The organism is Spirillospora sp. NPDC049024, from assembly GCF_040649235.1.
Classification (GTDB): domain Bacteria; phylum Actinomycetota; class Actinomycetes; order Streptosporangiales; family Streptosporangiaceae; genus Spirillospora.
The window spans coordinates 1-56898 of sequence record NZ_JBEZFD010000014.1; the positions used below are offsets into that span (position 1 = coordinate 1).

Sequence of the window (56898 nt, forward strand, 5' to 3'; positions counted from 1 at the left end):
CTTGAACACACTGAACGTTCAAAGTGAGTCGCTGTGTGAGTTGTTCGCGTCCCTGTGTGGTTCCCAGAAAACAACCTGGTTGCCGCTGTCACTGAAAAGTGAATACCGAGTCGAAGGCTCGGACGTTGATTTGCCCGCCCCTATCGGGGTGGTGCGTTGAGACGTTCGGTGGTTTTGGCGAAGGGGAAACACCCGGTCCCATCCCGAACCCGGAAGTTAAGCCCTTCAGCGCCGATGGTACTGCATGGGAGACCGTGTGGGAGAGTAGGACGCCGCCGGACACATATTAGAAAAGGGCCCCGCCGTTACCGGCGGGGCCCTTTTCCTGTTTCTGGCTCTGCTCGCTGTTAGTCTGCGCGCCATGAATCACCTGTTCGCCCGGTTCCTGGACGGGCGTATCCGCGTCTTCGAGATCGACGCCGCCGCGGAGGGGCTCCTCCAGCCGGTGAGTTCCGTTGAGGTCGGTACCGACCTGGAGATATGCGGTCTCGGCGTCGCCCCCCTGGGCGACCGGCTCGTCTATACGACGAAGCACGAGGTCGTCGGCCTGGACCGCGACGGTGCCGAACTCTGGCGATACACGCTCCTCCCCAGATCGACGGAGAAGTACGGGCACATCCCGAGTGCCGCGTTCTCCCCGGACGGAACGCTCGTCTGGGTCTACCGGCCGGATGCGATGGCGGGTCGCGGGACCACCGACACATGGGTGGTTCTCGACGCCCGGTCCGGCGAGGTCCGGGCTCAGGCCGATCTGAAGTCCTGCGGGCACGGCGGGGAGCACCTGCCACTGCCGGACGGGTCACGGATGCTGCTCGACGTGGGCGAAGGCCAGGACGGTTCTCTCGTCTTCGCCGGCTCCCTCACGGGGACGACGCTCGAAGTGGAGCAGTACCCGTGGGACGACCGGTGCGTCATGGCCCTGGCGCCGGGCGGCGGGCAGTTCATGAGCATCGACCACGGGCAGCAGGACGTGGCCTTCCACGAGTCTCCGAGCGGCGAGGTGGTGCTGAGCCTGCCGGTGGCCGCGTTCGGGCACGACCCCGAGGACGCGGCGTTCGAGTGGAGCGGCGGGTATCTGGACGCCGGCACCGCCATCGTCACGATCTGCGGTGAGCTCGAAGAGGACGACGTACCGGACGACGAACGGGAATGGCACGTCCACTACCGGGTCGATCTGCGCACCGGTGGAGTGGTCGGCCGGTTCGACGCGCACTCCCGCCATTCATACGATCTGGAGCCGCTGGGGGACGGTTCCTGGCTGACGACGGACCCGGACGGCAGGCCCGTCCGCTGGATCGACCGAGGGGAGAGCGGCTGAGGCCGGTCTACCGCGCTCGTAAGGGGCATGGTGAGGGGTCAGAAGTCGTCGCCGGCGAGGACGGTGTCGGCGTCGACGATCCGGTACGCGTAGCCCTGCTCGGCCAGGAAGCGCTGCCGGTGGGCGGCGTAGTCCTGGTCAAGGGTGTCGCGGGCCACGACGGCATAGAAGCGCGCCCCCGCACCGGACGCCTTGGGACGCAGGAGGCGCCCCAGGCGCTGGGCCTCCTCCTGCCGGGACCCGAAGGCGCCCGAGACCTGGACGGCGACGGACGCCTCCGGCAGGTCGATGGAGAAGTTCGCCACCTTGGACACGACCAGCACGTCGATCTCCCCGCTGCGGAACGCGTCGAACAGCCGCTCCCGCTCGCGGACCCGCGTCTCCCCCTTGATGACCGGCGCGTCCAGGAGCGTACCCAGCTCGTCCAGCTGGTCGATGTACTGGCCGATGACGAGCGTCTGCTCGCCGCGATGCCGGTCGACGAGAGCCTGGATGAGCTTGGTCTTGGTGTCCGTCGTGGCGCAGAAGCGGTACCGCTCCTCGGGTTCGGCGGTCGCGTAGGCGAGGCGTTCGGAGTCGGTGAGGGTGACGCGCACCTCGACGCAGTCGGCGGGCGCGATCCAGCCCTGCGCCTCCATGTCCTTCCACGGCGCGTCGTACCGCTTGGGGCCGATGAGGGAGAACACGTCCCCTTCGCGGCCGTCCTCCCGGACGAGGGTGGCGGTGAGGCCGAGGCGGCGGCGGGCCTGGAGGTCAGCGGTCATGCGGAAGATGGGTGCGGGCAGCAGGTGGACCTCGTCGTAGACGACCAGGCCCCAGTCGCGGGCGTCGAAGAGCTCCAGGTGCGCGTAGGCGCCCTTCCGGCGGGTCGTCATGATCTGGTAGGTCGCGATGGTGACCGGCCGGATCTCCTTCTTGGTGCCGGTGTACTCGCCGATCTCGTCCTCGGTGAGGGACGTGCGGCGCAGCAGCTCCTGCTTCCACTGGTGCGCGGAGACGGTGTTGGTGACGAGGATCAGCGTGGTCGCCTGGGCGCGGGCCATGGCGGCGGCGCCGACGATGGTCTTGCCGGCGCCGCAGGGCAGGACGACGACGCCGGATCCGCCGTGCCAGAACGCCGACGCGGCTTCGCTCTGGTAGGAGCGCAGGCCCCAGCCGTCCTCGACCAGGGAGATGGCGTGGGCCTCGCCGTCGACGTATCCGGCGAGGTCCTCGGCGGGCCAGCCGATCTTGAGCAGGGCCTGCTTGAGGGCGCCGCGCTCGCTCGGGTGGACGGCGACGGCGTCGTCGCCGACCCGGTCCCCGATCATGCCCTTGATCTTCTTGGCGCGCATCACCTCCTCCAGCACCGCCCGGTCGGAGGACGACAGGATGAGCCCGTGCGCGGGGTCCTTCTCCAGCCGCAGCCGCCCGTAGCGGGCCATCGTGTCGGCGACGTCCACGAGGAGGGCGTGCGGGACGGGGTACCGGGAGAACCGGATCAGGGTGTCGACGACCTGCTCGGCGTCGTGGCCGGCGGCGCGCGCGTTCCACAGCGCCAGCGGCGTCACCCGGTAGGTGTGGACGTGCTCGGGCGCCCGTTCGAGCTCGGCGAACGGGGCGATCTCCTTGCGGCAGGCGTCGGCCAGCTCGTGGTCGACCTCGAGCAGCAGCGTCTTGTCGGACTGGACGATGAGCGGACCGTCGGTCAAAGCAGAAGCCCCCGTCGGGTTTCGGAAGATCGATGCCCTCACCCGGATCGGGGCACCGCTGCCGCACGCTACCCGAGCGGCGGCGGCGCTTCGCGCGTTCGGCGAGGACCGGAGGATTCAACGCCCGGGCCGCCGCCTTTATTGCCCCGCCCGCGCCGCGGACGCAGGCCCCCGCGGACCGCGGGGGCGCGGGTCAGATCCCGTCGGAGGAGCTGTACTCGGGGTCGGACATGACGCCGAACGCGATCCAGATGACCACGAGGATGATCCCGACGAGGACGGACGCGGCGAAGAGCGACCAGCTCCAGATCGTCAGTCTCCGGGTGGACTCCGGGTCGCTGTGGGCGCGGCCGAGGGCGATCGCCGCGGTGATCAGGCCGGGGAGCGCGACGATGTTGCAGCACAGCGTGACCGCGACGGCGTTGCAGACGAGCGCGGCGATGGTGGACCCGTTGCCCGTGGACTGGTGGGGGGAGACGCCTGGAGGCCCGTAGCCGTAGCCGGGCTGGGTGTACCCGTACTGCTGCCCGTACGCGCCGCCCGCCTCCCAGTTCTGGGATCCGCCGTAAGGGTCTTCCCAGCCCGACGGCGGACGCCCTCCGTAGCCGCTCATCGGGGAGCCTCCTCACACCACTCGTCCGGACACGCTACCGGTCCGATGGATCATTGATTGGACCGTATGCGACGTTCGCCGGTTCCCGCGGCGCGGAGCGTCCGGTTCCGGACAGCGGTCGGCCCCGGGGAGCGGCGAAGGCGGAGCGGCCTCAGGAGGCGTCGTCGAGCTCGGAGACGCCGGTGATGCGGTGCAGGGCGAACCGGTGGACGGCGGCGCGGGTCGCGTCGTAGCCGGTGAGGAAGCCGCCCTCGACCCGGACGGGCTCGACGATGCGGCTGGACGCCTGGCCCTGCTGGTCGAGGTAGCCGATCCAGACGCGGCCGCCGCGCTCGACGGCGCCGCGGAGCCGCTCGACGGTGGCCATCGCGGGCGAGCGGGGCGGCTCGCCGGCCGGGGCCTGCCGGGCGTGCTCGGCGCCGTGCAGGGACGCCTCGTCGCCGGCGCGCAGCGCCCGCACCGCCGCGGAGATCATCGAGGCGTCGGTGCGGTCGTCGGGGCGGAGCCGGACGATCTCGGCGGTGGGCGGCGGGTCGGCGCGCTGCGCGTCCGGCCGGGTCACGATCACGCCGCCGCCGGGCGCCTCGGCGACCGGGGCCAGGCCCATGGCGCGCAGGCCGTCGAGCAGGTCGGCGCGCTGGAGCCCGGACGCCAGGACGGTCGGGGCCAGGCGGTGCAGGCGCAGCGGCGCGGCGCGCCGGTCGGCGAGGATCTCGTCGAGGGTGGCGGGCGAGTCGGTGCGGACGTAGGACGACAGGGCCCCGACGCGCAGGTGCCCGTGCCGGCGGGCGACGTCGTCGATCAGGTAGACGAGCGGCTGCGGGAGCGGGGTCGCCGAGTGCCGGGTGAGCAGGTCGGTGACGTCGGCGGCGGTCCGCCCCGCGTCCAGGGCCCGGCGGATCGACTCGGGGGTGAAGCGGTACACGGTGGCGCCGCCGGTGGACTCGACGTCGGCGGCGAGCGCCAGCTCCCTGGCGAGGTCGGTGACCAGCGGGCCGGGGGCGACGGCGGTCAGGTCGGCCTGGACGAGAATCTCGTCGACGGGCTCCGGAAGGTACTTCTCCAGCGCGGGCTCGGGGTCGTCACCGGCGAGCAGGTCGCGGCCGAACGGGACCAGCTCGCCGAACCCGGTCAGGCCGAGGGCGGCGGCCTCGCGGAGCGTCCAGCCGACGAGGCGGTCGCGGACGGGCCCGCCGTGGCGGGGGCGCAGCCACGCCAGGCGGGCGCGGAGCGCGTCCTCGCCGACGACGACGCCGCGGTCGGCACTGGCGAGGACCTCCAGCACGGCGCGCCGGGTGGTCGGCGCGCTGCTGCGCACCATCGCCTCGCTGAGCGCGTTGATCAGCCGGTCGCGGTCGTCGCGCTCCCCGGCGAGCCCGGCGGCGCGGTCGGACTTCAGCCAGCCGCGGGCCAGCTCCGTCCAGCGCCCGGCGGTGTCGCGCATCAGCCACAGGTCGTAGGCGGGGGTGGGCAGCCACTCGCCGTCGAGGTCGCCGCTGCGGGTCAGCAGGCCGGCCGCGTACGCGACCTCGACGAGCAGGGCGGCCTTCCACTCCGGGACGTCAAGTAGCGTCGCGGCGGCGCGCAGGTCGCGGACGGCGAGGCCGCCGCTGCGCAGCACCGGCGGCGGTTCGAGGCCCCAGCGCTCCAGCAGCTCCTCGATGAGCCGGACGGCGCCCGCGGCCTCGCTCGCCGCGGCGCGCACGACCACGTCCTCGGGGCGCGGTTCCGCCGCCGGGGTGAGCGGGGGCGGCTCGGCCGGGACGTCCCGGAACAGCCGCCCGCCGCGCAGGTGCAGGGCGACCTCGCGGGGCAGCGTGACCGTGCGGTCGTCCTCGGCGGCGAGGAGCCCGCGCGCCAGGAGCCGCTCGATGGGGGTGGTGGCGGTGTCGAGCCGGACGGGGCGGCGCGCGTCGGCGACCCGCCCGACCGGCGGGCCCCAGGCGAGCTGGTCGAGGGCGGCCCGCGCCTCGGGCCCGGCGTCGTCGATGAGCGCGGCCGGGTCGGTCAGCAGCTCGGAGAGCCGGGCGAGGAGCCGGCCGGAGTCGGCGAAGCCGCGCGGGGCCTCCCCGTCCAGGTCGGTGACCAGGTCGGTGAGGCGTTCGGCGGGGTAGCCCGCGAAGACCTCCCGGACGGGCGGGCCGAGCCCGGCGGGGTGCGGCAGGCTCTGCCGGACGCCGGGCGCCGCGGCCGGGGCGCCGTCCCCCCAGGCGAGGCCGAACCGGCGGAGCGTGCCGAGCGCGTTCGCGGCCTGCTCGGCAGTGGCGCCGAGGGCGGTGGCGAGCGCGTCCGGCCCGGTCGGCGAGGGCAGGACGAGCAGGGCCTCCAGGACGGCGAGGGTGAAGCGGTCCAGCCGGTCGAGCGCGCGGGACACCGCGGCGGGCGTGGCGGCGCGGGCGGCGAGCGCGGTCAGGTCGGCGGGGACGGGGGCGAGCAGTTCGGGACGCGCGGACAGCAGCGCGCGGAGTTCGTCATCGCCTCGCGCGCGCAACCAGTCCGCATACGTTTCCATGCCGTTCCCCAACTTTAAGTCGCGTGCATGCCGCAGGCACGCGGGCCTCCAGGTTAGAGGCCCGCGCACGGTGGGGAACCCGGGTGTGCCGTGTCAGGTGGCGGGCGTGCGCTCCAGGTGCACCAGCCCGAGGCCGAGACGGGCCCAGCTCTCCACGAACCGCTTCTCGTCTATGCGGGTGGGCGGCTCGTACATCGCCTCGTTCGCCAGCCAGTAGTTCACCACGGCGCCGCCGAGGATCGCGGCGACCGCCGGCCAGTCCTCGTCGGAGCCCGCGAACTCGGGCTGGGCCGACAGCCAGGTGGCGATGCCGTCGTAGAGCGGGTTGACGATGCCCTCGCGCATCTCGGCGACCAGGTTCGGGAACTGGTCGAGGTCGCGGAACAGCACCCGGATGAGGTCCTGCTCCTCGCGCATCTTGGCCAGGCCGGCGTGGCACGTCATGCGCAGCCGGACCTCGAGCGGGCGCTCCTCGTAGGCGGTGGCCTGCGTGAGGACGTCGCTGATCTGCCGGCGGGTCCGCTCGATGTGCTCGCGGATGGCGGAGGCGAGCACCTCCTCCTTGGACCGGAAGTGCCGGTAGAGGCCGCCGGCGCCCGGGGACAGGCCGGCCGCCGCCTCGATCTCCGCGACCGACGTGGCCGCGTAGCCCCGGTCGGCGAACAGCCGGAGCGACTCGGACACGATGCGCTCGCGCGTGGATGTCGTCATGGTGATGAATTCCTCCGCAAGAACAGTAAGGCATGTTCGAGCGGCCGGTCCCCGCGTCGCGCGCGGCGCGTCCGAATCCGTGATGCCGCTCCCGCCGGGCCGGGCGCGGACTAGAGTTCCCTCGTCCGCGCCCCGTCGCCGGAAGGGGCGTCGTCGGAAAGGTCGGCGATGTTCAAGTCTCCGCGGAAGGCGGCCGCCCGGGACTTCCTGCCCGAGGACTTCGTGGTGCCCACCCTGGTGGCCGGGCCCGACTTCCAGATCCGTCCGATCACCGTCCACGACGTGGTCAAGGACTACGGCGCCGTCATGGGCAGCCTGGACCGGCTGGCCGGGCGGTTCGGGCCCGAGTGGGGCTGGCCCGACCGCGAGTTCACCTTCGAGCAGGCCCTGATCGACGTCGCGTGGCTGCAGAAGCAGGGGCAGCTGCGGCGCTCCTTCAGCTACGTCGTGATCACGCCGGACGGGGAGCGGCAGCTCGGCCGCATCCACGTCGCCCCCTCGGACCGGCCCGGCGCGGACGCGGTGGTGGTCTTCTGGGTGCGCTCGGACGAGGAGAACTCCGTCCTGGAGAAGGAGCTGGAGGCGTTCGTCCGCGGGTGGGTCACGACGGCGTGGCCCTTCGGCACGGTCCGCTTCCCCGGCCGCGACTAGCGGGAGGCTAGCCCAGCCGGCGGACGAGGCCGACGACGATGCGGCCGATCACCAGGTAGACGAGGGCGGCCAGGCCGTAGTTGACGGCGACCTCCACCTTGGCGTTCTCGGGCTGGAAGACGTCCTTGAACTGCCAGCACAGGTCGGTGGCGCGGTCCCCGAACCAGCGGACGAGGTCGTTTCCGGTGTTGGCCTCGAAGGCCGTGAACACGATGTGCACGGCCAGGATCGCCACCACGATCGTGGTGGCGACGGAGACGGCCGCCGCGAGCAGGGCGACGGCGCGGCGGCGGACCGCGGCGGCGGGGAAGGGCCGGCGGGTGCGCGGGGCGCGGTGGTCACCGCCCGGCTCGGTCTGGGTCTCTGCCATGTGCGGCCTCCTTCGCCGGGGCGGGGCGCCGATCGTCCTTGGGGCTCGGATGGTGCGTTCGGGTGCTGCGTTTTCCCTGGTCAGGTGGTTTGTGGTCGAGGGCCCGGGTATATCCGAGACACGGTCCCGCGCTCTCCTACTCGGATCCCGTCGCATCGCCACTACCAGGAGAGCGCGGGTCCTCGCGTGTGTCCAGCCCCTTACCCTGTGGACGTGCTCGATCTCGACCCCTCCGCGGCGCCCCGCGCCGGCCTCGCCATCGGCTTCGACCTCGATCTGACCCTCGCCGACACCCGCGCCGGGATCGGCGCCGTCTACGCGGCCCTCGCCGCGGAGACGGGCGTGCCGATCGACACCGACCAGGTGGTGCGGCGCATCGGGCCTCCGCTGGAGGAGGAGCTGGCGTACTGGTTCCCGCCCGCGGAGGTGCCGGCGATGGCGGCGCGGTACCGGGCGATCTACGCCGACATCGCGGTCCCGGCGACCGTCCTCATGCCGGGCGCGGCGGCCGCGCTGGACGCGGTGCGCGCCCGGGGCGGACGGGTCGTCGTCGTGTCGGGCAAGAACCAGGCCGACACCGAGCGGACCGTCCGGTTCCTCGGGCTGGCGGCGGACGCCGTGGTCGGCGGCCTGTTCGGCGCCGACAAGGGCGCGGTCCTGCGCGAGCACGGCGCCGGCGCCTACATCGGCGACCACACCGGCGACGTGGACGCCGCCCGGGCGGCCTCGGCGGTCGCGGTGGCCGTCGCGACCGGCGCGTTCGACTCGGCGGCCCTGACCGCCTACGGCGCGGACGTCGTCCTGCCGGACCTGCTGGCGTTCCCGGCGTGGCTCGGCGGGTTCCGGACGGGCTGAGCTGCGGGCCGATATTCGGATGCCGTCCCGGGGCGTCCGGGATAGCTTCTATCGCGTTGCCCCGCAGGCGTCGCGGGGGCACCCGGCATGTTCACCGGCCCGCGGCGAGGCACTAATCTTGGGGTCGATTCAGGACGATTACCGAACGAGGTCTCCGGTGCCGACTGGCAAGGTCAAGTGGTACGACTCCGACAAGGGGTTCGGCTTCCTCACCCGCGACGACGGCGGTGAGGTCTTCGTGCACTCGTCGGCGCTGCCGAGCGGGGTCACGACCCTCAAACCGGGCCAGCGCATCGAGTTCGGGGTGGTCGAGGGGCGCCGCGGCCAGCAGGCGCTGCAGGTGCGGGTGCTGGAGACGCTGCCGTCGGTGGAGAAGACCATCGCCAAGCAGCGGCGCAAGAAGCCCGACGAGATGGTCGTCATCACCGAGGACCTGATCAAGCTGCTGGACGGGATCTCCAACACCTACCGGCGGGGCAAGCACCCGGCCCCCGCGGAGGCCAAGAAGATCGCCATCGTGCTGCGGGCCGTCGCCGACGACCTGGCGCCCTAGCGCTCCGGGGGCCGGAGGTCAGGCGCGCATCTCGTGGTGCGCGTCCGTCAGCGTGCCGCCGTGCTCGGTGCGGTGCGGGTGGCGCCGGGCTCCGGCCTGCCGCATCACCAGCACCCCGAACGCCAGGGCCAGCGCGGCCGCGACGACCGCGAGCGCGAGCCGCCCGTCCGCGATGATCGACATGGCGAGGCCGAGCAGCCCGCCGAGCACCCAGCTGAGCTGGTGCAGGGTCTCCGACACCGCGAACGTGGACGAGCTGACCTCCTCGCCGATCTCGCGCTGGACCACCGCGTCCATGGACAGCTTGCCGAGCACCTGGCCGAGTCCGGCCGCGGTCGCCACGGCGAGGGCCGCCCACAGCCCGAAGAACGCGGCGCCCGCGGCGGTGACGCCGGTGACGCACGCCAGCGTCGCCGACACGATGAACCGCGGCGCCCGCGCCTTCATCCAGGCGCCGAGCGCGGTGCCGATCAGCCCGCCCGCGCCCGCGCACGCCGCCAGCAGGCCGAGCGCGACATGGTGCGACACGGGGTCGAAGCGCTCCTGCCGGAGCAGGAACGCCAGGTAGATGATCAGGAAGCCGGAGAACGCGCGGAGCACCGCGTTGGCCTGCATCGCCTCCGCGACGACCGGGCCGACGCGCGGCAGCGCCAGCCACCGCGGGCGGGGGGACGCCTTCTCCGCCGCCGGCTCGGCCTCGGGGACGTCCACGTGCCGGGGCAGCCGCATGGTGAACACGACGCCGAGCAGGAACAGGGCCGTGCCGATGCGCAGCACCCAGCCCGGCCCGATGAGCAGGGCGAGGCCGGCCCCGGCGGGCGCGGCGATCGACGCGGTGATGAGCCCGGCGAACGAGCACCGCGCGTTCGCCGTCACCAGCGAGATCTCGTCCGGCAGGACGCGCGGGGTGACGGCGGCCCGCAGCACCCCGAACGCCTTGGACAGCACCAGCACGCCGAACGCGGCCGGCAGGAAGGTGACCTGGTCGCCGTGCGGGAGGGCGCTCGCCAGCGCCCAGCACAGCAGCGCCCGCATCACGAACGTGCTCGCGATCGCGTACCGGCGGACGTGCCGGGCCCGGTCCAGCGCCGGGCCGATCAGCGGCGCGACCAGCGCGAACGGGGCCATCGTGACGACGAGGTAGAGGGCGACCTGGCTCCGCGCCTGGTTGACGTCCAGGCCGAAGAACAGGGTTCCGGCGAGCGCGACGGTGACCAGCGCGTCCCCGGCGGAGTTGATCGCGGACGCCTCGATCAGGCTGCCGAGCCCGCTGCGGCCCGCGCCCTGCGCGTGGGTGACGCGGCGGGTGAGCCGGCCCGTCCCGAGCACGGCCGAGCGCGCGGCGCGGCACGCCCGCGCCGCACCCCCGGTGGCGGCGCGCACGGACCGACCCGCCCGTGTCCGGTCTGCCATGCGCCCTGATCTCTCCTCGCGGTCGATCGACCCGGCCCAGGGGCCGGGGGCGGCCATCGGAGTCCTTGATTGATGAGAGTACGTTCCCCGATGGAATGCGGGATCACCTCGCGGACGGCGCCCGTCTTGTGCGGGTCACGTGCCCGCATGGGCGAGAATTGACATGTGAGCCCACAGCGCCAGTCCAGCCCCGCGCGATCCGCCGCCGCGCGCACCACGTCCGGGGCCGCCCGCCGGCCCCGCACACCCGCCGTCGACACCGCCTGCGCCGAGGCGGTCGACCTCGCCCGCGAGGCAGCCGAGGAGACCGCCGGCGCCGCGCAGGTCGGCGAGCACCTCGGCCTGCGAGCCGAGGGCGACCGGGTGGTCACGCACTACTTCGCGTGCCTCGACCCCGCGTACACGGGGTGGCGGTGGGCCGTCACGGTGGCCAGGGCCTCGCGCGCCAAGAACGTCACGGTCAGCGAGTGCGTCCTGCTCCCCGGCGACGACGCGCTCCTCGCGCCGCCGTGGGTGCCGTGGCTGGAGCGGCTGCGCCCGGGCGACCTCGGCCCCGGCGACCTGCTGCCCACCGCGCCCGACGACGTGCGGCTCGCGCCGGGCTTCACGCAGGTGGACGAGTCCACCGACCGCGAGGCCCTGTGGGAGCTCGGCCTCGGCCGCGTCCGGGTGCTGTCGCGGGAGGGCCGCGACGAGGCCGCCACGCGCTGGTACGAGGGCGTCGCCGGGCCCCGCGCCCCGATCGCCGCGTCCGCCCCCGCCCAGTGCTCCACGTGCGGCTTCTACGTGGCGCTGGCGGGTGCGCTGCGGCAGGTCTTCGGCGTCTGCGCCAACGAGTACGCGCCCGACGACGGCCGGGTCGTCTCCGCCGACCACGGCTGCGGCGCCCACTCCGAGGCCGTGTCCCTCCCGGCGGTGTCCGAGCACAACCCCCCGGTCATCGACGAGCTCGGCTACGAGATCGTCCCCACCGGCGGTGACGAGGACGCCGCGTCCCTCGACGGAGCGTCCCTCGACGACGAGGCGCTCGGCCACAGCTGATCCCCATGGAGGACGTGTTCGGCGCGCGGGCGCTGCGTGAGCGGGTCCTGCGCGCCTGGGCGGAGTCCCCGGCGCGCTTCCGCGAGGACGCCAACGTCGAGGAGGACCACGCCCTCGGCGGTTACCGCGACCGCGTCGTCATCGAGCTGGCGCAGAACGCCGCCGACGCGGCGCGGCGCGCCGCGGTGCCCGGCCGCCTCGCCCTGACGCTGCGGACCGGCGGGGAGCCGCTGCTGGTCGCGGCGAACACCGGGGCGCCGCTGGACGCCGCGGGCGTCGAGGCCCTCTCCACGCTGCGCGCCTCGGCCAAGCGCGACGAGCCGGCCACCGTCGGCCGGTTCGGCGTCGGTTTCGCCGCCGTCGTCGCCGTGACCGACGACCCGGCCATCGCGTCCGGGGCGGCGGGCGTCCAATGGTCGGCGGCGCGGGCCCGGGAGCTGGTCGAGGAGATCCCGGGCCTCGCCGAGGAGCTGGCGCGGCGGGGCGGGCACGTGCCGCTGCTGCGGTTGCCGTTCGCCCTTGAGCGGGCACCCGAGGTCCCGGCGGGCTTCGACACCGTCGTGCGGCTGCCGCTGCGGGGCGAGGCGGTCGAGTCCGTCCGGCGGCAGCTCGGGCAGGTGGGAGCGGCGCTCATGCTGGCGCTGCCCGCGCTTGAGCACGTCGAGATCGACATCGACGGCGACGTCCGGACGCTGACCGCCGAGCGGCCGGCCCCGGGCGAGGTCGTCATCGACGGCGGCATCTGGCGGACGGTCGAGGAGCATGGAGAGATCCCCGCGGCCCTGTTGGAGGACCGTCCCGTGGAGGAGCGGGCACGGCCGTTCTGGCAGGTGCGGTGGGCCCTCCCAGGGGACGGTCTCCCCGAGGGCGCGCCCAGCGTCCTGCACGCGCCCACGCCGAGCGACGAGCGGCTCGACCTGCCCGCGCTGCTCATCGGGTCGTTCCCGCTCGCCCCTGACCGGCGGCACGTCGCGCCCGGGGCGTTGACCGACTTCCTCGTCGACCGTTCCGCCGACGCCTACGTGCGGCTGCTGGGCGAGCTGCCCGTCTCCCCGAAGGTGCTGGGGCTCGTGCCCGGTCCGGTCGGCGCCGGAGAGCTGGACGCGCGGATCCGGCGGGGGATCCGGGAACGCCTCCCGGAGGCGCCCGTCCTGCCCCACCGGACGCGCGGGCGCGACGCGGTCGCCGTGGACGCGCCGGCCCCGTTCGTCGAGGTGCTCGGCGGCCGCGCCGGCGACGGCGAGGGGGACATCGGCGAGGCCGCCGTCGTCGGCGGCCTGCTGCCGCCGGAGTGGCCCGCGCGGAGCCCGGCGCTGGCGGCGCTCGGCGTGCGGCGGGTCGAACTGGCCGACGTGGTCGACGAGCTGGCCGCTGTGGACCGGGAACCGGCGTGGTGGCACCGGGTGTACGAGGCGCTCGCCGGGGCCGCCACGGACGCTCTGGGGGCTCTCCCGGTACCGCTGGCGGGCGGGACGGGGCGCGTGGTGCGCGGGCCGCGCGGGCTGCTGATCGCGGACGGCGTCGACCCCGCAGGCCTGGACGCGCTCGGGCTGCGCTTCGTCCACCCGGAGGCCGTGCACCCGCTGCTGGCGCGGCTCGGCGCGGTGGAGGCGGGGCCGCGGGCCGTGCTGGCGGACGCCGCCGTCCGCGCCGCCGTCGAGGAGTCCTTCGAGTCCGACGATCCCGACGCGGTCGCCGAGGCCGTGCTGGGGCTGGTCGCCGCCGCGCATCTCGATCCCGGCGATGAGCCGTGGCTGGCCGAGCTGGCCTTGCCCGGCGACGACGGCGACCTCTATCCGGCGGGCGAGCTGCTCCTGCCGGAGAGCCCGCTACGAGGGCTCATGGCCGAGGACGCGCCGTTCGGCGTCGTGGACGGCGAACTCCTGGAGCGCTGGGGTCCGGAGACGCTCACGGCCGCCGGCGTCCTGGACGGCTTCGCCCTGGCGAAGGCCGAGGACGTCAACCTCATGGGCCTCGCCGACGAGGCCGAGAGCCTGGACCTCGACGACGAGGACCTGTGGGCCGACGACGTGCTGCGCCGGATCGGCGAGCAGGATCTTCCGCCGCTCGTCCCCGAGTTCACGGCCGTCCGCGACCTCGAACTCGTCGACGACTGGGGGGCGGCCCTCAGGGTTCTCGCCGAGCCGCCGTGGCGGGCCGCGATCGTGGATCCCGCCCACGTCACCCTGCACAACGGGCGGCGCGTCGCCGTGCCGTCCTACACCGCGTGGTGGCTGAGTCGTCATCCCGTTCTGGAAGGCCGCAGGCCGGGCGAGTTCCGCCTGGGCGGCGACGAGGCGTTGACGGGGCTCTACGACGTCGCGCCGTCGGGCCTGGAAGAGCGGCTCCTGCTCGCCTTGGGCGTCCGCACGTCGCTGGCGGACCTGCTTGATGAGCCTGGGGGAGCGCAAGAGCTGCTCGACCGCCTCGGTGATGCCCGGCGGTCCGTGGGGCGGGCCCAGTTGGGCGGGCTCTGGACGGCGCTGGCCGACGCCCCGGACGCGGCCGTCGAGCCGCCCGACCGGGTGCGGGCGGTCGTGGACGGCGAGGTCGAGGTGGTCGACGCGGCGGACGCCCTCGTCCTCGACGGCCCCGACCTCCTTCCCCTGCTGGAAGGGCAGCCGCTCGTGATCGCCGGGCAGGGCCGCGACACGCGCCTCGCCGAGCTCCTGGACCTGCCGCTTGCGGGCGAGGAGATCCCGGGGCTCGTGGAGTCGGCGGGTGAGGAGCGCCCCGTACCGGAGGCCGTCAGGGCGGTCCTGGCGGACGCTCCCGCCGGGTACCTCGCCCACGAACGCCTCGTCGTGGACGGCCAGGACGTCCCGTGGTGGACCAGAGACGGCCGGATCCACGCGAGCGGCGCGGGCGGCCTGGCACGTGCGCTTGCCTGGTCCACCGGGCATTGGGCCGATCGCCTCCTGCTGGAGGCCGTCCTGCGCGCCCCCGAGGCCCTGCCCGTGCTGCTCGCCGAGGACGACCTGGAGGCCTAGCCGGCGCCTTCGCGCTTGGCGGCGCGTTCGGCCTCCTGCCGGGCCCGCCCGGCCTGGAGCCTGGGGGTGTACCACATGCCGAACAGCCCGATCCCGATGCCGACCGCGCACACCCACAGCCACCAGCGGTCCTGCGACGGCAGCCCGACGATCAGCAGCACGACCAGCGCCACCGCCCAGGCGACCGCCCCGGCGGCCGCGACGCGGACGTCGTTGGTCTGCATCGGCGGCGGATCCGGGCGGCGCGGAGGGCTCATGCGCTCAGGCTACGCGGCTCCGACCCGCCAGTCCGCCGGTGGTCATCGTGATGAGCAGCTCATAACTGGCCTCCAGGTCCTCGGGCAGCCCGAAGCCGCCCGCCGCCTCCAGGACGGCGAAGCCGTGGACGGCCGAGCGCAGGCAGCGCGCCGCGTGGACGAGATCCGGGCCCGCCAGGGCGTAGCCGCGCAGGGCCCCGTAGATGACGTTCAGCAGACGCTCGGCGGCGGCGTGCACCGGGCCGTCCTCCGGGGCCGCCTCCTGCTCCAGCGCCCCGTAGCGGCCCGGATGCTCCACCACATAGGACCGGTAGGCGTACATCAGCGCCCGGACGGCGTCGTCGCCGGACCGTCCGACCGCGGCCTCCCCGAGCCGTTCGGTGAGTTCTTCCAGGACGCGCGCGGTCACCAGATGTCGCAACTCGGCGAGATTGCGGACATGCTTATACAGGGAGGGCGTCGCGACCCCGGCCCTTCCCGCCACCGCAGCCAGCGTGAGGGCACCGGGGCCCTCGGCGTCCACGACGGCGACGGCGGCGTCCACGACCGCGTCGGGCGACAGTCCCGCACGGGGCATCGTGACCCTCCTCTATGACTCTGTAGCTATAAGGCTAAGGACATTAGCAACAGTGTCAAGTGGCGGCGTGGCAGCATGGGCAGCACAGGAGACCGAGGACGATGACATTGCCACCGATCCGGGGCCGCACGGCGTCCGCGCCGGGCCTGGCCGAGGAGCTGCGCATCTCGATCGCGCGGCTGTCGCGCCGGCTGCGCACGCTGCGGCCGTCCGCGGCGGGCGGCAGCGGCCCGAGCCCGCTGTCGCTCACGCAGTTCGCCGCGCTCGCCGCCATCGAGCGGCACGGGTCGATGACGCCGCGCGAGCTCGCCGACCACGAGAAGGTGCAGCCGCCCTCGATGACCCGCGTCATCGCCTACCTGGAGGAGCGGGGGCTCGTCGCGCGCAGCCCGCACCCGACCGACGGGCGCCAGGTCGTGCTGAACGCGACCGACGCGGGCGCCGCCCTGCTCGCCGACGAGCGGCGCCGCAAGGAGGCGTGGCTCGCCACGCGGCTCGGCGAGCTGACCGACGACGAGCGCGAGATCCTCCGCCGCGCCGCCCCCATCATCGACAGGCTCAGCCGTTCCTGACCCCGGTTCGCGGGCACTTGCCGGAATGTACGCGCGGCCATTACCGTTAGCCTTGGTAATGACTTCTGCTAACGAACGCCCCGACGAACCCGAGGGGCCCGCGACGCGCGGGGGCCGCGGGCGGAGGTCCGCACATCCGGCCCGGTCCGCCGCCCTGGCGAGCCCCGCCCGACCGCGCCGCCGCCCCGCACCCCGTCCCGCCGCGCACGCGCCGACCCGTCCCGCCGCGCGCCCGGACGCCGCCCCTTCCTCGACCGCCCCCTCAGCGGCCGGGACCTCCGAGACCTCCGCGGCCGATCCTTTGGTGAACGGTGCTTCCGTGAACGGTGCTTCTGTGAACGGCAGGGCCGGAACGTTCCACGAGCCCGTCGCGGACGCCCCGGAGCCCGCGCCCGAACCGTCCGCCCCCGAACTGCCGGAGACGGAGCGCTCCGCGGGAGCCGAGGCCTCCGGCCAGGAGCCCGAGGGCGGCGGCGGCATGTTCCGATCGCTCCGCAACCGCAACTTCCGCCTGTACGCCGCAGGGCAGGTCGTCTCCAACACCGGGACGTGGATGCAGCGCGTCGCGCAGGACTGGCTCGTCCTCGACCTCGCCCACGGCAGCGGCACCGCGCTCGGCATCACGACCGGCCTGCAGTTCCTGCCGATGCTGCTGTTCGGGCTGTGGGGCGGTGTGATCGCCGACCGCTATCCCAAGCGCCGCGTGCTGATGCTCACGCAGGTGTCGATGGGCGTGCTCGCGCTGATCCTCGGCCTGCTCTCGATCTCGGGCTCGGCGCAGGTGTGGCACGTGTACCTGCTGGCGTTCGGCCTCGGCGTCGCGACCGTCGTCGACAATCCGAGCCGCCAGGCCTTCGTGGTCGAGATGGTCGGCCGGCGCGACCTGCCGAACGCGATCGCGCTGAACAGCGCCACCTTCAACGGCGCCAGGCTGCTCGGCCCGGCCGTCGCGGGGGTGCTCATCGCGCTGATCGGCACCGGCCCCGTCTTCCTCGTGAACGCCGCGTCGTTCGGCGCCGTCCTGTTCGGCCTCTACGCCATGCGGGCGGACGAGCTGCACCCCGCCGCCCCCGTCAAGCGCGCCAAGGGGCAGCTGCGCGAGGGGCTCCGCTACGTGCGCGGCCGCCGCGACCTGATGCTCGTCCTCACCCTCATCGGGTTCCTCGCCATGTTCGGGATGAACTTCAACATCACGGTCGCGCTGGTGGCGAAGCAGGTCTTCCACACCGACGCCTCCGCGTTCGGCCTCGCGTCCAGCATGCTGGCGGTGGGCGCGCTCAGCGGGGCCCTGCTGGCCGCCCGCAGGGTCGCCCGGCCCCGGCTGCGGCTGCTGGTGGCGATGGGCCTGGTGTTCGGCGTCCTGGAGGCCCTCACCGGCCTGATGCCGACGTACTGGTCGTTCCTGGCGCTGCTGGTGCCGACCGGGATCGCGATGATGACGATCATGACGGCGGCGAACGCGACCGTCCAGCTCGGCGTCGCGCCCGAAATGCGCGGCCGCGTCATGGCCCTCTACATGCTCGTGTTCCTAGGGACGAACCCGCTGGGCGCGCCCGCGATCGGCTGGCTGGCCCAGCAGTTCGGCGCGCGGGCGTCCCTCGTCCTCGGCGGGCTGATCTCCGTGGTCGCCGCGCTGGCCGTGGGAGCCCTCGCCATGCGGTGGTCGTCGGACGAGGCCGGAGGCTCACCGGACGGGCGGAAGGCGGCGCGCCCCGCGCCGGCCCGGTTCCGCCGCGTCCGCGCCGGCGTCCGGTAGGGCCCGGCGCGGCCCCTGCGGTCCGCCGGGCACCAAGATTCGGGTGGCCCCATTTGCGTGACAAGGAGTGCCACCTGTTGACAAGCTGGCGGGGTGGCCCTGTGGACGGATTCATGAGGCTCTTCGTGGCACTCGTCCCGCCGGACGACGTTCTGGACGAGCTGGCGGAGGCGGTCCGGCCGCACCTCGGGGCGGTCCCCGAGCTGCGCTGGGTCCGGCGCGACCTGATGCACGTCACGCTGACGTTCCTCGACGAGGTCGACGACCGCACCCTGGAGAAGCTGCTCCCGCGGTTGGAGCGCGCCGTGGGCCGCCACGAGCGGATGACGTTGTCACTGGCGGGCGCGGGCGCGTTCCCCGGCAGCGGCGCGCACGCACGCGTCCTGTGGACGGGCCTGTACGGCGACCGCCGCGCGCTGGCCCGGCTGGCGGCCTCCACCACCGCCGCCGGCCGCCGCGTCGGGACGCTGCCCGACAAGCACCGCGGCTTCCGCCCGCACATGACGCTGGCGCGGTCGCGGCGGCCGGTGGACGTGCGGTCGCTGATCGAGGCGCTGTCGTCGTTCGCGGGCATGCCGTGGACGGCGGACTCGGTCCAGCTGATGCGCAGCCACCTGCCCGGCAAGGACTACACCCGGCTCACCTACGAGCCGCTGGTGACGTGGCCGCTGCGTCACAGCTCCGGCGGCGGGGGCGCGGGACGGTCGGCGTCCGGGGGGCCCCAGGGGACGCCGTAGCGCTCGCAGGCGCGGCGCAGCTCGCCGAGGTCCGGCGGGAACGCGATCTGACGCAGCACCCGCCCGGACGGCCCCCACACCACCAGCCGGGGCATCCGCTCGACCGCCTCGTCGACGCCGACGCCGCCGAGCCGGTCGCGGGCCACGTCCCACTCGACCTTGCCGCGCCGGGTGATGACGGCGACCCCGGCCGACGACACGCGCAGCTGCGACCGGTTGCGGTCGTACAGCCAGTAGCCGACGAGCCCGATCACCAGCCCGGCGGGCACCGACCACATCGCCGTGGTGTTGAACCCGCCGAGGTCGGGGCCGAGCCATACCGCGCCCAGCAGCGCCACCGCCTCGCACAGCAGGACGCTCATCCCGTAGGTGCCGACGCGGGACCGGCGGGTCGCGTCCAGGACCGTGCCCGGCGCGGTCACCGGGCTGGGCGCGGTGTGGACGGGGAAGGCGAGCCCGGGTTCGTCGGACGGCTCCGGCCGGGGAGCGGCGCCCTCCCGCACGGCGCTCTTGGCGGACAGGGCGGGGGCGGGCTCCGGATCGGGGGCGGACAGCGAGGACATGGCCGAGTGGAACGCGGCGCTCAGGTAGGCGTCGTACTCGGCGTCGTTGACCGGGAGCCCGGCGCGGCGCGCGGAGTCGCGCAGGTCGGTGCGGGAGATCCGCAGCGCCGACAGGGGCGCGGCGAAGAACTCGTCGCCGTCGGCGTCGTACAGCCGGACCCAGGCGTGCCCGGAGACGGTGAGCAGTTCGATGCCGCCGATGCGGTCCTGGGGCATCTTCAGCACCACGTCGCCGGCGGCGTCGGCCCAGCCGAGCCCGTCGTCCTCGACGACGAGGCGCCCGCCCGGCACCTGCGCGAAGATCTCCGGCAGCCCTTCGAGCCCGTAGTCGGGGCGGCGCGGCGACCGCGCCCCCGGGGTGATCACGCGGTAGCCGTGGTCGTCGAGGGCGTGCGCGAGCTGGAAGCCGTCCAGGCCGTGCGCGGGGAGCCGGGCGACCAGCTCCATCCGGTGCCCGAACGCCAGCGCGGCGAGGTCGGCGCGGCGCGGCTCGCCGCTCACCGGGTCCAGCCGCAGGCCGGGCCCGACGACGACCGCCGCGACGTCCCGGGCGCGCAGGTCCTGGATCTCGCGGCGGCGGCCGGGGCGGGCCCGCACCAGCAGCCGCTCCGCGGTGATCGTCCAGCGGACCTGCGCGGCCCGCAGCAGCCGGCGGCGCGCCGCGAGGACGCCGCCGACCGCGGCGAGCGTCCAGCAGCCCGCGGCGAGCCGGGCGCCGAACTCGCTCGTCCCGTCGAGCGCGATGCGGACGACCATGACGGTGCCGAGCAGGACGGTGAGCGCGCCGAGGAGCACGATCCGGCGGCGGCTCGGGAGGGGCTCGGGCGTGGCCAGCCGCTGCTCGTCGGGCGTCGCCGGGGACGTGCCGCGGGCGGGCGTCTCGGCGGGCGGCTCGTGCGCCGCCGACAGCAGGGCCGCCTCCTGGTCCAGGAGGCGCTTCTCGGCCGCGTGGTCGCGTGGCAGGGCGCCGCCGCCGGGGACGTCGTCCTCCAGCCCGGACATGCGCAGGGCCTCGTCGAGCGCCGGGTCGAGCAGGTCGGTGGCCTCGCCGTCCAGGACGTGCATGGGGATGCCGAGCCTGCGGGCCGTCACGAACACCGACAGCGGCTCCAGGCCCATCGCCGTCATCCCGCCCACGGCGGTGCGCCCGAACCGGTGGAAGACGGTCAGCACGCCGTCGCCCGTCGTGATGGCCAGACCGTCGATCCGGGACCGCTCGTAGGAGGTCATCGTCAGCCCGCCGGGGCCGATCCGCTCCAGGCCGGCCGCCGACAGCCGCCAGTACGGGCGCGGGCGGCGGCGGCGCGCCTCCGGCACCGCGCCGAGCAGCCACGGGAACGCGGCGACGGCGCCGATCAGCGCGGCCCACAGCCACACCGGCCGGATCGGCAGCAGCGCGAGCGCCACCGCGAGGACGGTGAAGGGACCCGCGGCGACGGGGCGCCAACGGCCGCCGGATCCCGCGAGGCCCACCAGCTCATGCTCCACAGTCCGCATCCTCACACGGGTCCCCGCGGGCCCGTCGCCCCCTTCCACGATCCGGTCGCCCTCCGGAACCGACATCCATCGCGCCGGTCAGGTCGGGGCTCCACTTCCGCCACATGAGTCTCACCGGTCATACGGAAACCCCCGGTCACCGGCGCCGCCGAAGCAGGCCGTAGCCGACCGCCCCCGCGATGGCGAGCGCGAAGAACAGCGCCATCCGGGTGTTGGTCGCGTCCCGCCGGCCGCTTCCGGCGTTCTCCGCCGCTCCCGCGTTCTTCGCGCCCGGGGACGGGGCCGGGAGCGCCTCGTCCGGCAGCGGAACCCGGTAGACCGGCTGGTTCGTGCCCTCCGACCCCACCAGCAGCGACCTGCCGTCCGGGGTGTAGGTCACCGACTCGCCCTGCACCTGCCGGGGCAGGTCGAGGGACTTGATCGTCTCGCCGGGGCGGCCGTCGGCGCCGACGGAGTACAGGCGGGCGCCGAAGTAGGTGCGGATGACGCAGGTCCGCCCGTCGGGGGCGAACGCGCCGTCGGTCGCGATCGGCGGGGCGTCCCCGACCTTGCGCAGCACGTTGGACCCGCCGGTCCGCAGCCGCGCCGGCGCCTCGTAGACCTTGCCGCCGAACAGCTTGCTCGCGATGTAGAGCCGGTTCGTGCGCGGGTTGATCATCATGGTCTCGGCGTTGCGCGGCCCGTCCTCGTACTTCATCCGGAACCGGACCGCCTGGAGGGTCTGGCTGCGCAGCCGGGCCGGCTCGGGGATGCGGTAGACGGTCACGTACGGCCAGGCGCCGCCGAGGTTGTCGCCGATGTCGGCCACGAAGATCGCCGGACGGCCGCGGCCGTCCCTGCCGACCGCCATCGCCTCCCAGTCGCGGGCGCCGGCCCCGGCGAGCGTGAGCACGGCGACGACCTGCCCGCCCGGCCCGAGCGCGTAGATCTTCGGGACGCCGCCGGAGTCGTTGTGGGTGTACACGACGCCCTTGTGCACGGCGCTGGCGGCCAGCCCGCTGGACTCGGTGATCCGCGAATCCTTGATCGTGAAGGCGACCGTGTCGCCGCGAGCCGCGCCGCCGGCGGGGGCGGCGGAGGCGGCGGCGGGGGTCAGCAGGCAGGCGGGGGCGGCGGCGAGGACGATCGCGGCGCCCGCTCGGACGGCGGCCCGGCGTGCTGACATGGATCGATCATCCCCGTTCCGCGCCCCGACGATCACCTGATCCGCGCCGCTCAGCCCAGCAGCGCCCCGACGACCACGGCCAGGATGAGCGCGGTCAGAACGGTGGGCAGCAGCCATTGGGGCGCGCGGTTCACGCCCCTGAGCTTATTCGTCCTCCCGGCCGCCTCGAACCGTCCACCCATGATCTGCATCTCATCCTGCATGTGCGGATTGTTCGGGGTGGTGCGCTCGCCGTTCGCGGCCGACCCGGGGCCGGCGTCGGACGTGGTCGTCATGCTGGGCGCGCTCGCCGAGGAGCGGGGGACCGGCGCGGCCGGCCTGGCGCTGCTCGGCGGCGCTCCGGGGCTCGGCGGGCAGACCGCCGGCGGCGGGGGCTGCCGGGTGGTGCGGGGAGGCGGCCGCTTCTCGGGGGTCTGGCGGCCGGACCTGCTGCCCGAGCTCGACCGCGCGGCCGCGGCCCTCGGCCACACCCGCCGGGCGGGCACCTCCGACGGGGAGCCGATCTACCGGCTCCTGGCGGGCCGCCGGACCCCGGCCGAGATCACCGGCGTCCTCGGCGCCCTGGCCGGACGGGTCGCGCTGGCGTGGGTCGAGCGCGACCGCCCCACCGAGGTGCACCTGGCGCGCGGCGCGCTCAGCCCGCTGGCCATGGCCGTGGACACCGACCAGAACATCTACTGGGCGTCCGACCCGCGCTGGTTCCGGGAGGCCGAGCGGCACGCCCGGGTCCGGTTCGCCACCGTCGTGCTGCTGCGCGAGGGGACCTACCTGAAGGTCGGCATGGAGCGCCGCCCGGGGCGCCGCGACCTGCCCGAGGTCCTCGCGTCGGCGGCCTTCACGCCGGCGGCGCGGGACGCCGGCACGGACCCGCGCGTCTGGACGGGCTTCACCCCGGCCGGCACCGAGGGCGACCGCGACGGCCTGATCCACAGCGTGGTGGAGCGGGCGGGCGGTGGCGGCGGTCTGCTGACCGTCGCCTGAACCGGCCCTCGGGGGGAGCGGCGTGGCCCCCCGAGGGCTCCGGTCAGGGCTCGGGGATGCTCAGAGGCGCTCGACGACGTAGTCGACGCAGGCGGTCAGCGCCTCGACGTCGTCGGGGTCGATCGCCGGGAACATGCCGATGCGCAGCTGGTTGCGGCCCAGCTTGCGGTAGGGCTCGGTGTCGACGATCCCGTTGGCGCGCAGCGCCTTGGCCACGGCCGCCGCGTCCACGTCGTCGTTGAAGTCGATCGTGCCGACGACCTGCGAACGCTGCGCCGGGTCGACCACGAACGGCGTCGTGTACGCCGTCTTCTCGGCCCACGTGTAGAGCCGCTGGGACGACTCGGCCGTGCGGGACGTCGTCCACCGGAGGCCGCCCTGCCCGTTCATCCACTCGATCTGCTCGGCGAGCAGCAGGAGCGTGGCCACGGCGGGCGTGTTGTACGTCTGGTCCTTGGCGGAGTTGTCGACGACCGTCTTCAGGTTGAAGAACTCCGGGACGTACCGGTCGGACATGGCGATCTCGTCGATCCGCTCCAGCGCCGCCGGGGACGCGAGCGCCACCCAGAGGCCGCCGTCCGCCGCGAAGCACTTCTGCGGCGCGAAGTAGTAGACGTCGGTCTCGGTCACGTCGACGGGCAGGCCGCCCGCCCCGGACGTGGCGTCCACCAGGACGAGGCCCTCCCGCGCGGTGGTGCCCGCCGGGCGCTTGATCGGCATCGCGACGCCGGTCGAGGTCTCGTTGTGGGTGAGCGCGTAGACGTCGACGTCCTCCTCGGCGGACGCCTCGGGGTGCGTGCCGGGCGGGCTGGAGATGACGGTGGGGTCGCCCAGCCAGGGCGCTCCCGTGGTGACCTTGGCGAACTTGCTGGAGAACTCGCCGAACGTCAGGTGCTGCGACCGCTGCCGCACGAGGCCGAACGCGGCCGCGTCCCAGAAGGCCGTGGTGCCGCCGTTGCTGAGCAGGACCTCGTACCCCTCCGGCAGGGAGAAGAGATCGGCCAGCCCTTCGCGGACGCGGCCGACGAGGGACTTCACCGGCTTCTGCCGGTGCGAGGTGCCCATGTAGGTCGAGCCGGACTCGGCCAGGGCGGCGAGCTGCTCGGGACGGACCTTGGAGGGACCGCACCCGAAGCGCCCGTCGGCGGGCTTGAGATCGGCGGGAATGTCGATGGTGGGATTCGCGCTGTCGGTCACTCACCCGAGGCTATCTGACCTGCGGCGAAGATCGCGGGTCGGGTTCACATGCCGAGACGGCGGCGCCGCCACGCCCAGGTGAGCAGGGCGATCAGGCCGAGGGCGCAGACGCCGCCGACGACGCCCGGCGGGTAGAGCCAGTCGTCGCCCCTGGAATGCGCCTCGACGGCCGTGCGCGCGGAGTCGTAGGTCAGGAACGCCAGGAGGAGGGCGGCGAGCACGACGGCGATCCGCCCCGCGACGGCGTCGGTGCCCCGGCGGCGCTCCTCGCGCTCCGCGTCGAACCGCCGCAGCGCCTCGGCGGCCTCGGCTCTCTCCCGCCCGGCCTCCGGCGCCCCGGGCCGCGCGGCCGGGCCCGAGCCGGCCCCGGACGCCGCACCGGACGCGGGGCCGATGTCGCCTTCGAGCGGCTCGTCCGCCGCGGAGGGGACTTCTCTCATGCGGCCAATGATGACAAAGTGGCCGAGTTTCGCGAACCCGCACATGATCAGCGGGAAGTTTCGATCCAATACCTCCTTGTCCGCGTCCAATCCAGACGGGGGCTAGAGGCGCGGGGGGAGCGGCCGGGGCAGAGGCGAGCACGGAAGCGAGGCGGGACATGGCGGGCGACGGCGACCGGATCCTGAGCGAGGATCGGCTGCGCGGGGTGCTCGACCTGTTCGAGCGGCTGCGGGAGCGGCCGCCGCGGCGGTGGCGGGAGCGGCTGCGGCCGCTGCTCCTGCTGCTCGGGCCGGGGCGCGCCACCTCCCACGTCGCGGAGATGCTCAAGTCCCGCTGCGAGGACGAGCGCGCCCCGGTGTCGCACATCGCCGCCGACACGGCGGCCACCGACGTCGCGGGCGTCCTGCGGGAGGCCAAGCGCGAGCTGTCGCAGCCGAGCAGCCGCGCCCGCGGCGAGCCGGCGCTGCGGTTCCCGCTGCTGGAGATGGCGCTGTGGCTGCGCGACCTGCGGGAGATCCGGCTGGCCGGCGACCGCCCGCCGCCGCGCGGCGCCTCGTCGGCCGAGCGCGAGAACCACCTGCTCGTCCGGCGGCTGACGCACCCGCCGGTCGGCGACAACGAGAACGCGCGCCGCCGCGAGCTGAACCGGGTGATCCGCCGGCGCGGCCGGGACGTCCTGCGCGACCTCGAGGAGGTGCGCGGCAGGCCCGCGATCTTCTTATCCTTCCTGGAGCAGATCGCTCCCATCGGCATCGCGGCCGTCGCGCTGATCAGCGCCGGGACGGCGGCGGCGCTCGACCTCGCCTCCGCCGTGCTCGCGGCCGTCATCGGGCTGGCGTTCGTGACCGTGCAGATCGTCGCCCGGACGCGCGGCTGGTACGGGGTGCGCCGGTTCGGCTGGTTCCTGCGCCAGCCCTACGTCGACCGCGACTCCACCGGCTTCCTCGGCTTCGCGCTCGGCGTGTTCGACCCCCGCCCGGTCGAGCCGGACGACCACGGCGAGCAGCTCGACCTGCTGCTCGTCGCCGCGTTCCTGGAGGACCTGCGCCGCAACTACCGGCGCGACTACCGGCGGGCGGCGTGGGCCCGGATCCGCTACCCGGTGCTGATCTTCGAGCGGCTGTCCGCCGGGCATCCCGGGGTGGAGTTCGTGGAGCTGGTCGAACGGGTCCGCGCCGACAGCCAGGCGAGCGACCGGCTGCCCGGGTTCGACCCGCTCGTCGTCGTCGCCGGCATCGACCCGACCGCGCCCGCGAGCGACGACCCGGCCGCGGCGTCCGGGCCCCTGCTGCTCGACCGGATCGCGCGGGCCGTCCGGGTGGACGTGGCGTCGGACGAGCCGCAGAGCGTCATCGCCGCGCGCGGCCTGTGGGACCGCTACACGCGCGAGCAGCGGCGCGTCGGCGCCCTCGGCTCGCGCCGCGAGCTGCGCGTGGACATCACCCGCGACCCGGGCGGCGACCTGCCGCCCGTCCGGCCGGTGCGGCGCCGCCCCCGGCTCGCCCATCCGGCGCTGCCGTGGATCGCGATGGTCGCGGTCGCCGCCGCGTCCGTCTCGGTGATCTCCGTGCAGGCGGTGCGGTACTGCTCGCCGTTCGGCATCAGGCGGATGGCGAACGGCGAGTGCGTCGGCATCACCGACGGCTCGTTCCGCTTCGGCGAGGACTCCGGCGGCAAGAACAACGACAACCGGCTCAACAAGGTCCTCGACCGGATCCAGGCGCTGAACGACCACGTCATGGAGTCCGGCAAGCCGTACGCGACCGTGGTCTACCTCGGCCCGGTGACGGCCGACCCGTCCATCAAGAACAAGCGGATCGACCTGCTCGCCGGGGTGCAGGGCGAGCTGATCGGGCTGGCGATCGCGCAGAAGCGGTTCAACGACGCCGCCGAGGGCGACGACCTGCGGCTGCGGGTGCTGGTCGCCAACGCGGGCGCGAAGTTCCGCTACGCCGAGGACGTCGCCCAGCAGATCCGCCGGCGCGCGCTGAAGGACCGCTCGATCGTCGCCGTGATCGGGTTCGAGCAGAGCCGCCGGCAGACCCAGCAGGCGATCAGGCTGCTGGCCAAGTCGGCGCTGCCCCTCGTCGGCACCGCCAACAGCTACGACGGGACGGCGCTGCTGGACGGCGACGCGGGCTACTCGCCGTACTACTTCAGGCTCGCGTCGCCGAACGCGCGGACCGCCCAGCACGCCGCCTACTGGGCGCGGCACGGAGACGTCGGCGACACGAAGGCGGACGACGCGGTGGTCATCTACGACGGGGACCGCGACGACCTCTACAGCGCGAACCTGGCGGCCGACTTCCAGAAGTCGTTCCGGCCCGGCAGGGCGCTCATGCGCCCGTACCGGAACCCCGGCGAGCTGAACAAGTCGGTCAGGGAGGCGTGCCAGGACCAGCCCGACCTGTTCTACTACGCGGGCCGGTCGGACGAGTTCCGCTCGTTCATCAACGTCCTGGAGCTGTCGTGCCCCCGGCGCCCGCTGGTCCTCGCCGACGACGAGATCGCCAAGTACGTCAGCGACAACGCCGAGGAGCTCGGCCGCAAGAACACCTTCGACCTGTACTTCACGCCGCTGGCCGCGCGGGAGGCGTGGACGTGGCGCTGGATCGGCGACCAGTCGCCGCAGACGTTCTACTCCGACTACGACCCCGCCGTCCGGGAGATGACCGACGACGAGGACGACCCGACGGGGCGGCGGCCGTCCATCACCCGCGCCGCCGTCAGCTACGACGCGGCGACCCTCGTCGCGACCGTGGCGAGCAAGGTCTACTGGCAGGAGAAGGCGCTCCCGTCGGCGGGCTCGGTGTTCGCCGCGCTCAACGACCCCGACCACGACGTCCTGCGCAACGGCGCGAGCGGCGTGCTGCGCTTCGGCCCCCGCGGCACCGGCCACCAGGTGCTCGACCGGCCGGTGATCCTCGCGACGATCGAGCAGGACGGGACGACGGAGGTCAAGCAGGTGTGCGGCCGCCTCATCGCCGGGGTGCAGGGCCGGGCCGACTGCCCGCCCGGGGAGAAGCGGGGCGGGGGCGCCGCGCGGTAGGGCCGGGACGGCGCGCCCTCGGCCACGGCGCGGCCCCCGGACACGGCAAAGGCCCCCGGTTCTCCCGGGGGCCTCAGGCGCGTCGGTGCGGGGGGACGGGCCGGTCAGCCGGCCTGGCGCTTGAGGACCTCCGCTGCGCCGGCGACCTCGCTGAGGGAGCGGCTGCCGGGGCCGGTGTACCGGGCGCTCGGCCGGACGAGGCGGCCGGTGCGCTTCTGCTCCAGGATGTGCGCCGCCCATCCCGCGGTGCGGCCGCAGGTGAACATCGCGGGCATCATCGCGGTCGGGACCTCGGCGAAGTCGAGGATGACCGCGGCCCAGAACTCCACGTTCGTCTCGATCGGGCGGTCCGGGCGGCGCTCGCGCAGCTCGGCCAGCGCCGCGTCCTCCAGGGCCTTGGCGGCCTCGAAGCGGGGCGCGTCCAGCTCCTTGGCGGTGCGGCGCAGCACGCGGGCGCGCGGGTCCTCGGCGCGGTAGACGCGGTGCCCGAAGCCCATCAGCCGCTCGCCGGAGTCGAGGATGTCGGTGACGACCTTGCGGGCGTCGCCGAGCTGCTCGACCTTCTCGATCATCGGCAGGACGCGGGCGGGGGCGCCGCCGTGCAGCGGGCCGGACATCGCGCCGATCGCGCCGGACATGCTGGCCGCGACGTCCGCGCCGGTGGAGGCGATGACGCGGGCGGTGAAGGTGGAGGCGTTCATGCCGTGCTCGGCGGCGGAGACCCAGTACGCGTCGATGGCCCGGACGTGCTTGGGGTCGGGCTCACCGCGCCAGCGGACCATGAACCGCTCGGTGATGGTGCCGGACTCGTCGATCCGGCTCTGCGGGACCATCGGCTTTCCGACGCCGCGTGCGGACTGCGCCACGAACGACAGCGCCGTCACCGACACCCGGGCGAGGTCGGCGCGGGCCTCCTCGTCGGAGATGTCGAGCAGCGGCTTCATCCCGTACGCGGTGGCGAGGGTGGGGAGGGAGCTCTGCACGTCCACCCGCACGTCGCCGGAGGTGACCGGGAGCAGGTGCGGGTCGGCGGGAGCCAGGCCCGGGTCGAGGCTGTCGTCCACCAGGAGCCCCCAGGCGTCACCGAAGGAGACGCGGCCGACGAGCTCCTCGATGTCGACGCCCCGGTAGCGGAGGGCGCCGCCCTCCTTGTCCGGTTCGGCGATCTCGGTCTCGAAGGCCACGACCCCCTCGAGACCGGGTTTGAAGTCGGACATGTCGTCCTGCCTTTCGTCCCCAAGAGTGATAAGGCGGTGCCGTGCCATTGAACCCTGTCCGCCTTACTGACCAGTACCCAGGGGTCATGTGAGTTGCACAAGGCCCAGGTGAGAGGCTCGGACGCTGTGGATTCCCCAACGCCCGATCCCGCACGGCTCCGCAGATCCTACGAGGGGGGCGAATTGTCCGAGTCGGCGCTCCCCGCCGACCCGCTCGCCCTCTTCGCCGCCTGGTTCGCCGAGGTGCACGCCTCGGGGCTGGCCGAACCGAACGCGATGATCCTCGCCACCGCGTCCGGCGACGGCGTCCCGAGCGCCCGGACCGTCCTGCTCAAGGGCTACGGGCCGCAGGGCTTCCGGTTCTTCACGAACCTGACCTCCCACAAGGGGCGCGACCTCGCGGAGAACCCCCGCGCGGCGCTGGTGTTCCCGTGGCATCCGATGTACCGGCAGGTGCGGGTCGCGGGACCGGTGCTCGAGCTCGCGCGCGAGGAGTCGGCCGCCTACTTCCGCACCCGCCCGTACGGTTCGCGGATCGGCGCCTGGGCGAGCGAGAACCAGTCCGGCGTCATCCCCGACCGCGAGGTGCTGGAGCGCCGCTACGCCGAGGCAGCCTCGCGCTGGCCGGATCCGGCCTCCGGGCGGCCCTCCGGCGCGGCGGAGGCGGACGCGGCCGACGCCGTCCCGCTGCCGGACTTCTGGGGCGGCTACCGCGTCGTCCCCGAGTCGATCGAGTTCTGGCAGGGCCGCCGCGACCGGCTCCACGACCGGATCCGGTACCGCCGGACGACCCCGGGGGACGAGAGGGGATGGGTGGCGGAGAGACTGTCTCCGTGACACCGGAACCGCCTGGGACGGCCCGCCGCAGGCGGCTGCGGAGGCTCGCGATCGACACCCGCCCGCTGGGCCACCCCGCCTACCGGCGGCTGTGGCTGGGGCAGGGCGTTTCGTTCGTCGGGTTCCAGGTCACCGCCGTCGCGGTCCCCGTCCAGGTCTACGACATGACCCGGTCGTCGGCCTGGGTGGGCGCCCTCGGCGTCGTCAACCTCGTCCCGCTGATCGTGTTCGGGCTGTGGGGCGGCGCGGTGGCCGACCACATGGACCGGCGCAGGCTGCTGCTCGCCTCGTCCTGCGTCATGTGGGCGGCGACGCTGCTGCTGCTCGTCCAGGCGCTGCTGGGCGTGGGCAGCCTCGCGCTGATCATGGCCGTGGTGGCGGTCCAGGCGGTCGGCTTCGCGGTGTCCTCGCCGACCCGCAGCGCGATCATCCCCCGGCTGGTCGACCGGCCGCTCGTCCCGGCGGCCAACACCCTCAACTTCACCGCGAGCCAGTTCGGGATGCTGGCCGGGCCGCTGTTCGCCGGCGTCCTGCTCGCCCACTGGCACTACGCGGCGGCCTACGCGCTCGACGCCGTGCTGTTCACCGTGGTGCTGTACGCGGCGCTGCGGCTCCCGCCGATCCCGCCGCTCGGCGAGATGACCGGCACGCCCGGCCTGCGGTCGGTCTTCGACGGCCTGCGCTACCTGGCCACGCAGCCGGTGCTCCTGATGTCGTTCGTCGTGGACGTCATCGCCATGGCGGTGGCCATGCCCCGCGCCCTGTTCCCCGAGGTGGCCGAGACGCGGTTCGGCGGCGAGGGCGCGGTCGGCTACCTGTTCGCCGCGATCGCGGTCGGCGCGTTCCTCGGCGGGCTGTCGTCCGGCTGGATCGGGCGGGTGCACCGGCAGGGGATCGCGCTCGTCGCGTCCATCGCCGTCTGGGGGCTCGCCGTCGCGGCGTCCGGGCTGGCCGGCCATCTCTGGCTCGCGGTGGCGCTGCTCGCCGTCGGCGGCGCGGCCGACCTGGTGTCGTCGGTCTTCCGCCAGTCCATGCTCCAGACCTACGCGCCCGACCGGATGCGGGGACGGCTCCAAGGCGTCTTCACCGTCGTCGTCGCGGGCGGGCCCCGGCTCGGAGACGTCCGGGCGGGGGCGACCGCGAGCGCCGTAGGCGCGACCGCCTCGTGGGTCGGCGGGGGCCTGGCCTGCGCCGCGCTGGTCATCGCGGTGGGGTTCGCCGTCCCCGCCCTGCTCCGCTACGACACCCGCACCGCCGAGACCGTCACGGCCGAGGCGGTGCCGGCCGACCACTGAGGCCGCCGGAACACTGAGGCGCCGGGCGGGTGTCAGCCGAGCGCGGAGGCGGCGATCTTCAGGTCCTCCAGGAGGCCCTGGTAGACGGCCTCGCGGTCCTCGGCGCGCAGGACGGCCGACGGGTGGATCGTCGCGAGGAGCCGCGGTTCGGCCGCGCCGGGCGGCTCGTCCCCGATCTCCCGCCCGGCGGCCGGGGTGCCGAGCGTCTCCAGGTCGGGCAGCGGGAGCAGCCGCCCGCGCTGCCTGGTCACCCGGAACGAGGAGCCGAGCAGCGCCTTGCCCGCCGTCGCCCCCAGGGCCACGACGACCTCCGGGTCCAGGAGCCGCAGTTCCGCGAGGAGCCAGGGGCGGCACGCCCGCATCTCGCCCGCGTTCGGCGTCTCGTGGATGCGCCGCTTGCCGCCGCCCTCCGGCTTCTTGTACTTGAAGTGCTTGACGGCGTTGGTGACGTAGACGTCGCCGCGCTCGATCCCGGCCTCCTCCAGCGCCTGGTCGAGGACGCGCCCCGCGGGGCCGACGAACGGGTGGCCCCTGCGGTCCTCCTGGTCGCCGGGCTGCTCGCCGATGAGCACCATCCGCCCGCCGGGGGAGCCCTCGCCGAAGACGGTCTGCGTGGCGTTCCGGTAGAGGTCGCATCCGCGGCACCCCTCGGCCGCCCGGCGCAGGGCGTCCAGGTCGGCCCGCCCCTCCGGGGTCCCGGGCAGGAAGGGTTCCGCGTCTTGGGAAGGTTTCGCGTTCATCTTGCGTTGCCCCGTACCCGGCTTGACGGGGATATTCGCGGGACCCGGCGACGTGGGGTCCGAGCAAGTAGACTCTTGCCCATAAGACTGGAGGGAGCTGTGACCTCACACGGCCTGATCGACACCACGGAGATGTACCTCCGGACGGTCTTCGAGCTCGAAGAGGAGGGGATCATCCCCCTCCGCGCGCGCATCGCCGAGCGGCTCTCCCAGAGCGGCCCGACGGTGAGCCAGACGGTCGCGCGGATGGAGCGCGACGGGCTGCTGCGGGTCGAGGGCGATCGGCACCTCGAACTGACCGAGAGCGGCCGCGGTCTGGCCACGCGCGTGATGCGCAAGCACCGCCTCGCCGAATGCCTCCTGGTCAACGTCATCGGACTGCCCTGGGAGGACGTCCACATCGAGGCGTGCCGGTGGGAGCACGTGATGTCGGAGGACGTCGAGCGCCGCCTGGTCGCGCTGCTGGACAACCCGACCACCTGCCCGCACGGCAACCCGATCCCCGGCCTCGACGAGCTGGGCGGGCACGGCGACGACGCCGACGAGGCGCCGCTGGCGGTGATGACCGCGGTGGCGAGCCCGCAGGGCGCGGACGCGGTGATCCGGCGGATCAGCGAGCAGGTGCAGAGCGACAGCGACCTGATGCTTAGACTCAAGCAGATAGGGATACAACCGGGACGAGAAGTGATTCTCCGGGCGACCGACGACGGGGTGCGGGTGATCGGTGACGACGAGGACGACAGTCCCGCGACGGAACTGCCGCGCGGCATCGCCGAGCACGTCTTCGTCAGCAGGCGCTGACACGGTCCGCGTGTGCACCCCCGCCTCGACGGTCTATACCGAAGATCTCCATAACATCGCGTCTTCCGGGCGTATCCCGACGGCGGGTTCGTCGTTCAATACGACGAGGCGACCACGTAGGACGCCCGCGCCGCGACGTGCGGTGATCAACGGGGCGAGGATCGGGACGGGTATCGGGATGGGGAGATGAGCCACTGGGGGGAAGCGCCTGACGAGGCGCACCTGCCGCCCGAGACCGTCCTCGCGCAGATGGAGATGGCGGTCATCGTCTGCGACCGCTTCAGCAACATCATCTACGGCAACTCCTTCGCCCGGCAGCTGTTCGGCTTCGGCGGAGACGCGTTCATCGGCCACTCCATCCTGTCGCTCGGCATCGCCGAGGAGGACCACGAGCAGGCGACCGAGCTCGCCAGGCACGTCCTCAAGGGCGGCGTGTGGGAGGGCACCTTCTGCAACCTGCGCGCCGACGGCACCACGGTCTACACGCGCGCGCACGCCGTCCCGCTGCGGCACCCGTCCGGCGCCGTCGACGGAGTGGTGATCTTCGCGCGCGAGGCGCTGCGCTCCAACCAGCGCGAGCAGGACCGCTACGGCCTGATGGAGCGCATCGGCGAGCGGCTCGCCGGGTCCCTGGAGCTGGAGAGCACCCTGCGCCGGGTCGCCGACACGCTGGTCCCGCAGTTCGCCGACCACTGCTTCATCGACCTCTACAGCGGCGACCGCCTCTACCGGCGGGTGTCGCGGCACGCGGGCGACTGGGAGCCGCCGCCCGGCACGTGGGCGGAGGTCGGCGAGCCCGTCTCCTACCCGCCCGGCCACTTCAGCGCCAAGGCGATGGACCGCCGCGACGCCGTCCTCGTCGAGGACATGATCCAGCACCGGTTCACCGCGCCGAACGAGTCGTCCCAGCGGCTCGGCCACGAGATGGGCATCACCTCGGTGATCTCCGCGCCGCTGCTGGTGCGCGGCGAGCTGCTCGGCGTGATGAGCCTGGCGCTGTCGAACCTGTCCAAGCGGCCCGACCCCCACTACGACGGCTTCGACCGCGACCTGCTCGGCGCGATCGCCAGCCGGGTCGCGCTCGCCGTCGACAACGCGCTGCTGTTCGAGGAGGAGCGCGAGACCGCGCTCGCCTTCCAGAAGCACCTCCTGCCGGGCGACCGGCCGCCCCGGCTGGACGGCCTGCAGATCGCCTGGCGGTACGAGCCGGCCCGCCCGCTGGAGTCGCACGGGCACGGCATCCAGACGCAGGTCGGCGGCGACTGGTACGACGTCATCCCGCTGTCGGCGGGGCGCGTCGGCCTCGTCATCGGCGACGTCGAGGGCCGCGGGGCGCGCGCCGCCGCCGTCATGGGCCAGCTCCGCGCCGCGCTGCGCGCCTTCGCCCAGGACGACAAGCCGCCCGCCGACATCCTGCGCAAGCTCGACGAGTGGGTCCGCACGATGACGCGGCCCGAGCGGATGCGGTCCGGCTGGAACAGCGACGACCTCGTCCGGCCGCCGCTGGTGTCCTGCACCTACTTCGTCTACGACGCGTGGTCGCGGGTCCTGGAGTTCGCCAACGCCGGGCACGACCCGCCCCTGCTGGTCGTCGACGGCGAGGTCAGCGAGCTGGACTTCGAGAGCGAGGGCGGCATGCTCGGCCTGCGCGCCCCGGGCATGGGCGGCGAGCTCCTCTTCAACGAGGAGTCGGCCGAGCTGAAGCCGGGCTCCACGCTCGTCCTCTACACCGACGGCCTGATCGACCGGCGCTCCAAGGACGACGGCGACCACTACACGCGCGAGGAGGCGCGGGAGATGGTCCGCGCCGCCGTCGCCGAGGTGGCGCACGGCGGGGTCGAGGCGATCGCCAACGCCGCCTACGACGCGGTGCCCGGCGACATCGACGACGACGTCGCGATCGTGGTGATCCGCACCGCCGCCGAGGAGCTGGCCGTCGAGGAGCGCACCTTCACCGCCGAGCCGATCATGGTCTCGGAGGCGCGCCGGATGGCCGCCGACGCGTTCGCGGCCTGGGGGATGCTCGACGAGCAGGCCGAGCTCGCGTGCCTGCTGGTGTCGGAGGTCGTCACGAACGTCGTCCTGCACGCCACCTCGACGCCGACGCCGCGCCGCGAGATGGTCGTCCCGGTCCCGGCCGGGCCGCCGGGCCGCGGCGGCGAGCCGCTGGGCGCGCCGCCGCCCGTGCAGTTCAACACCGACTTCGGCGCCCTGGACGGCGACCCGTTCGAGGGCGGCGCGTTCGACGAGGACGACTGGAATATCGGCGCCGACCTCGGCCGCCGCGAGCCGCCCACCAAGGAGTTCCGGCTCCGGCTGCGGCGCGGCGCGGGCGCGATCTGGGTCGAGGTGTTCGACTCCGACATGCGGCTGCCGCGCATCCGCAGCGCCGGCGAGACCGACGAGGGCGGCCGCGGCCTGTACCTCGTCGACCAGCTCGCCACCCGCTGGGGCGCTCGTCCGACCGCCGACGGCAAGGCCGTCTGGTTCGAGCTGCCGCTGAACCCGGGATGAGCCGGTGCGCGCCTGGGTGGTCGAGAAGCCGTCCCCGATGGCGACGGGGCCGCTCCGGCGCGCCGACCGCGAGGTGCCCTCGCCCGGCCCGGGCGAGCTGCTGGTCCGCGTGCTCGCGTGCGGCGTCTGCCGGACCGACCTGCACGTCGCCGAGGGCGACCTGCCCGTCCACCTGCCGGGCGTGACGCCGGGCCACGAGATCGTCGGGGAGGTCGTGTCCGCCGGCCCCGGCTGCCTGCACGGGCCCGGTGACCGCGTCGGCGTCGCGTGGCTGCGCGGGACGTGCGGCGCGTGCCGGTTCTGCCGCCGGGGCGCCGAGAACCTGTGCCCGTCCTCGGTCTACACCGGCTGGGACGCGCACGGCGGCTACGCCGAGTACGCGCTCGCCGTCGACGCCTACACCTACGCGCTGCCCGCCGAGCTGGACGACGTGCGCGCCGCCCCGCTGCTGTGCGCCGGGATCATCGGGTACCGGGCGCTGCGCCGCGCGTCCCTGCCGCCGGGCGGCCGGCTCGGCATCTGGGGGTTCGGCGGCTCGGCGCACCTGGCCGCGCAGATCGCGCTCGCCGAGGGCGCCGACGTGCACGTGTTCACCCGCAGCCCGGCCGCCCGCGAGCTGGCCCGCGAGCTCGGCGCGTCCTGGGCGGGCGACTCCTTCGACCCCGCCCCCGCCCCGCTCGACTCGGCGGTCATCTTCGCGCCGGCGGGCGAGCTCGTGAACGCCGCGCTCGAACGGCTCGACCGCGGCGGAACCTGCGCCGTCGCGGGCATCCACCTGAGCGACGTCCCGCCCCTGGACTACCAGCGGCACCTGTTCCAGGAGCGCCAGGTCCGCTCGGTGACGGCGAACACGCGGGCGGACGGCGAGGAGTTCCTGACGCTGGCCGCGCGCCTCGGCGTCGCCGTCACGACGCACGCCTACGGCCTGGACGACGCGGACCGCGCCCTGGCCGACCTCGCCGGCGACCGCTTCACCGGCGCGGCCGTGTTGGTCCCCTGACCCTCCGCAGCCTTCGCGAGCGGCACCTCTCACCTGGCGTTCGCCGGCGGCGCGAGCCCTATTGACACCGCGTCTCGCATGCCGTTGGATCGCTCCATACTCGCGAGTAGCCTACTCCGGTCAGGCCGACTCGGGAGGCCCCCCGCCGCGTTTCACTCCTGCGAGAGGACCCCCGTGTCGTCAATCATCAAGCGGCTGGCCGCACTGTCCCTGTCGGCGGGCCTCGCCGGCACCGCCCTGGCCACCGCCCCCGCGGCGTCCGCGGAGCCGACCCCGGCTCCGAGCGCCCAGACGACCGCTGACGCCCCGCCCGCGACGCTGGACCTGTCGGACTGCCCCGACGTCCTGCCGGTCGGCGCGGATCCCGCGAACTGGTACTGCAACGTGCTGGTGACCAACGGCGGCAGCATGAAGATCGGCAACATCGACCAGCAGATCACCGCGCCGATGCGGATCACGCTGCTGGCCGGCTACGACCCGAAGACCGGCGCCGAGATCTCCAAGTTCGTGAAGATGCGGAGCACGGCGATGAGCGTGGCCGGCGGCGCCCTCGGCGTCCCCGGGAGCGAGAGCATCCCGCTGCTCGCGCTGAAGGTGAAGCCCCAGTACGCCGGCAAGATCGACATCGACATCCCCAACCGCAAGACCCGGCTGGACCTGAAGCTGAAGCTCATCAACCAGCTGCTCGGCGACACGTGCTACGTCGGGTCGAACGCGGCGCCGATCTCTCTCGACCTGGACCTGCCGGACATCACGGGGGCCTCGGGGCCGGACGGCACGTTCTGGGTCAGGATCAGGGCCACCGACGACACGTTCGCCGTGCCGAAGACCACCGGGTGCGGGTTCGCCGCGCCGATCGCCGACCTGCGCGGCGGCCTCCCGTCCGCGTCCGGCAAGAACCACGCGGAGCTGATCTCGTACTTCGGCGGCAAGGGGTACTCGGAGATGTACCCGACGATGGCCGTCCGCAAGAAGTGACGGCTTAACGCCGGCAACGGGCCCGCGCCGTGCTCCCCGGCGCGGGCCTTCGCGTTGCTAGATGGGTTCCGCGGCGACGTGGGCCCAGGACTGGGTGAACCAGAGCTCGCCGCCGATGACGCGCGGCTTGGCGCCGGTGCGGGGACCGCCGTCCACCTCGTCGAGCATGGCCTCGCGGATGCGGTCGGCCGCGGCGTCGTCGCGGGCCCCGGCGAGCCACGGCTCCACGGGACGCTCCACGGTGAACACGTCCAGCCGCCGGATGCTCCCGCCCGCCGAGGTGATCATCTCGGTGAGCCGGGCGATGGAGGGGGTGCCGGGGTGGTCGGGGTCGCGGAGCCGCTCGATCCGGTCGCGCTCGGGTCCGGAGAGGTTGCCGCGGACGAGGTCGGCGATGACCACCCGCCCGCTCGGCCGGCACACCCGCAGCAGCTCGCGCAGCACGTCATCGGGATCGCCCAGGGTGTAGAGCGAGAAGCGGGCCGTGACCAGGGAGAACGTGTTGTCCCTGTACGGCAGGGCGGTGGCGTCCGCCTTGACGGGATCGCGCCGGGCCGGACTCGCCGGGCGCGGCCGCGGATCCTCGCGCGTCACGGCGGCCGGGGGGCGGCGGGCGCCGTCGCCGCCGTCCTGGCCGTCGCGGGCGCCGTCCGGGTCGCGGGTCCCGCCGGTGATGCGGACCGGGCCCGTCCCGAACTCCACCGTCTCCATCCGGGCCGACCTGGCCGACGTGGACACCGCCGTCACGGGCGTCGCGTCCACCGCGGTCATGTGGCGGACCTGCGGCCCGAGCGCGGCGGGCATGGGGCCGCGTCCGCGCGCGACGTCCAGGCACACGTCATCGGGACAGGGTTCGACGAACTCCAGCAGGCGCCTCAGATGCGGGGCGATCGTGCCCCCGGTCTCCTGGACGGCGGTCGCCGGATGCGGCACGGGTGCTCTCCCTCGGCTCGGCCGGCTTCGCCGTACGGGGTTCCGTTCGCGTCCGCCGCGCAGGCGCGGGCCGGGGGAGCCCACCCGCCAGAGGTGGGCGCGTCGGCGTCGGCGGGACGTCGAACGGGCGTGAAGCCGGTTTCGCCAGTTATGACTCCCGGTCGGGCCGGGAGGTTCGGAACGGCCGCGAAAAATCCGTCCGCCGTCCGGCCCGCGCCGCTCAGTTCCGCAGGTGCTCCCCGTACAGCGTCAGGACGACGATGACGAAGACGATGATGACCGCCATTCGGCCCGGCATGGGAAGCCGGAGCCGCATCGCGGCCCAGCGCACGCAGAACGCGGCCAGGAGTGACACGACGATGAGAGCGAGGATGCCTTCGTCCATGGCCGCCTTCGTTCCGGGGGACTGCCGCCTCTTTGCACCATAGACGGGTAAGGAGGGGGTTACCCGCCGGTCGGGGGGTGACGGTCGGCCGATACTCTCACCTTTGTGGCAGATGCTAAGGAAACAGACGGCCGGGACAGGGTCGACGAGATGGCGACCAACCTGGCGCGCGGCCGTGTCGCGCTCGGGCTCGCGGCGCTCGCGGTGCCGAGGCTGACCGTGAAGCTGATGGGGCTCGGTGGCGGCGCCGACCCCGGCCGCGACCTCATGGTGCGGATGTTCGCCGCCCGGGAGATCGCGCTCGGCGCGGGCTACCTGCTCAGCGGCGACGACTCGGGGCGCCGGCTGTGGGCCCGGATCGGCCTCGCCGTCGACTCGATCGACCTGGTGAGCGGGCTGAAGACCCGCAAGGGCCTGCCGCTGTGGGTGACCGCGGGAACGGCGGGCGTGGCCGGCGGCGCGGCCGCGATCGGCGCCGCGAAGGTCGGCCGCGACCTGGCGCGCTGACCGCGCCTCCCCGGCCGCCCGCACGGGCCGCGTGATCCCGTCCGGCTCGTGGGTAGGCATCCCCGCACGCATCCGGCACAGGGACGGCGGCAGGGGACGGCGGCGGGGACGGCGGCAGGGGGAAGACGGGCATGACGGCGACGGCGGCGCGGGACGAGCGGGCCATGCCGAAGGGCAGGGAGCTCTACGTCGTCCTCGGCGCCCTCATGCTCGCCATGCTGCTGGCGGCGCTGGACCAGACGATCGTGTCCACCGCGCTGCCGACGATCGTCAGCGAGCTCGGCGGGCTCAACCACCTGTCGTGGGTCGTCACGGCGTACCTGCTCTCCGCCACGGCGTCGACGCCGCTGTGGGGCAAGCTCGGCGACCAGTACGGCCGCAAGCGGCTGTTCCAGGCGTCGATCGTCATCTTCCTGATCGGCTCCGCGCTGTGCGGGCTGTCGCAGAACATGACGGGCCTGATCGTGTTCCGCGCCCTGCAGGGCCTCGGCGGCGGCGGGCTGATGGTGCTCGCCGTCGCCATCGTGGGGGACGTGGTGCCGCCCCGCGAGCGCGGCCGCTACCAGGGGCTGTTCGGCGCGGTCTTCGGCGTGGCCAGCGTGTGCGGCCCGCTGCTCGGCGGCTGGTTCGTCGACAACCTGACGTGGCGCTGGGTGTTCTACATCAACCTGCCCATCGGCGTGGTGGCGCTTGCGGTGATCGCCGCCGTCCTGCACGCGGCGGGCGAGCGGGAGCGCCACCGCATCGACTACCTCGGCACGCTGCTGATCGTCGGCTGGGCCGTCGGGCTCGTGCTGATGACGACCTGGGGCGGGACGCGCTACCCCTGGCTGTCCGCGCCGGTCATCGGCCTCGCCGCCGGCTCGGTGGTGCTGATCGCGCTGTGGCTGCTGGTGGAGCGGCGCGCCGCCGAGCCGGTCATGCCGCCGGCGCTGCTGCGCCATCCGGTCTTCGCGCTCGGCGCCGCGATCAGCTTCGCGGTCGGCTTCGCGATGTTCGGCGCGCTGACCTTCCTGCCGATCTTCCTCCAGGTGGTGCACGGCGTCTCGCCCACGCTGTCGGGCGTCTACCTGCTGCCGATGATGCTCGGCATGCTGCTCAGCTCGATCGGCTCCGGCCAGCTGATCACCCGGTTCGGCCGCTACAAGATCTATCCGATGGTCGGCACGCCGATCATCGCGCTCGCGCTGTACCTGTGCTCGGCGCTGGACGAGAGCTCCACCACCCTGAGCATGAGCCTGCGGTTCGCGCTGCTCGGCTTCGGTCTCGGCCTGGTCATGCAGGTGCTGGTCATCGCCGTCCAGAACGCGGTGGCGTATGAGGACCTGGGCTCGGCGACGTCCGGCGTCACCTTCTTCCGGCAGATCGGCGGGTCGTTCGGCGTCGCGGTGTCCGGCTCGGTCTTCAGCAACCAGCTCGCCGGGCGTGTGGCGGATCTGGCGCGGGTCCTGCCGCCGGGGTTCGACCCGGCGGCCGTCCAGGGGAACCCGGGGCTGCTGGACCGGTACCCGGTCGCGGTCAAGAACGCCGTCCTGCACGCCTACGCGGAGTCGATCGACTCGGTGTTCTTCTGGGCGGTGCCGGTGGCGGCGGTCGCGTTCGTGCTGACCTGGTTCCTGCGCGAGGTCCCGCTGCGGGCGACCTCGCGGACGCCCGACTACGGGGAGGGCTTCGGCGCGGCGCCGACCGTCCGCTCGTCCAGGCACGAGATGGAGCGGGCCCTGAGCGAGCTGATGCGCAAGGACGCCAGGGCCTTCGAGATGTACGACCGCCTCGCCGCGCACTCGGGCGTCTCCCTGCCCGCGGGCAGCGTGTGGGCGCTGTGCCGGATCGCCAGGGACGGGACGGTCACCGGCCGGGAGCTCGCCGAGCGCGCGGGCGTCCGGGCCGAGCAGGGCCGCCCGTACGTCGACCGGCTCGTCGACGCCGGTTACGTCCTGCGGCGGGAGGGCACTCTTACCGTCACACCGTCGGGGCGGGACGCCGCCGAGCGCCTGTTCGCCGTCCGGCGCGAGGGGCTCGCCCGGCATCTGGACGGCTGGGCCCCCGAGGAGCATCCTGAACTCGCGGACGTCCTCTCGCGGCTGGCGGAGGAGTCCCTCGGCGACGAGGCGGACGGCGAGGTCCTGGGTCCCGAAACGCGGCCCGCGGAGCGGGGAGCGTAGGCTCCCTCGAGACCCAGCTCACATAGCGTTGCGCCGTGAGCGATGTAATCTCATACTGACTAACCGAATCACACTCGGTTTCGGGACGGAACCCCAATTTTTGGAGGCGTAGTGGCCGAGGCGTACATCGTCGGCGCGGTCCGTACCCCCGTCGGTACCAAGAAGGGCGCCCTCAAGGACGTCCACCCCGCCGACCTCGGGGCCCACGTGCTCAAGGAGCTCGTCAACCGCACCGGGGTCGACCCCTCCGCGGTCGAAGACGTGATCATGGGCTGTGTCATGCAGGTCGGCCCGCAGTCCCTCGACATCGCGCGCACCGCGTGGCTGTCGGCCGGGCTGCCGGAGAGCGTGCCCGGCGTGACCATCGACCGGCAGTGCGGATCGTCCCAGCAGGCGATCCACTTCGCCGCCCAGGGCGTGCTGTCGGGCACCCAGGACCTCGTCGTCGCCTCCGGCGTCGAGCAGATGGCGATCGTCCCGATGGGCTCCTCCGTGGCCATGGCCATGGAGAAGGGCATGCCCTTCCCGTACGGCGAGGGCTGGGCCGAGCGCTACGGCATGCAGGAGATCTCCCAGTTCCGCGGCGCGGAGCTGATGGCGGAGAAGTGGGGCCTCAGCCGCGAGGACATGGAGAAGTTCGCGCTGGAGAGCCACCAGCGCGCCGCCAAGGCCATCGAGGCCGGCTACTTCGACCGCGAGATCGCCCCCATCGCCGGGCTGTCCAAGGACGAGGGCCCCCGCCCCGACACCACGCTGGAGAAGATGGCGGGCCTGAAGACCCTGCGCGAGGGCGGCCGGATGACCGCCGCCGTCGCCTCGCAGATCTCCATCGGCGCCTCCGCCGTGCTGGTCGCCTCCGAGGAGGCCGTCAAGCGGTACAACCTCACCCCGCGCGCCCGCATCCACACCCTCGCCGTGTGCGGCTCCGACCCGGTCTACATGCTGACCGGCCCGATCCCCGCCACCGAGAAGGCCCTGGACCGCGGCGGGCTGAAGATCGACGACATCGACGTCTTCGAGGTCAACGAGGCGTTCGCCCCGGTCCCGATGGGGTGGGCGCACGACACCGGCGCCTCGCTGGAGAAGACCAACCCCAACGGCGGCGCGATCGCCCTCGGGCACCCGCTCGGCGCCACCGGCGGCATCCTGATGACCAAGCTGCTGCACGAGCTGGAGCGCACCGGCGGCCGCTACGGCCTCCAGACGATGTGCGAGGGCGGCGGCCAGGCCAACGCCACCATCATCGAGCGCATCTGAGTCCACCGGACCGCCCCCTGGAGCCCGCTCCAGGGGGCGGTACCGTTCGGGGATGGGCGGCGACATGTACGAGACGATCCTGTATTCGGCGGACGAGCGGATCGCGCGGATCACGCTGAACCGCCCCGACGCCCGCAACGCGCTCAGCGACCGGATGATCGGCGAGCTGCTCGACGCGTTCGAGCGGGCCAAGGCCGACCCCGACGTCCGGGTGATCGTCCTGACGGGCGCCGGCGACCGGGCGTTCTGCGCGGGCGCCGACCTCGGCGGCCTCGGCGAGGCGCAGGCGGACGGCCGCTCGGTGGCCGACGCCGCCGCCATCCGCGAGAGCGCCCCCTACCGCCTCTTCACGGCGTTCCCCGAGCTCGGCAAGCCGATCATCGCGCGGCTGGCCGGGCACGCCGTCGCGGGCGGCCTCGGCCTCGCCGCCGCCTGCGACCTGGTGATCGCGGCGGACGACGTCAAGCTCGCCACCCCCGAGGTCAACGTCGGCCTCTGGCCCATGATGATCATGGCGATCATCAACCGGAACGTCGCCCCGAAGCACGCCTTCAAGCTCTACTACACCGGCGCCCGCGTCACCGCCGCCGAGGGCCGCGACATCGGCCTGGTCACCGAGGTCGTCCCGCGCGCTGAGCTGGACGCCCGGGTGGACGAGCTGGCCCGCGTGATCGCGTCCAAGAGCCCGGTCGGCCTGCGCCGCGGCCGCGACGCGTTCTTCGCCATCGAGGGCCGCCCGCTGGAGGACCAGGTCGCCCACCTGCTGTCCGAGCTGGTCGAGCTGACCGCCACCGAGGACGCCAAGGAGGGCATCACCGCCTTCCTGGAGAACCGCCCCCCGGACTTCCAGGGCCGCTGAACCGCCCGGCCGGTCCGGGTGTGTGACACTTCGGGCCATGGAGATCGGGGAGGCCGTCCGGCGGATGGGGCTGGCGGACACCTACAGGGACCGGCACTGGGGCAGGGCCGTCAAGGTGACCGACGACACCGTCCAGAAGGCGGAGCCCGAGTGGCTGGAAGGGCTGCTCGCCGCGCTGCTGGAGGTGGAGGAGCCGACCTACCCGATGCGGTACGGCTTCGAGGCCGCGTTGCGGCGGCTGGCGGGCGCGCCCGGGGACGCGGGCCGTGTCGCGAGCGTCCGAGCCCTCGCCGCCAAGGGGCGCGCGTGGTGCGGTGACCTCCGCTACGACCTGCCCGAGGTCGCCGAATGGCTGGCCTGCGCCCAGCCTCCCGAACAGCTCCTCGCGGTCTTCGACGACGCCGAGGCGTCGGACGAGCTCGCGGCCTGCCTGCTCCAGGAGACGGCCCTGCGCTACGACGCATCGTCCACCGAGCGCGCCGGGCCCCTTCGGGCTCGACACCGGGGTGACGGCGGTCGGCTGGACCGGCGCGCGGCAGGCGTTGAGCGCCTACCGGAACTGGCCGTCCTAGCCGTCACCGACTCCGACTGACTCGCGGGCGGCATGGGAAACCGGGCCAGATCACCGGCGCAACCGCACGTCAGCGCGACGCGGCCGGTCAGTTGACCTGGCGGTCCATTCCAGCCCAGTACGGCTTGCGCAGCTCGCGCTTGAGGACCTTCCCGGTGGTCGAAAGGGGGAGGGCGTCGACGAACTCGTAGCTGGTGGGCGTCTTCCAGGCGATCAGCGGCTCGCAGTGCCGCCGGAGCTCGTCCTCGCTCGCCGCGCGGCCGTGCTTGAGCACGACGACCGCGTGCACCTTCTCGCCCGGCTTGTCGTCCGGGATGCCGATCACCGCGACCGCGGCCACCGCCGGGTGCGACGCGACCGCCTGCTCCACCTCGGTGGAGTAGACGTTCCAGCCGTCGACGTTGATCACGTCCTTGATCCGGTCGACGATGTGGAGGTAGCCGTCCTCGTCCAGGTATCCGCCGTCGCCGGTGTGGACCCAGCCGTCCCGGAGCGTCCGCGCCGTCTCCTCGGGCTTGTTCAGGTAGCCGAGCATCAGGGCGCCGGTGCGGACGATGATCTCCCCGACCTCGCCCTGCGGCAGGTCCGCGCCCGCGTCGTCGACGATCCGCACCTCGGCTCCGATCGCGGGCCGCCCGGCCGAGCGCAGCTTGCGGCCCGCGACGTGGTCCTCCGGCGGCAGCAGCGTGGCGAGGCCGAACTCGTTCATCCCGTACCACTGGTGGAAGGCGGCGTTCGGGAACGCCTCCATCACCCTCCCCAGGAGGGCCTCGGTGATGGGCGCCGCGCCGTAGGCGATGCTCAGCATGCTGGACAGGTCGCGCGCGGCGATGCCGGGGTGGTCGACGATCTGCTGCAGGGTGCCGGGGGCGAACGGCGCGTGCGTGACCCTGTGCCGTTCGATGGCGTCGAGGAGCCCGTCGACGTCGGTCGTGCGCGGGACGACGGTGAGCCCGCCCCACATCCCCTGGACCAGCCAGGTCACCAGCATGGAGATGGAGGAGAAGTTCGACGTGATCAGCATGTGCCCGCCGGGGAGGCCGTGGCACGGAACCCTCGCCGGCATGGTCATCGCCGAGTGGACCAGGCGGCCGTGGGCGACCACGACGCCCTTGGCGCGTCCGGACGTCCCGCTGGTGTAGACGATGCCGGCGGGCGCGTCGCCGCCCCTGCGGGCGTCCTCGACCGGCTCCGTGCGCGAGATCAGCTCCTCGAACCCGGGCATGCCGTCCGGCGCCGGCCCGTCGCCGACGTGGACGACCTCGCGCAGCTCGGGGCAGGCGTCCCTGATCTCGCCCAGGCGGTCAAGGAACGCGTCGTCGACGAAGAGGATCCGGGTCCGCGACTCGGCCAGCGCGTAGATCATCTCCTGCGTGCTCCAGGCGGGGTTGACCGGGTGGAACACCCCGTCCGCCCACGCCACGGCCAGGAAGAACTCGAGGTAGCGGTCCGAGCCGAGGGCCAGCATCCCCACGGGGTCGCCGCCGCCCGCGCCGCGCTCCCGCAGGGCCCCGGCGAGGCGGGCCACCCGGTCGGCCTGCTCGCGCGCTGTGCGGAACCGGTCGCCGTAGGCCGTGACCGGCTCGTCCGGAGCGAGTTGCAGTGCCCGGTGGACGATGTGGGTGATGTGCACGGGGTCTCCTCCGAGTGGCGCGTGATCAACTCGTTCCCGCGGACGCGGGTGCTCGGACGGCCGCCCGGCGGAAGGCGGTCAGGGCCGTGACGAGCATGAGCAGCGAAAGGACCAGGGCGCCGGTGAAGGCCCCGGCGAGCGACTGGACGCGGCTCCCGTCCACCTCCTCGTAGACGGCGACGAGGACGGCGATCCCGAGCGGCCCGCCGACCTGCGTGGTCTGGATGAGGCCGGACGCGCCGCCGTGCTCGCCGGCGGGCAGGCCGGTCATGGCGATCGCCGTCGCCGCCACCGAGACCAGCCCGTGGCCCGCGCCGAAGAGCAGCACCGGCCCGAGGATCGTGGACGCGTAGGTGCTCGCCGCCGAGATCTGCGTCAGCCACGCCATCCCGATGACGGTGAGCACGGACCCGGCCGCCATGACCTTCATCGGGCCGACGCGCGCCAGCAGCGACGGCACGGCCCTGTTCGCGGCGATCACGGTGAGCGTGGTGGGGAGGAAGGCCAGCCCGGTCTCCAGCGGGCCGTACCCGAGGACCCCCTGGACGTAGAGGGTGAGGAAGAACATCATGCCGCTCATCGCGGCGGTGAGGAGCAGCCGCATGACGCAGGCCCCCGCGCGGTTCCGGTCGCGCAGCAGCCCCAGCGACATGATCGGCTGCGGGGCCCGCGCCTCCACGGCGACGAACAGGGCCAGGAGGACCGCCGCCGCGGTGAGCGCGGCGGCGACCGGGCCGTCACTCCAGCCGGACTCGGCGGCGCGCACGACCCCGTAGACGAGGAGCGTCATCCCGGCGGTGGCCGTGAGCGCCCCGGCCGCGTCGAAGCGGCCCCTGATCCGCGGGGACTCGTGGAGGCACCACCGGGAGAGCGCCACCACGGCGGCCCCGACGGGGACGTTGACGAAGAACGTCCACCGCCACGTCCCCCACTCGATCAGCAGCCCGCCGGCGACCAGGCCGAGCAGCATGCCGACGCTGCCGGCGCTCGTGGCGACGGCGTAGGCCCGGTTCCTGGCGCGGTCGTCGGGGAACCCCGTCGCGATCAGCGCCAGGGAGGCGGGTCCGGCGAGCGCGGCCCCGGCTCCCTGCCCGGCCCGCGCGAGGAGCAGCAGTTCGGGGTTGAAGGCCAGCCCGCCGAGGAGCGAGGCGCCTGTGAACAGCGCGGCCCCCGCGGTGAAGACCCGCCGGTGCCCGAGGATGTCGCCCGCTCGTCCGCCGAGCAGCAGGAGGCCGCTGAACACCAGCGTGTACGCGTTGACCACCCAGGAGAGCTGGGCCGCGGACGTGTCCAGGTCCCGCTGGATGCTGGGCAGGGCGACGTTGACGATCGTCAGGTCGAGCAGCAGCATCACCTGACTCGCGGCGAGGAGGCCGAGCAGCAGAGCACCGCGAGTTGGTGCGTATGTCGGCATCGCCGGAAGCGTACCCCGGCTTTTTGATCAAGGAAACCCGTCCGAACGGCACGCGCCGCGCCCCTCGCCGGGCGGCTCCCGGCCCCTCGCCGGGCGGCTCCCGGCCTCGCGCCGGGCGGTGGTCGAGGACGGCGCACCCGGGCAGCGCGGGTCCGATTGCGGTGGGTCTCGGCGGGGTTGGGGTGGGCTTTACCCGCCTCGGGGAAAAGGGGCGGTGTGGGGGCATGGTTCACGCGCGAGATCGCGGACGCCGGGCGGCTCCGGCTGTTCTGCTTCCTCGTGGCGTTCATCCTGGCCTTCCTGTTCATCCGGTTCAGCGTGCGGATGATCCGGCGGCAGGTGCGGTGGTGGCCCGGGAACGTGACGCCCGGCGGGCAGCACATCCACCACGTCGTGTTCGGGCTCGTGTTCATGTGCGTCGGCGGTGTGGGCGGGCTGGCGGTGCAGGACGGCACGTCCGGACTGGCGGCGGCCGCCGCGGGCGTGTTCGGGGCGGGCACGGCGCTCGTCCTGGACGAGTTCGCGCTGGTGCTGCACCTCCAGGACGTCTACTGGAGCGAGCAGGGCCGGCTGTCGGTCGAGGTCGTCTTCATCACGGTCGCGCTGTGCGGCTTGATGCTGCTGGGCCTGCGGCCCCTGGGCGCGAACGACGCCGCCGGGGACGGGGTGTGGGGGATCGTGGGCGTCCTGCTGTTCAACCTGTGCGTCGCGCTGATCGCGCTGCTCAAGGGCAAGGTCTGGACGGGCGTCATCGGCCTGTTCATCGGCCTGGTCGCGATCATCGGGGCCGTCCGGCTGGCCCGGCCGGACTCGCCGTGGGCCCGGCGCCGCTACGCCGAGGGGTCCCGCAAGGAGCGGCGGGCGCGGATCCGGGAACGCCGGTACCGGCTGCCCGTGCAGCGCTTCGGGGACTGGCTGAGCGACCTCATCGCGGGCCGCCCGTCCGCGAAGTAGCGGGCCGGGACACCTTGATCGAATTTTCTCGGCGGAGCGCGAACTCCGGCGGGGTGCCGGACGTCTGACTGTCCGGTGGCCGTGGACATCGGGGGACCACGGCCACCCTCCGAGACTCCCGTTGACGGCGCGGGGGCGGGCGGGCACCGTGAGGCGGGCGACCCGAGAGGAGCCCCCCATGGCGCCGTTGGACGGACTGCGCGTCCTCGACCTGACGATGTGGCGGCCCGGTCCCTACGCCACGCAGCTGCTCGCCCAGCTCGGCGCGGATGTGATCAAGGTGGAGCCGCCCGGCGGGGAGCCGATGCGGATGTTCCGCGACCACTTCGACGTCCTGAACCGGCACAAGCGCGGCATCGTCCTCGACCTGAAGTCCGCGGACGGGCTCGCCGCGCTCAAGGAGCTGGCCGGCGATGCCGAGGTCTTCGTCGAGGGGTTCCGCCCCGGAGTGGCCGAGCGGCTCGGCGTGGGCCACGGGACGCTGAGGGCGCTCAACCCGCGGCTCGTCTACTGCTCGATCTCCGGGTACGGGGCCGAGGGGCCGCTCGCGGACGTCCCCGGGCACGACATCAACTACCGCGCCTACGCGGCGGCGCTGCCGCCCGACGCGGTCTCCCCGGAGGCCGACGAGCTGCCCCTCGCGGACATGGCCGCCGCGACGATGGCCGCGTTCGCGATCACCGCCGCCTGCCTCAAGGCCCGCGCCACCGGGGTCGGCGACCGCATCGACCTCGGGATGGCGGACGTCCTCGCGCACTGGGTGGGCACCGTCCCGGCCGCGACGCGGCGATCGGGGGTCGGGCCGGTGCCCGGGTACGGCGTCTACCCCACGAAGGACGGCCAGAAGATCACCCTGGGGGTCGTGTCGGAGGAGCGGCTGTGGGCCGCGACCTGCCGCGCGCTCGGCATCGGCGAGCACGCCGGAGTCCCGTTCGCCGAGCGGCTCCAGCGGATCGGCGAGCTGGACGGCGCGGTCGCCGCCGCGGTCGCGGGGCTCACCCGGGCGGAGGCCATCGAGCGCCTCACGGAGGCGGGGGCTCCGGTGGCGCCGCTGCTGTCCCGCGCCGAGATGCTCGAACTCGATCACTTCCGGTCGCGCGGCGTCCAGGACGAGGGCCCGGTGCGGACGGCCGTCCATCCGCCGCTGGCGGGGGGAGCGGCCCCGGAGCTGGACGAGCACCGGGGCCAGATGTGGCGTCTCACGGAGTGATATACGGGTGGGATTGTCCGATCTGTTTGGCATGCTTGGTACGTGAACGCGCGCGCGATGAGTTCCGTCCTGATCGGCAGATCGGCCGAGCTGCGGCGGCTGCGGGACGCCCTGTCCGCCGCGCCGGGCGCCGTGCTCCTCGGCGGTGACGCCGGGCTCGGCAAGACCCGCCTGATCAGGGAGTTCGCCCGGGAGGCCGACGCCAGGACGCTGGTCGGCGGCTGCCTGGAGCTCGGCTCCGACGGTCTGCCCTTCGCGCCGTTCACCACCGTTCTGCGCGGGCTCGTCCGCGACATCGGCATTGACGGCGTCGCCGGGCTCGTCCCGCGCGGCGACACCGGCGCGCTCGCCCGGCTGCTGCCCGAGTTCGGCGAGCCGGAGAGCGACTCCGCGTCCGGCGAGGAGCGCGCCCGGCTGTTCGAGGTCGTGCTGGCGCTGCTGGAGCGGCTCGCCGAGAGCGGCCCCGTCGTGCTGGTCATCGAGGACGCCCACTGGGCCGACCGCTCCACCCGCGACCTGCTGGCCTTCCTGATCCGCAACCTCGGCACGGCGCCGCTGCTGATCGTCATGACGTACCGGTCGGACGAGCTGCACCGCACCCATCCGCTGCGCACGCTGCTCGCCGGGCTGGAGCGCCTCGAACGCGTCCGCCGGGTGGAGCTCGGCCGGCTGGCCCGCCCCGACGTCGCCGCGCTCGTCACCGAGCTGCTCGGCCAGACACCGCCGCCCGGCCTCGTCGAGCGCATCGAGGCCCGCAGCGAGGGCAACCCGCTGTTCATCGAGGCGCTGCTCGACGACGACGGCACGCTGGCGTGCGAGCTGCCGGAGTCGCTGCGCGACCTGCTGCTGGCCGGCGTCCAGCGGCTCCCGGAGGAGACGCAGGAGGTGCTGCGCGACGCCAGCGGCGGCAGCACCCGCATCGAGCACGCCCTCCTGGCCGTCGTGTCCGGGCTCGACGACGCCGCGCTGACCCGGGTCCTGCGGCCCGCCGTCGCCGCGAACGTCCTGGTGGTGGACGGCGACGGGTACGCGTTCCGGCACGCCCTGATCCGCGAGGCCGTCCACGACGACCTGCTGCCGGGCGAGTACACGCGCCTCCACACCCGCTACGCCGAGGCCCTGGAGAAGGAGCCCGGGCTCGTCCCGGCCGGGCGGCTCTGGGTCGAGCTGAGCTACCACTGGACGCAGGCCCACGACAGCACGTGGGCGCTGGTCGCGTCCTGGCGCGCCGCGGGCGAGGCCCGCAAGGCGGTCGCCTACGCCGAGTGCCTGGCGATGCTCGAACGCGTCCTGCAGCTCTGGGACAAGGTCCCCGACGCGGCGGAGCGCATCGGCGCCGACCACACCACGGTCCTGGAAAGCGCGGCGACCGCCGCCCAGCACGCCGGGGAGTACGACCGCGGCATCAAGCTCGTCAGCGCCGCGCTGAAGGAGGTCGAGGCCGCCGACGGCGAGCGCGACACCGCCCGCTGGGCGGCGCTGCGCGAACAGCGCGGCCGCATGAGGTACCAGGTGGCGCGCCCCGGTTTCGTCGAAGACCTGCGCGCCGCCGTTGAGGCTCTGCCGGTCGAACCGCCGACCATCCTGCGTGCCCGGGCGCTGTCCACGCTGGGCAACTACGTACGCATCACCACCTCCCCGGACGAGGCCCGCGAATCGGCACTGGAGTCGCTGGCCATCGCGCGCGCCCTCGGCGACCCCGTCGCGGAGAGCGAGGCGCTGATCACGCTGTTCTGCGCCCACACCGACTACGAGGACGAGGGGCGCCTCACCGTGATCAGGGAAACCGCCGAGCGCAGCGGCGACTTCCAGGTGCTGCTCCGCTACTACGTGATCCAGTCGCACTTCCTGGAGGGCGTCGGACGGCACGAGGAGGCCGCCGCCATCGCCGGGCGCGGCACGGAACTGGCCCGCCAGCACGGCGTGGCCCGCACCCAGGGAACGTTCCTGTCCATCAACCAGGCGGAGCCGCTGGTCTCACTCGGCCGGTGGGACGAGGCCATGGCCGTCATGAACCACGCCATGGAGCAGGACCCGGCCATCACGACCCGCACTTCGCTGCTCGTCCTGTCCGGCTGGGTGGCGCTGGTGCGCGGCGACCTCGCGACGGCGAAGGAGCGGCTCGCGCAGTCGCGCGAGATCATGAAGCTCAGGCTGAAGTGGCGCAAGACGCAGGACTACTTCAGCACCCTCTGGCTGGACGCGAGCATCGCGCTCGCCGAGGGGCGCGCCGAGGCCGCGCTGGACGCGCTGGATCCCGTCCTCGAACTCGTCGGCCTGCCCGACGACGCCCGCTACGCGTGGCCGGCGCTCGTGGTCGGGGCGGCGGCCTGCGGCGAACTCGGCGACGCCGCCGAGGACCGCCTGCGTCGGCTGGAGAAGCGCGCCGCCGACCTCGGGACGAGCGGTCCGCTCCAGCACGCGCACTGCCTCACGTTCGCCGCCGAGATGGCGCGAGCACGCGGCATCCTCGACCGGACCGCCTGGGAGGAGGCCGCCGCGGCGTGGGAGGCGCTCGCCAACCCGTACTACCGGGCGCGGGCCCTGTCCCGCGCGGCGGAGGCCGCGCTCGCGGCCGGCGACCACGAGGCCGCCACGGCGGCGCTGCACACCGCCGCCGAACTCGCGGACGGGCTGGGCACCCGGCCGCTCGCGGAGGGGATCGCCGACCTGCGGCGCCGCACCCGGATGCCGCGCCGCGGCGACGCCTCGGCGCCGCTCGGGCTGACGCCCCGCGAGTTCGAGGTGCTGCGCCTGGTCGCCGAGGGCCGCAGCAACCGCGACATCGCCGAGGAGCTGTTCATCTCGGTGAAGACCGCCAGCGTCCACGTGTCGAACATCCTCGGCAAGCTGGAGGTGGCGAGCCGCGGCGAGGCCGCCGCGACCGCGCACCGGCTGGCCCTGTTCGCCACCCCGAAGGTCGGCGCCTGAGCCGCGCGCCCGGCTGATTCACGGTGGGGAACCTCCCCTCCCGGATTCCCCACCGCGAACCGTCGGACCACACGGGAATTTTCGTGGCTGGCCCTTCGGGGCCGCGACCCGCGGAAGCAGGCGGTGCTTCTCCGCCCGGAGAGGCGGATCGGGACCCCGTCCGGCCACTGCACAGTCTTGCGGTCCAGGGCCGGGAGGGGGAGTGAGACATACCGTGTCCGCGCCAGGAAAATAACGACGGGGACGGGTCGGCTTTCGTGAGCCGTCCCCGTCCCCGTGCGCGCGAGGAGCGGAGCGCTAGCGCGGGACCCGCGCGACGCAGAAGACCGTCTGCCCGAACGGCGGCTTGACGAAGCGCTCGATGGTGCGGGTGAGCGGCACGACCGTCCGGTCGTAGATCTTGACGAGCTTCGGGTCGGGGTAGCCGGCGCCGCCGCGGCGGACCGCGAACCACCAGGCGATCCCGCCCAGGAAGTTGATCGGCTTGAGCACCTCGGGGACCAGCCCGGCCTCGCGGACCGACGCCTCCAGCGTCGCCGGCGTGTACCGGGTGACGTGCCCGACCTTGCGGTCGAAGTCGCCGTAGAGCTGCATGTAGCCGGGCACCCAGATGACGATGCGGCCGCCGGGCTCGGTCACGGCGGCGAGGTCGCGCAGCGCCTGGACGTCGTCCTTGATGTGCTCCAGGACGTTCATCATCACGACGGTGTCGACCTTGCGCCGGATCTTGATGTCGGCGGGCAGCGCCAGGTCGATGACCTCGACGTCGTCGTTGCCCTCGTGGCGCTTGCGCAGCTCGCCGACGCAGTAGGGGTCGTTGTCGCTGACGACGAGGTAGTCGAGGCGCCCGGCGAACTGCTCGGAGAAGTGCCCGAGGCCGGAGCCGACCTCCAGCATGGAACGGCCGACGTGCGGGGCGACGGTCTCGTACTCGTACTGGCGGTAGTTGCGGGCCTCGTCCCCGCCCAGATGGTTCTCCAGCGCGCCCTCACCGGCGGCGGGCTGGACGACGTCCCCGTCAGGGGCGGGCCCGGCGGCCGGCCCGGCCTTCTTCGGGCCGCTGCCGACGAGGTTGAGGAGGGTGCCTGCGATGGACTTCTTCTGACCGGATGGCTGCATTACTTCCCGCTCGCTGGGTGCGTTGGCGTTCGGCTTCTCGTTCGCGGGACCGTTCCCCTGTCCTCCCGGGACGGTTCGATCTCTGGCGCGAAGGTCGGGTCAGTCTATCCCCGCCCCGATGCCGGACGCCCCCGCGACGGCGGGAAGCCCTCACGCGCCCCGCCCGCCGGGTCAGCCGATGGTCCGGTGCACGTCCTCCATACCGCTCGGGCCGGGCTCGGACGGCGCGATCCACGGCCCCGGGATGGACGGGTCGAGGACGCCTTCCTCCACCCAGGCGAAGTGGCCGGCGAGGACGGCCCGCGCCAGCTTCACGTCCATCGCGTCGGTGTTGCGCCACAGCCCGTCGAACAGCTCCTCGACGCGGACGCGCGACTGCCGGCAGAACGCGTCGGCGAGCAGCAGGGCGGACTTCCCGGGCGCCGTCGCGGCCCCCGCGCCGTTCGCGCCCGTACTGGCGAGCGGCCCTTCCTTGGAAGCGTCGGCGTGGGCGCGGACGCAGACCGCGCTCATGGCGAACAGCTCGGCGCCGATGTCGACCATGCGGCCGAGGAACCCCTGCCGGTACTCCAGGCCGCCCTGCCAGCGCCCGGCCGCATAGAAGATCGAGCGGGCCAGCTTGCGGGACGCCCGCTCCACGTACCGCAGGTGCCGGGCCAGCGGGCCGAACTCCGCGTAGGCGTTCGGGCGGTGCCCGGCGCCGGTGACGAGCGTCGGCAGCCAGCGCGCGTAGAACCCGCCCGCCTTCGCCGCGGCCCGCGCCTTCGCCCCGGTGGAGGCGTCCGGGTCGATGATGTCCCCGGCGACCGACAGGTGCGCGTCGACGGCCTCGCGGGCGATCAGCAGATGCATGATCTCGCTGGAGCCCTCGAAGATCCGGTTGATGCGCAGGTCGCGGAGCAGCTGCTCGGCGGGCACCCCGCGCTCGCCGCGCGCCGCGAGCGACTCGGCCGTCTCGTAGCCGCGGCCGCCGCGCAGCTGCACCAGCTCGTCGGCGACGCGGCACGCCATCTCCGACGACCACAGCTTGGCGAGGGCCGCCTCGATCCGTATGTCGTTGCGCTCGTCGTCGGCGAGCTGGCCGGACAGGTCGAGCACCGCCTCCATCGCGTAGGCGGTCGCCGCGATGAACGCGATCTTGGTGGCGACGGCCTCGTGCTCGCCGACCGGCCGGCCCCACTGCACCCGCTCCTTCGACCACTGCCGGGCGATCCCGGCGGCCCACTTGCCGCTCGCCGCGCAGATCGCGGGCAGCGACAGCCGGCCGGTGTTGAGCGTGGTCAGCGCGACCTTCAGGCCGGCGCCCTCCGTGCCGATCAGGTTCGCCTTCGGGACCCGCACGTCGTGGAACCGGGTGACGCCGTTCTCGATGCCGCGCAGCCCCATGAACGCGTTGCGGTTCTCGACGGTGATGCCGGGGGCGGACATGTCCACGATGAACGCCGAGATGCCGCCGCGGTGCCCCTCCGACTTCGGGACGCGCGCCATCACCACGACGAGGTCGGCCACGACGCCGTTGGTCGTCCACAGCTTGACGCCGTTGAGGACGTAGTCGTCCCCGTCGGGCACGGCGGTGGCGCGCAGCCGCGCCGGGTCGGACCCGACGTCGGGCTCGGTGAGCAGGAACGCGCTGACCTCCCTGGCGCAGCGCGGCAGCCACGCGTCCTTCTGCTCCCGCGTGCCGAACATCTTGACCGGCTGCGGGACGCCGATCGACTGGTGCGCCGACAGCAGCGCGCCGAGCGCCGGGCTGACCGACCCGACGAGCATCAGGGCGCGGCCGTAGTAGAGCTGGCTGAGCCCGAGCCCGCCGTACTTCTCCGGGATCTTCATGCCGAGGGCGCCGAGGTCGCGCAGGCCCCGCACGACCTCGTCCGGGATGCGCGCCTCCCGCTCGATCCGCGCCGGGTCGACCTCGGCGGCGCAGAACTCCGCGAGCCGGGCGAGGAACTCCTCGCCCTTCGTCCGCTGCTCCCCGGACGGGCGCGGATGCGGGTGGATCAGATCGAGGCGGAGGCCGCCGAGGAACAGCTGCTTGCCGAAGCTCGGCAGCCGCCATTCGGTCTCGCGTGCCTCCTCGGCCACCTTGCGGGCCGTCCGCTCGTCGACGTGCTCTTGGGTTCGCTGGCTCATGGGGTCGGGATTTCCCGTGACCGGGGTGGGAAACCCGCCCCCGCCCGCGACGGGAAGGCAATAAGAGGTGATTCAGCCAGAGATGCAACCTTTTGTGAGGGACGGCGCATCAGGAAGATGTGGAGCAGTCGAGGAGCGCGCGGACGGCGAGCCGTGACGAGGAGTTCACCGCCTACGTGACGGCGCGGATGGCGTGGTTACGGCGGGTCGCGTACCTGCTGTGCCAGGACTGGCACCGGGCGGACGACCTCGTCCAGTCCGCGATCACGCGCCTGTACCTGCACTGGCGGAAGGCGTCGGCGGCCGAGAACGTCGACGGGTACGCGCGGACGGTGCTGGTCAGGGTGTTCCTCGCCGAGCAGCGCGGCGGGTGGCGGCAGCGGGTCCGGATCGTCGAGCGGATGCCGGAGGAGGCCGCCGAGTCCGCCGACCACGCGGGCCGGATGGACCTGCGGGCGGCGCTGGCGGCCCTGCCGCCGAGGCAGCGGGCCGCCGTGGTCCTGCGGTTCTACTGCGACCTGTCGATCGAACAGGCCGCAGACGTCCTGGACTGCTCGGCCGGGACGGTCAAGAGCCAGACCGCGCGCGGGCTGGACGCGCTGCGGCGCGCGCTGGAGCCGGCGCGGGATCTCGCGGAAGGGGAGAGGCTGGCATGAACGACCTCAAGGAGAGGCTGGAGCGCCTCGCGGACGCCCCCGCCCCCGCTCCCGCCGTGGACGTCGCGGCGGCGGTGGCGCGGGCGCGGCGGATCCGGCGGACGAGGCGGGCCGCCGTCGCGGCCGTCGCCGCGGGGGTCGCGGCGGGCGTCGCCGGGATCACGGTGGTCCCCTCGTCCTCGGCGGAGCGTCCGAGCGCGGTGGCCGGGCCGGCCAGGTTTCCGAGCCCGCTGATCGAGAAGGCCGCGTTCGGGTGGCTGCCCCCTGGCTACACGCGGACGCGGGTGGCGCAGGACGCCCAGCGGGGGACGGTGTTCACGGTGTCCGCCGGGCGCGGGCCGGGCAGCACGGCGATCGAATTGAGCGTGGGCCCGCCCGGGCTCTCGCCGGGCGTACCGCTGCTGCCGGGAGGCAGGAAGGGGCACCTGACGAAGGCCGCGCCGGTCGGCGGGCGGCCCGCCTACTGGTCGATCAAGCCCGGCGGGCCGGGGTCGGACCAGGTGCCGGCCGAGTTCCGGTGGGAGTACCGGCCGAAGAGCTGGGCGGTGCTGACGGTCAACGACCGCGCCGTCGCCGACCCGGTGACCGTCCAGCGCATCGCGGCGGGGGTGAGGTTCGGCGGCGAGCGCCCGGCGGCGTTCCCCGTGCGCGTCACCGGGCTCCCGGACGGGCTCAGGGCCACGAGGACCTGGGTCGCCGCGCCCGCGGAGGTCATGATCTCGCTCGCCGTCCCCGGACGGGACGGCGACCTGCTCATCTCGCTGAGCCCGGCCGCCACGCGGAACGCCTGGACGTACCAGCCCAACACCACCGTCGACGGGCATCCGGCGTTCGACACGCGGCTGCCGCACACCGGGCCGAAGATCGGCCTGGTGCCCCCGGCGAAGTCGCAGATCCTCAGGGTCTACGGAGTGCGCGGGTTCGACATCGAGATCAACGCGACCGGGGAGCCGCTGCGCCGCCTCCAGGCCGGAGGCGGGGTGACGGGCCTGTACCGCCGGACGACGCCGCTCGGCACCGACCCCGCGCGGTGGACGACGGAGCCGCTCCGCTGAGGTCCGTTTTGTGCCTGGGGCGTAGTTCGGCGATGCTTGGGGAGTGTCAACGGAGACTCTGAACAGCGCCGCCGAGCTGCGCGCCTTCCTGCACGGCCTCCCCGGCGTGGACCGGGTGGGCGCCGAGGAGCGGGCGGCGCGGCTCGCCACCCGGTCGATCAAGACGTCGGCGAAGGCCGCGGCGATCGACCTGGCGATCTCGATGGTGGACCTGACCACGCTGG

Annotated in this window: 49 protein-coding genes and 1 rRNA gene (1 of these 50 only partly in view); 29 read left to right on the top strand and 21 right to left on the bottom strand. The window is 73.8% G+C overall.

What is annotated here, in order from left to right; all coding sequences use genetic code 11:
* Positions 1-164: 164 nt before the first annotated feature.
* Together rrf and AB0C21_RS25065 are read left to right on the top strand one after the other, a co-directional pair.
* Positions 165-281: ribosomal RNA gene (gene rrf, locus AB0C21_RS25060) — 5S ribosomal RNA — on the top strand.
* Between the two features lie 80 nt (positions 282-361).
* Positions 362-1318: a hypothetical protein gene (locus AB0C21_RS25065; RefSeq protein WP_500207354.1), complete on the top strand. Its 957-nt coding sequence runs from the start codon at positions 362-364 to the stop codon at positions 1316-1318.
* Between the two features lie 38 nt (positions 1319-1356).
* On the opposite strand, the gene AB0C21_RS25070 is transcribed toward AB0C21_RS25065, so the two are convergent.
* The 4 genes from AB0C21_RS25070 to AB0C21_RS25085 form a co-directional block, all read right to left on the bottom strand.
* Complete coding sequence (locus AB0C21_RS25070) at positions 1357-3009, bottom strand: DNA repair helicase XPB (protein WP_500207355.1); 1653 nt, start codon at positions 3007-3009, stop codon at positions 1357-1359.
* A 193-nt stretch (positions 3010-3202) separates the two neighbouring features.
* Complete coding sequence (locus AB0C21_RS25075; RefSeq protein ID WP_500207357.1) at positions 3203-3622, bottom strand: hypothetical protein; 420 nt, start codon at positions 3620-3622, stop codon at positions 3203-3205.
* A 151-nt stretch (positions 3623-3773) separates the two neighbouring features.
* Positions 3774-6134 carry a helicase-associated domain-containing protein gene (locus AB0C21_RS25080; protein ID WP_500207359.1) on the bottom strand — a complete coding sequence of 787 codons (2361 nt, stop codon included), beginning with the start codon at positions 6132-6134 and terminating at the stop codon, positions 3774-3776.
* A 93-nt stretch (positions 6135-6227) separates the two neighbouring features.
* The gene (locus AB0C21_RS25085) at positions 6228-6845 is read right to left on the bottom strand and encodes a TetR/AcrR family transcriptional regulator (RefSeq protein WP_500207360.1); all 618 of its coding nucleotides are present in this window, start codon (positions 6843-6845) and stop codon (positions 6228-6230) included.
* 168 nt (positions 6846-7013) lie between these two features.
* On the opposite strand from AB0C21_RS25085, the gene AB0C21_RS25090 reads away from it, so the two are divergent.
* Positions 7014-7496, top strand: a complete 483-nt coding sequence (locus AB0C21_RS25090; RefSeq protein WP_235037022.1) for a GNAT family N-acetyltransferase — start codon at positions 7014-7016, stop codon at positions 7494-7496.
* Positions 7497-7503: 7 nt separating this feature from the next.
* On the opposite strand, the gene AB0C21_RS25095 is transcribed toward AB0C21_RS25090, so the two are convergent.
* Complete coding sequence (locus AB0C21_RS25095; protein ID WP_500207362.1) at positions 7504-7866, bottom strand: hypothetical protein; 363 nt, start codon at positions 7864-7866, stop codon at positions 7504-7506.
* A 213-nt stretch (positions 7867-8079) separates the two neighbouring features.
* On the opposite strand from AB0C21_RS25095, the gene AB0C21_RS25100 reads away from it, so the two are divergent.
* Positions 8080-8721: an HAD family hydrolase gene (locus tag AB0C21_RS25100; RefSeq protein WP_500207363.1), complete on the top strand. Its 642-nt coding sequence runs from the start codon at positions 8080-8082 to the stop codon at positions 8719-8721.
* A 157-nt stretch (positions 8722-8878) separates the two neighbouring features.
* Positions 8879-9274 carry a cold-shock protein gene (locus tag AB0C21_RS25105; RefSeq protein ID WP_149261205.1) on the top strand — a complete coding sequence of 132 codons (396 nt, stop codon included), beginning with the start codon at positions 8879-8881 and terminating at the stop codon, positions 9272-9274.
* Positions 9275-9292: 18 nt separating this feature from the next.
* Here AB0C21_RS25105 and AB0C21_RS25110 read toward each other — a convergent pair whose 3' ends face one another.
* Positions 9293-10687 (bottom strand): MFS transporter, encoded by a 1395-nt coding sequence (locus tag AB0C21_RS25110; RefSeq protein WP_500207364.1) that lies wholly within the window; start codon positions 10685-10687, stop codon positions 9293-9295.
* A 165-nt stretch (positions 10688-10852) separates the two neighbouring features.
* Between AB0C21_RS25110 and AB0C21_RS25115 the strand changes: the two genes are divergently transcribed.
* Entirely contained in the window at positions 10853-11728 is an 876-nt protein-coding gene (locus AB0C21_RS25115) for a DUF3027 domain-containing protein (RefSeq protein WP_500207366.1), read from the top strand.
* Between the two features lie 5 nt (positions 11729-11733).
* A complete protein-coding gene (locus AB0C21_RS25120; protein WP_500207367.1) occupies positions 11734-14718 on the top strand; it encodes a sacsin N-terminal ATP-binding-like domain-containing protein in 2985 nt (994 codons plus the stop codon).
* On the opposite strand, the gene AB0C21_RS25125 is transcribed toward AB0C21_RS25120, so the two are convergent.
* Entirely contained in the window at positions 14715-14975 is a 261-nt protein-coding gene (locus AB0C21_RS25125; protein ID WP_149261201.1) for a DUF2530 domain-containing protein, read from the bottom strand. The two genes, AB0C21_RS25120 and AB0C21_RS25125, sit on opposite strands and share 4 nt — an antisense overlap.
* A gap of 4 nt (positions 14976-14979) precedes the next feature.
* Positions 14980-15552, bottom strand: coding sequence for a TetR-like C-terminal domain-containing protein (locus AB0C21_RS25130; protein ID WP_500207369.1), 573 nt, complete (start codon positions 15550-15552; stop codon positions 14980-14982).
* A 101-nt stretch (positions 15553-15653) separates the two neighbouring features.
* On the opposite strand from AB0C21_RS25130, the gene AB0C21_RS25135 reads away from it, so the two are divergent.
* From AB0C21_RS25135 to thpR, 3 genes are all read left to right on the top strand, one after another.
* Positions 15654-16124 carry a MarR family transcriptional regulator gene (locus AB0C21_RS25135; RefSeq protein ID WP_500207371.1) on the top strand — a complete coding sequence of 157 codons (471 nt, stop codon included), beginning with the start codon at positions 15654-15656 and terminating at the stop codon, positions 16122-16124.
* A gap of 478 nt (positions 16125-16602) precedes the next feature.
* Positions 16603-17880, top strand: a complete 1278-nt coding sequence (locus AB0C21_RS25140; RefSeq protein ID WP_500207696.1) for an MFS transporter — start codon at positions 16603-16605, stop codon at positions 17878-17880.
* 113 nt (positions 17881-17993) lie between these two features.
* Complete coding sequence (gene thpR / locus AB0C21_RS25145) at positions 17994-18617, top strand: RNA 2',3'-cyclic phosphodiesterase (RefSeq protein WP_500207373.1); 624 nt, start codon at positions 17994-17996, stop codon at positions 18615-18617.
* On the opposite strand, the gene AB0C21_RS25150 is transcribed toward thpR, so the two are convergent.
* The 3 genes from AB0C21_RS25150 to AB0C21_RS25160 all read right to left on the bottom strand — a co-directional run bounded on the left by AB0C21_RS25150 (position 18554) and on the right by AB0C21_RS25160 (position 22045).
* Positions 18554-20668 carry a hypothetical protein gene (locus AB0C21_RS25150; RefSeq protein ID WP_500207375.1) on the bottom strand — a complete coding sequence of 705 codons (2115 nt, stop codon included), beginning with the start codon at positions 20666-20668 and terminating at the stop codon, positions 18554-18556. The two genes, thpR and AB0C21_RS25150, sit on opposite strands and share 64 nt — an antisense overlap.
* A 145-nt stretch (positions 20669-20813) precedes the next feature.
* A complete protein-coding gene (locus AB0C21_RS25155) occupies positions 20814-21842 on the bottom strand; it encodes a hypothetical protein (RefSeq protein WP_500207377.1) in 1029 nt (342 codons plus the stop codon).
* A gap of 50 nt (positions 21843-21892) precedes the next feature.
* On the bottom strand, positions 21893-22045 hold the full coding sequence (locus AB0C21_RS25160; RefSeq protein ID WP_160161009.1) for a hypothetical protein: 153 nt from the start codon (positions 22043-22045) through the stop codon (positions 21893-21895).
* Here AB0C21_RS25160 and AB0C21_RS25165 point away from each other — a divergent pair.
* Complete coding sequence (locus AB0C21_RS25165) at positions 22044-22823, top strand: hypothetical protein (RefSeq protein WP_500207379.1); 780 nt, start codon at positions 22044-22046, stop codon at positions 22821-22823. The two genes, AB0C21_RS25160 and AB0C21_RS25165, sit on opposite strands and share 2 nt — an antisense overlap.
* A 60-nt stretch (positions 22824-22883) precedes the next feature.
* Here AB0C21_RS25165 and serC read toward each other — a convergent pair whose 3' ends face one another.
* Positions 22884-24020, bottom strand: a complete 1137-nt coding sequence (serC, locus tag AB0C21_RS25170) for a phosphoserine transaminase (protein WP_149261194.1) — start codon at positions 24018-24020, stop codon at positions 22884-22886.
* Between the two features lie 44 nt (positions 24021-24064).
* Entirely contained in the window at positions 24065-24460 is a 396-nt protein-coding gene (locus AB0C21_RS25175) for a hypothetical protein (protein WP_500207381.1), read from the bottom strand.
* Positions 24461-24618: 158 nt separating this feature from the next.
* Between AB0C21_RS25175 and AB0C21_RS25180 the strand changes: the two genes are divergently transcribed.
* Positions 24619-27510, top strand: a complete 2892-nt coding sequence (locus AB0C21_RS25180) for an ABC transporter substrate-binding protein (RefSeq protein ID WP_500207382.1) — start codon at positions 24619-24621, stop codon at positions 27508-27510.
* Between the two features lie 104 nt (positions 27511-27614).
* On the opposite strand, the gene AB0C21_RS25185 is transcribed toward AB0C21_RS25180, so the two are convergent.
* A complete protein-coding gene (locus AB0C21_RS25185) occupies positions 27615-28727 on the bottom strand; it encodes a citrate synthase 2 (RefSeq protein WP_149261191.1) in 1113 nt (370 codons plus the stop codon).
* A gap of 183 nt (positions 28728-28910) precedes the next feature.
* On the opposite strand from AB0C21_RS25185, the gene pdxH reads away from it, so the two are divergent.
* Both pdxH and AB0C21_RS25195 read left to right on the top strand, forming a co-directional pair.
* Complete coding sequence (gene pdxH / locus AB0C21_RS25190; RefSeq protein ID WP_500207383.1) at positions 28911-29564, top strand: pyridoxamine 5'-phosphate oxidase; 654 nt, start codon at positions 28911-28913, stop codon at positions 29562-29564.
* Positions 29561-30859, top strand: a complete 1299-nt coding sequence (locus AB0C21_RS25195) for an MFS transporter (protein WP_500207384.1) — start codon at positions 29561-29563, stop codon at positions 30857-30859. The genes pdxH and AB0C21_RS25195 overlap by 4 nt, the downstream gene beginning before the upstream one ends.
* Before the next feature lie 32 nt (positions 30860-30891).
* On the opposite strand, the gene AB0C21_RS25200 is transcribed toward AB0C21_RS25195, so the two are convergent.
* A complete protein-coding gene (locus AB0C21_RS25200) occupies positions 30892-31599 on the bottom strand; it encodes a UdgX family uracil-DNA binding protein (RefSeq protein ID WP_500207385.1) in 708 nt (235 codons plus the stop codon).
* 99 nt (positions 31600-31698) lie between these two features.
* On the opposite strand from AB0C21_RS25200, the gene AB0C21_RS25205 reads away from it, so the two are divergent.
* The 4 genes from AB0C21_RS25205 (at position 31699) to AB0C21_RS25220 (ending at position 36892) form a co-directional block, all read left to right on the top strand.
* Positions 31699-32400, top strand: coding sequence for an iron-dependent transcriptional repressor DtxR (locus AB0C21_RS25205; RefSeq protein WP_500207387.1), 702 nt, complete (start codon positions 31699-31701; stop codon positions 32398-32400).
* 186 nt (positions 32401-32586) lie between these two features.
* A complete protein-coding gene (locus AB0C21_RS25210; protein WP_500207388.1) occupies positions 32587-34914 on the top strand; it encodes an ATP-binding SpoIIE family protein phosphatase in 2328 nt (775 codons plus the stop codon).
* Between the two features lie 4 nt (positions 34915-34918).
* Positions 34919-35914 carry a zinc-dependent alcohol dehydrogenase family protein gene (locus AB0C21_RS25215; protein ID WP_500207389.1) on the top strand — a complete coding sequence of 332 codons (996 nt, stop codon included), beginning with the start codon at positions 34919-34921 and terminating at the stop codon, positions 35912-35914.
* A gap of 174 nt (positions 35915-36088) precedes the next feature.
* Positions 36089-36892 carry a hypothetical protein gene (locus AB0C21_RS25220; protein ID WP_500207391.1) on the top strand — a complete coding sequence of 268 codons (804 nt, stop codon included), beginning with the start codon at positions 36089-36091 and terminating at the stop codon, positions 36890-36892.
* 57 nt (positions 36893-36949) lie between these two features.
* On the opposite strand, the gene AB0C21_RS25225 is transcribed toward AB0C21_RS25220, so the two are convergent.
* A complete protein-coding gene (locus tag AB0C21_RS25225) occupies positions 36950-37825 on the bottom strand; it encodes a methyltransferase domain-containing protein (protein ID WP_500207392.1) in 876 nt (291 codons plus the stop codon).
* Positions 37826-38045: 220 nt separating this feature from the next.
* Positions 38046-38210: a hypothetical protein gene (locus AB0C21_RS25230; protein ID WP_200842050.1), complete on the bottom strand. Its 165-nt coding sequence runs from the start codon at positions 38208-38210 to the stop codon at positions 38046-38048.
* Between the two features lie 150 nt (positions 38211-38360).
* Here AB0C21_RS25230 and AB0C21_RS25235 point away from each other — a divergent pair, with 150 nt between their 5' ends.
* The 5 genes from AB0C21_RS25235 (at position 38361) to AB0C21_RS25255 (ending at position 43590) form a co-directional block, all read left to right on the top strand.
* On the top strand, positions 38361-38717 hold the full coding sequence (locus tag AB0C21_RS25235) for a hypothetical protein (RefSeq protein WP_500207393.1): 357 nt from the start codon (positions 38361-38363) through the stop codon (positions 38715-38717).
* Positions 38718-38848: 131 nt separating this feature from the next.
* The gene (locus AB0C21_RS25240) at positions 38849-40882 is read left to right on the top strand and encodes an MFS transporter (protein ID WP_500207394.1); all 2034 of its coding nucleotides are present in this window, start codon (positions 38849-38851) and stop codon (positions 40880-40882) included.
* A 111-nt stretch (positions 40883-40993) separates the two neighbouring features.
* Positions 40994-42139 carry an acetyl-CoA C-acetyltransferase gene (locus tag AB0C21_RS25245; RefSeq protein ID WP_149261181.1) on the top strand — a complete coding sequence of 382 codons (1146 nt, stop codon included), beginning with the start codon at positions 40994-40996 and terminating at the stop codon, positions 42137-42139.
* Between the two features lie 52 nt (positions 42140-42191).
* A complete protein-coding gene (locus tag AB0C21_RS25250; RefSeq protein ID WP_500207396.1) occupies positions 42192-42998 on the top strand; it encodes an enoyl-CoA hydratase/isomerase family protein in 807 nt (268 codons plus the stop codon).
* A gap of 37 nt (positions 42999-43035) precedes the next feature.
* Entirely contained in the window at positions 43036-43590 is a 555-nt protein-coding gene (locus tag AB0C21_RS25255; RefSeq protein ID WP_500207397.1) for a DUF6183 family protein, read from the top strand.
* A 67-nt stretch (positions 43591-43657) separates the two neighbouring features.
* On the opposite strand, the gene AB0C21_RS25260 is transcribed toward AB0C21_RS25255, so the two are convergent.
* Together AB0C21_RS25260 and AB0C21_RS25265 are read right to left on the bottom strand one after the other, a co-directional pair.
* A complete protein-coding gene (locus AB0C21_RS25260) occupies positions 43658-45202 on the bottom strand; it encodes an AMP-binding protein (RefSeq protein ID WP_500207398.1) in 1545 nt (514 codons plus the stop codon).
* Between the two features lie 25 nt (positions 45203-45227).
* Positions 45228-46616 (bottom strand): MFS transporter, encoded by a 1389-nt coding sequence (locus AB0C21_RS25265; protein WP_500207399.1) that lies wholly within the window; start codon positions 46614-46616, stop codon positions 45228-45230.
* Between the two features lie 216 nt (positions 46617-46832).
* Between AB0C21_RS25265 and AB0C21_RS25270 the strand changes: the two genes are divergently transcribed.
* The 3 genes from AB0C21_RS25270 (at position 46833) to AB0C21_RS25280 (ending at position 51711) form a co-directional block, all read left to right on the top strand.
* Positions 46833-47570 carry a hypothetical protein gene (locus AB0C21_RS25270; protein WP_149261177.1) on the top strand — a complete coding sequence of 246 codons (738 nt, stop codon included), beginning with the start codon at positions 46833-46835 and terminating at the stop codon, positions 47568-47570.
* Positions 47571-47748: 178 nt separating this feature from the next.
* Positions 47749-48780 (top strand): CaiB/BaiF CoA transferase family protein, encoded by a 1032-nt coding sequence (locus AB0C21_RS25275; RefSeq protein WP_500207401.1) that lies wholly within the window; start codon positions 47749-47751, stop codon positions 48778-48780.
* A gap of 42 nt (positions 48781-48822) precedes the next feature.
* Positions 48823-51711 (top strand): helix-turn-helix transcriptional regulator, encoded by a 2889-nt coding sequence (locus tag AB0C21_RS25280; protein ID WP_500207402.1) that lies wholly within the window; start codon positions 48823-48825, stop codon positions 51709-51711.
* A gap of 297 nt (positions 51712-52008) precedes the next feature.
* Here AB0C21_RS25280 and AB0C21_RS25285 read toward each other — a convergent pair whose 3' ends face one another.
* Positions 52009-52830 carry a class I SAM-dependent methyltransferase gene (locus tag AB0C21_RS25285; RefSeq protein ID WP_149261175.1) on the bottom strand — a complete coding sequence of 274 codons (822 nt, stop codon included), beginning with the start codon at positions 52828-52830 and terminating at the stop codon, positions 52009-52011.
* Positions 52831-53001: 171 nt separating this feature from the next.
* Positions 53002-54963, bottom strand: coding sequence for an acyl-CoA dehydrogenase family protein (locus tag AB0C21_RS25290; RefSeq protein WP_500207403.1), 1962 nt, complete (start codon positions 54961-54963; stop codon positions 53002-53004).
* Positions 54964-55082: 119 nt separating this feature from the next.
* On the opposite strand from AB0C21_RS25290, the gene AB0C21_RS25295 reads away from it, so the two are divergent.
* The 3 genes in view from AB0C21_RS25295 to deoC are tightly spaced (at most 43 nt apart) and all read left to right on the top strand, a layout consistent with a single transcriptional unit that may run on beyond the window.
* A complete protein-coding gene (locus AB0C21_RS25295; protein WP_500207404.1) occupies positions 55083-55619 on the top strand; it encodes a SigE family RNA polymerase sigma factor in 537 nt (178 codons plus the stop codon).
* Positions 55616-56674, top strand: a complete 1059-nt coding sequence (locus tag AB0C21_RS25300) for a hypothetical protein (RefSeq protein ID WP_500207405.1) — start codon at positions 55616-55618, stop codon at positions 56672-56674. Before AB0C21_RS25295 ends, AB0C21_RS25300 begins: the two co-directional genes overlap by 4 nt.
* A 43-nt stretch (positions 56675-56717) precedes the next feature.
* Positions 56718-56898, top strand: partial view of a deoxyribose-phosphate aldolase gene (deoC, locus tag AB0C21_RS25305; protein WP_500207406.1) — the 5' portion only. 749 nt of this gene lie beyond the right edge of the window; only the first 181 of its 930 coding nucleotides appear in the window; the start codon lies at positions 56718-56720; its stop codon lies beyond the right edge, outside the window.

Excerpts from the sequence above, each read along its gene's own strand:
- AB0C21_RS25265 (WP_500207399.1), bottom strand. The coding sequence starts at position 46,616 with ATGCCGACATACGCACCAACTCGCGGTGCTCTGCTGCTCGGCCTCCTC.
- AB0C21_RS25290 (WP_500207403.1), bottom strand. The coding sequence starts at position 54,963 with ATGAGCCAGCGAACCCAAGAGCACGTCGACGAGCGGACGGCCCGCAAG.
- AB0C21_RS25065 (WP_500207354.1), top strand. The coding sequence starts at position 362 with ATGAATCACCTGTTCGCCCGGTTCCTGGACGGGCGTATCCGCGTCTTC.
- AB0C21_RS25185 (WP_149261191.1), bottom strand. The coding sequence starts at position 28,727 with ATGTCCGACTTCAAACCCGGTCTCGAGGGGGTCGTGGCCTTCGAGACC.
- AB0C21_RS25120 (WP_500207367.1), top strand. The coding sequence starts at position 11,734 with ATGGAGGACGTGTTCGGCGCGCGGGCGCTGCGTGAGCGGGTCCTGCGC.
- AB0C21_RS25210 (WP_500207388.1), top strand. The coding sequence starts at position 32,587 with ATGAGCCACTGGGGGGAAGCGCCTGACGAGGCGCACCTGCCGCCCGAG.
- AB0C21_RS25255 (WP_500207397.1), top strand. The coding sequence starts at position 43,036 with ATGGAGATCGGGGAGGCCGTCCGGCGGATGGGGCTGGCGGACACCTAC.
- AB0C21_RS25075 (WP_500207357.1), bottom strand. The coding sequence starts at position 3,622 with ATGAGCGGCTACGGAGGGCGTCCGCCGTCGGGCTGGGAAGACCCTTAC.
- AB0C21_RS25090 (WP_235037022.1), top strand. The coding sequence starts at position 7,014 with ATGTTCAAGTCTCCGCGGAAGGCGGCCGCCCGGGACTTCCTGCCCGAG.
- AB0C21_RS25155 (WP_500207377.1), bottom strand. The coding sequence starts at position 21,842 with ATGTCAGCACGCCGGGCCGCCGTCCGAGCGGGCGCCGCGATCGTCCTC.
- AB0C21_RS25285 (WP_149261175.1), bottom strand. The coding sequence starts at position 52,830 with ATGCAGCCATCCGGTCAGAAGAAGTCCATCGCAGGCACCCTCCTCAAC.
- AB0C21_RS25235 (WP_500207393.1), top strand. The coding sequence starts at position 38,361 with ATGGCGACCAACCTGGCGCGCGGCCGTGTCGCGCTCGGGCTCGCGGCG.
- AB0C21_RS25135 (WP_500207371.1), top strand. The coding sequence starts at position 15,654 with ATGACATTGCCACCGATCCGGGGCCGCACGGCGTCCGCGCCGGGCCTG.
- AB0C21_RS25130 (WP_500207369.1), bottom strand. The coding sequence starts at position 15,552 with ATGCCCCGTGCGGGACTGTCGCCCGACGCGGTCGTGGACGCCGCCGTC.
- AB0C21_RS25200 (WP_500207385.1), bottom strand. The coding sequence starts at position 31,599 with ATGAACGCGAAACCTTCCCAAGACGCGGAACCCTTCCTGCCCGGGACC.
- AB0C21_RS25300 (WP_500207405.1), top strand. The coding sequence starts at position 55,616 with ATGAACGACCTCAAGGAGAGGCTGGAGCGCCTCGCGGACGCCCCCGCC.
- AB0C21_RS25140 (WP_500207696.1), top strand. The coding sequence starts at position 16,603 with ATGTTCCGATCGCTCCGCAACCGCAACTTCCGCCTGTACGCCGCAGGG.
- AB0C21_RS25275 (WP_500207401.1), top strand. The coding sequence starts at position 47,749 with ATGGCGCCGTTGGACGGACTGCGCGTCCTCGACCTGACGATGTGGCGG.
- AB0C21_RS25125 (WP_149261201.1), bottom strand. The coding sequence starts at position 14,975 with ATGAGCCCTCCGCGCCGCCCGGATCCGCCGCCGATGCAGACCAACGAC.
- AB0C21_RS25160 (WP_160161009.1), bottom strand. The coding sequence starts at position 22,045 with ATGCAGGATGAGATGCAGATCATGGGTGGACGGTTCGAGGCGGCCGGG.
- AB0C21_RS25110 (WP_500207364.1), bottom strand. The coding sequence starts at position 10,687 with ATGGCAGACCGGACACGGGCGGGTCGGTCCGTGCGCGCCGCCACCGGG.
- AB0C21_RS25165 (WP_500207379.1), top strand. The coding sequence starts at position 22,044 with ATGTGCGGATTGTTCGGGGTGGTGCGCTCGCCGTTCGCGGCCGACCCG.
- AB0C21_RS25180 (WP_500207382.1), top strand. The coding sequence starts at position 24,619 with ATGGCGGGCGACGGCGACCGGATCCTGAGCGAGGATCGGCTGCGCGGG.
- thpR (WP_500207373.1), top strand. The coding sequence starts at position 17,994 with ATGAGGCTCTTCGTGGCACTCGTCCCGCCGGACGACGTTCTGGACGAG.
- AB0C21_RS25095 (WP_500207362.1), bottom strand. The coding sequence starts at position 7,866 with ATGGCAGAGACCCAGACCGAGCCGGGCGGTGACCACCGCGCCCCGCGC.
- AB0C21_RS25085 (WP_500207360.1), bottom strand. The coding sequence starts at position 6,845 with ATGACGACATCCACGCGCGAGCGCATCGTGTCCGAGTCGCTCCGGCTG.
- AB0C21_RS25250 (WP_500207396.1), top strand. The coding sequence starts at position 42,192 with ATGGGCGGCGACATGTACGAGACGATCCTGTATTCGGCGGACGAGCGG.
- AB0C21_RS25240 (WP_500207394.1), top strand. The coding sequence starts at position 38,849 with ATGACGGCGACGGCGGCGCGGGACGAGCGGGCCATGCCGAAGGGCAGG.
- AB0C21_RS25230 (WP_200842050.1), bottom strand. The coding sequence starts at position 38,210 with ATGGACGAAGGCATCCTCGCTCTCATCGTCGTGTCACTCCTGGCCGCG.
- AB0C21_RS25080 (WP_500207359.1), bottom strand. The coding sequence starts at position 6,134 with ATGGAAACGTATGCGGACTGGTTGCGCGCGCGAGGCGATGACGAACTC.
- AB0C21_RS25175 (WP_500207381.1), bottom strand. The coding sequence starts at position 24,460 with ATGAGAGAAGTCCCCTCCGCGGCGGACGAGCCGCTCGAAGGCGACATC.